Consider the following 57671-nt stretch of genomic DNA (forward strand, 5'->3'; position numbering starts at 1 on the left):
TTCTCTATACTGGCGGTGTGCTTACCCCCCGAGGAAGTACATAATGAATGTCATAAGAAATATTTTGCCCGCCGTTATGCGGGCTTTTTTTTATCTTTTTGCCAGAGACCGCCGGATAAAACAGCAGACGCTCGCAGAAATGACAAACGGCGTATCAACGATACGGTTAACTGATAAGCGGTTAACTGACAAACAACAGACGTAAAAAAACCCGCGCATGCGGGTTTTTGTCATCTGTACTTTTATCGCTGAAACAGCGGTAAAGTAAGATTAGATAGCGGTAACGTTAGCCGCAGACGGACCTTTAGCACCGTTCTCGATAGTGAACTGTACGTTCTGGCCTTCAGCCAGGGTCTTGAAACCTTGATCCTGGATAGCGGAGAAGTGTACGAACACATCTTTGCTGCCGTCAGCAGGAGTGATGAAGCCAAAGCCTTTAGACTCGTTAAACCACTTAACCTGACCTTTCATCATTGACATAAGAATTACCTTTTAAAAATAAATTTCGCCACCATGGGCATGTTATAGCCGGATTTCAGTCGTTACTTATGGAGGCACTAAGAAGGAAATTCGTCAGAGCAGGGTTATCATGGATAACGCTTTAAATTGGAACAACTTTACTCAGGATGTCGTGCATAAATAGGTCTGTACCACAGGCCGGTATGTATTTACTCATGACTGCCCTTTAATAGCAACTCTTTTTAATGCAATGCTGCGGTAAAGCGCGAAATTAGTCTAATTTTGTACCGAACAGTTCAATAGATGTACAGTTATCAGGCTATTTTTCAACAGGTTGTGGTTTATCGGCCGCTAAGACCGCTCCGCAATGTGCGCAAAATTTTGCATCTATTTCATGGCCAGAATGCAGACAAGTCTGACAAGAACGGGCAGCACGCCCTTTTTCCAATTCCTGCGACATATAAGCCGTTAAAATCCCGGTCGGCACGGCAATGATCGAATACCCCAGCAGGATCAGCACCGACGCAAGCATTCTTCCCAGTGCAGTATGCGGTGTAATGTCCCCGTATCCGACCGTCGTCAGCGTCACCACGGCCCAGTAAACAGACGCGCCCAGCGACGTAAATCCGCCGTTGCCACCTTCGGCAGCAAACATCAGCCCGCCGAAAAGACAAAGAATAATGGCGACAAAGCCAAAGAAGATGCAGAGCTTACGTTTCGCACGCATCAGGCTGCGCCATAAAACCCCGGCGTCGCTCATGTAGCGCAATAATTTCAGTACCCGCAGCACACGTAAAATTCTCAGCAGGCGGATGAGGATCTCCAGATTCCCCGCCCCCGCGAAGGAAGGCAGCATCCACAGGATGTACATGGGCAGAATGGTGCAGAGATCGATGATGCCGAAAAAACTCACCGGATAACGGGTTTTGCGCGGCGAACAGACCACCCGTAAGACGTATTCCACCGTAAAAAGCGCGGTAAACCCCATTTCGACCAGGCCGAACAACGGGATGATATTAGGTGTCGCCGGAAACAAGTCATATGCACTGGATTCGATAAACAGCAGCAGAACGCTGAGCAGTGACGCCAGGATCCAGAATATTTCCATCCGGCGGCCGCTGCGGGTGCGGTGTTCAAATAAAAGGGCATAACAGCGGCGTCGGGCTGACGCAAAAAAGCGGTAATCCTGAGACATAACCGGCACCAGCAAAAAGGAATTATGGCAAGAATAGACGCTTTTCATCGCCCTCGCCTGCGGACAAAAAGTCCAAAAAAAACGCCGGTCGCACAAGGTATTGGTTAAATACACTGTGCGACCGGCGTTGACTGACGGCACGGAGAATTAATCCATTAATTCAGACACCGCGTGACGAACATATGCCGTGATTTGCGCGACGTCGTCTGCGTCTGCACTGCCGCCACCAATCGACCGCACGGTATTCTCCAGATGGCCGATATCCTGTTCAACTTTCTTGGCAATCTGCACTTTAACAATAGTGTCGACTGAAGAGATAAAAGCCCGCATGACGGCTTTCAGCGCGAAAATCTCACCGAAAGAATCGTACGCAGGTTTGTCAGAGGCCGCTGGTTGAGCAACCCGTGGTGGCAAGTTTTTCAGCCTGTCCACATGTTCAATCATCAGATCCATGTCTCTGATGAGTTCGTCAAAACTCTTAGCCACTGGTTTTCCTTCGCCCGGCGAAAGGCAGCAGGATACCACCGCGCTTTCAAGCCGAGAAGTCACAGAAACGTGTAAAGAGTAAATTTCGCCACAATGCGCCCGCCCTGCCGGGTTCTTCTACACAGAGAGTCATAAGCCGGACAGGCGCATCAGATCGCTATTTAGCTGCTTATTTAATCAACGCAGCGCAATACGGCCTTTCAGGCGTTTTTCAATGACGCCATATCAACAACAAAGCGGTATTTCACGTCGCTTTTCAGCATGCGTTCGTACGCGCCGTTGATGTCCTGCATGTCAATCATTTCCACATCACAGGAAATGTCATGCTCAGCACAGAAATCCAGCATTTCCTGGGTTTCAGCGATACCACCGATCAGAGAACCGGCAACGGTTTTGCGGCCCATAACCAGTTTGCCGCTGTGCAGCGCAGGTTCGACTGGCTCAATCAAACCGACCAGAATATGGGTACCGTCACGTTTGAGCGTGTCCAGATACGGGTTCAGATCATGTGGATTGGGCACGGTGTCCAGGATGAAATCGAAGTGGCTTTTTACGGCAGCCATTTGTTTTTCATCAGTAGACAGCACCACGTGGTCCGCGCCCAGACGGTAAGCCTCTTGCTCTTTACCTTTGGAACGGGTGAACAGCGTCACGTCTGCGCCCAGTGCTTTGGCAAATTTCAGACCCATGTGACCCAGACCGCCCAGGCCCACCACAGCCACTTTGTGACCTTTCCCGATTTTCCAGTGTTTCAGCGGAGAATACGTGGTGATACCGGCACACAGCAGCGGTGCAGCAGATTTGATGTCCAGTTTTTCAGAAACACGCAGAACGAATTTTTCTGAAACCACGATTTGTTCGGAATAACCGCCGTAGGTCATCATATTGTCATGACGATCATGGCTGTTATAGGTCATGGTAGCGCCTTCTTCACAGTACTGTTCCAGGCTTTCCGCGCAGGATTCACAATGCTGACAAGAATCGACCATACAACCGACACCGACGGTATCGCCCACTTTGAAGCCAGAGACTTTCGCGCCAACCTGTTTCACGCGTCCGATAATTTCATGCCCCGGAACCATCGGATAAATGCTTTGATGCCATTCATTACGCGCCTGGTGGATGTCAGAGTGGCAAACACCGCAGTACAGAATGTCGATCACAACGTCGGTATCACGCGGGTCACGGCGAACAAAATTATGAGGCGCAAGAGGCGCATCCGCTGAAAGTGCAGCGAAACCACGAACGTTAAGCGTCATTTTTATCTCCTGATTGGATTACGGAATACTTCATGCCCGCAGAAAAGGCAGGCACCGCAAAATTATGACGCTTTAAGATGACTCACTGATATAACGATCCTCGCCATTACTTGCCTGAATCTGTTTATTTCAGGATTTTCAGGCGGGATTGTGCAGAGACTAAACAGTGGCACTTTGCCCGCAAAGCGCCATGTTTTAAGAAAGGATTAAATCAGACCCGCTTCTTTCAGTTCGCTTTTCAGATAAGCGTAATAGATAGGTGCAGCGACCACGCCGGGTATGCCAAACGCCGCCTCGAAGATCAGCATCGCCAGTAAAACCTCCCAGGATTTCGCCTTGATGCGGCTGCCAACAATGCGGGCATTCAGGAAGTATTCCACTTTGTGGATGATGATCAGATACGCCAGCACCAGCGCGCCGACCCACAGCGACAGCGACAGGCCGACGATGAAAATCAGCGTATTCGAAATCAGATTACCGATAACCGGCAGCAACCCGCAGACGAAGGTCACGACAACCAGCGTTTTTGCCAGCGGCAGATGAATGCCGAACAGCGGTAAAATGCCAAACAGGAAAATGCCTGACAGCACGGTATTGATCAGGGAAATCTGGAACTGCGCAAAGACCACGTTACGGAAGGCTTCGCCCAGCAAATGCATCCGCTGCAACAGCTCTTTTTTCAGCGGGGCGTGCAGTTCACCTTTGCGCGGCTGCTGAAGCGAGATAATCGCGCCGAGGATCATACCGATGATCATGGTCAGGAAAACGTGGGCAGCATTCTTGCCAACGGCCTGAATCATCACGATATGTTCACGCAGCCATTGCAGGAAACTGCGCTGCAACTCTTCAATATTCGCCGGTAAATAATGCAGTAATACCGGCGATAAACGGCTTTGTGCGTCTGTCAGCAGATGCGAGACCATAGCGTTAAACGCCACCGGATTACGCATATCCTCCATCAGAAAATCCGCAATGCCCGCAATCGCCAGCGTCAGACAACTGATCACCAGGGTCGCGATAATGGCCACCACCACCCAGCGGGCACGTTCGCCACTGATGATTTTTTGAAAGTACGGGGTAAGCGCATTGATGAGTTCAAACACTAAAAAACCGGCAATAAAACATGCCAGTAAATGAAGAGGAAGAATCAGTAACAGCCCGCCCATCACAATCAACACACTGAGCCAGCGAATTTGATTCGATCTCATAATCTGCATTGCCTGTATCCTTAAATCTCTGTTCACCGGGCTTCGCCCTGACGTGGTCACATCATAGCACTGAACGCTGGCGCACAATCCTCCGGTAAGTTAAACAGTTAAGAAAATTTTGACTGGCGGGGAGGTTCTTTTATTATCCCCCTGAAAAAGTCGTAAAGAAAATCTGAGAGTCTGGAGAAAAGTATGTCTGAATTAATCCGCGATAAACTGAGCCTGCCTGCAGGGCACGATAAATTATTACTGCATTCCTGCTGCGCACCCTGCTCGGGCGAAGTGATGGAAGCCATTCAGGCATCGGGGATCGACTATACAATTTTCTTTTACAACCCGAATATTCACCCGCAGAAAGAATATCTTCTGCGCAAAGAAGAAAACATGCGATTTGCCGGACAGCATGGCATTCCTTTTATTGATGCAGATTACGACACCGATAATTGGTTTGCGCGGGCGAAGGGCATGGAAAATGAACCTGAGCGCGGCGTGCGCTGCACCATGTGTTTTGACATGCGTTTTGAACGTACGGCGTTATACGCCTTTGAACATGGTTTCAGCGCCATCACCAGTTGTCTGGGGATTTCTCGCTGGAAAGACATGAAGCAAATTACCGGCAGTGGCGAACGCGCGGCGGCGCCTTATCCGGGCATGGTTTACTGGGATTATAACTGGCGTAAAAAAGGCGGCTCTGCGCGCATGATTGAAATCAGCAAACGCGAACGCTTTTACCAGCAGGAATATTGCGGCTGTGTTTATTCCCTGCGCGACAGCAACTTACACCGTAAATCGCAGGGCCGGGACTTAATCAAACTCGGTGTGAAATATTACGGCGACGAAGACGGCGAATAACCCCGCCCCAGCCCCTCTCTTTTTGTTATACCCGTCCATCAGGCCGGGTTATTTATTCTGTTATTTCGCCCGCGCCCTGTCAGATACGCCAGTCATAATTTCCAGACCAGTTATTTATTTTGTCAGAATGCTAAACATCAGATTCATAGAATAATTTCCTATGACCTCCCCTGCCTTTGCATCTTGCGTTCACCGTTAACGCTTGTTACTTTCCGCCTCACGCTTTTTATATACGCATTAATTCTAAGTAATAACACGCAGTTATTACCCGCGTATAGCGCTGTTCAGATCCATTAAAAATATAAAACAAACACAACATTATTGAGGGACAAAATATGTGGGTTTTAATTGGTATTCCGATCGTCGTGCTGGGTTTTGCACTGCGGTTTAATCCTTTATTAGTGGTGACCGTGGCCGGTATTTCTACCGGTCTGGCGGGCGGCATGCATACTATCGATATCATCAGCGCCTTCGGCAAAGCGTTCACCGATAACCGCTATATGGGATTGATCTGGCTGACACTGCCGGTGATCGCGATCCTCGAGCGCAGCGGCCTGAAAGAACAGGCCCGTCATCTGATTTCCAAAGTGCATGCCGCCACTACCGGCCGTGTGCTGATGCTGTACTTCTTCCTGCGTCAGATGACCGCCGCACTGGGGCTTAACTCGCTGGGCGGTCATGCACAGATGGTTCGCCCGCTGATAGCGCCGATGGCTGAAGCTGCGGCCACCACCAAATACGGCGATTTGCCTAATGATGTGCGACAGAAAATCCGTGCTCACGCGGCAGCCGCCGATAACGTGGCGGTGTTCTTCGGTGAAGACATTTTCATTGCCGTGCAATCTATCCTGCTGATCAAAGGTTTTCTGGAACAGTACGGCATTAACGTTGAACCGCTGCATCTGTCTGTCTGGGCGATCCCTACCGCCATTGCTGCGCTGATTATCCACTTTATACGGTTATGGCTGCTTGACCGCTCGCTGGCTAAACGCTTCGACGTTCATCACGGGAGTGCAGCGAAATGATCACTTTGCAGACTGTTTATATTCTTGCGGGCCTGATGTTCTGCGCCTATGCGTTCTTCAACGTGCGCGATAAAAGCCATTCCCGCCGTTATGTCAACGCGCTGTTCTGGGGCATTTACGGTGTCACTTTCCTGTTTGGCGCTGAATTGCCGCACTTCGTGACCGGCTGTATGGCGATTTTACTGGCGGTCATCGCCGGTAGCGGGAAACTGGGTAAAGGCAAATCAGACAGTGAGCAGCCCGGACAGGTCGAAAAACGCGAAGCGGGCGCCAAACGTTTTGGCAACAGACTGTTTATTCCCGCCCTGCTGATCCCGATTGTGACCCTGATCGGCACCCTGACGCTGAAATACACGCCGCTGGTAGAAGCCAAAAACGTGACGCTGATTTCGCTGGTACTCGGTACGCTGGTGGCCTTTATTGTGGCGCTGATTATGCTGCGTGATTCGCCGGTCAAAGCCGTGAAAGCGGGCGGACAGACGATGGACACCGTCGGCTGGGCGGCTATTCTGCCGCAGATGCTGGCCGCACTCGGCGCGCTGTTTGCGCTGGCGGGGGTCGGTGGCGTGGTATCTGAACTGGTCAAAAACATCATTCCGCTCGGCTCACCGCTGGCGATTGTGATTGCCTATACCTTCGGCATGGCACTTTTCACCATGATCATGGGAAATGGTTTTGCCGCCTTCCCGGTGATGACCGCGGGGATCGGGCTGCCACTCATCGTCAACCAGTTGGGTGGAAATCCGGCGATTATGGGCGCGATCGGCATGTTGTCCGGTTTCTGCGGCACCTTAATGACGCCGATGGCGGCCAATTTCAATATCGTGCCTGCGGCCTTGCTCGAATTGCAGGACAAGAATGGCGTGATTAAAGCGCAGTGGAAAACCGGTGTATTGCTGTTGCTGGTGAATACCGCGTTTATGTATTTCTTTGTGTTCCGTTTCTGATAAGGAAAGACGATGACGACGCAACAAAGTACCGCCCTGACGCCAGAGATGGCGTCCCGTTTTGCCTCACTGGCGCTGAATCATTTAACCCGTGAATTCCCGAACAAACTCATGCATGCCATGAGCAGCGCGGCAGATGCGCAAACGCCACGCCAGTTACATCCGGTCTTTTACGGCAGCTATGACTGGCATTCCTGCGTGCACGGATACTGGTTATTGCTGCGCCTGCTGGATCGTTTTCCGCAATTACCGGAAGCTGAAAAAATCATTGCGGTGATCGGCCAGCATTTCACGTCAGAAAACGTCGCCGGTGAAATGGCCTATCTGCAACAACCGCAACATGCCGGATTTGAAAGACCGTATGGCTGGGCGTGGTTTCTGGCGCTGAGCCAGCAATTGCATGAGATGGCATTGCCGCAGGCTGCTGAATGGGCAAAAACGCTGGCGCCGATGAGCCGGTTCTTCGAAAAGAGTTTTAGTGAGTTTTTGCCCAAAGCCACCTATCCCCTGCGGGTCGGCAGCCATTTCAACACCGCGTTTGCGCTGGCATTAACGCTTGATTATGCGCGCTGCGTTAAGCATCACAAACTGGCAGAACTGATCGAAGAAACGGCGCTGCGCTGGCATCTGGAAGATGTGCATTGTCAGGCGTGGGAACCGGGCGGTGATGAATTCCTGTCACCCTCCCTGATGGAGGCTGAACTGATGCGGCGCGTTCTGCCGGGCGAAGCATTTGTGACCTGGTTTGGCCGTTTCCTGCCGGATCTGGCTCACAGCCAGCCTGCCACGCTTTTCACCCCCGCCACGGTCACTGACCGCAGTGACGGTAAAATTGGCCATCTGGACGGACTGAATCTCAGCCGCGCCTGGTGTCAGCGTTCGCTGGCCTCTGCGCTGCCAGCGGGCGATCCGCGTGCGGCCTTGCTGCGCCAGACGGCAGAAGCCCATCTGCACAGCGCGCTGAACCATCTCGACAGCACCTACATGGGCGAACACTGGCTGGCGACCTTTGCCCTGTTGGCACTCGAAGCCTGACAGTCCTCTTCCTCTGTTCAGCCGCAGGGTTACCGTGAAATCGTTAGCGAATAATCCCGCGCGCTGAATCGAGGAAAAATGCATTGAAGTGGCACAGTAACGGATATTCCGCGCTGAGCTGCTCAATCTCCCCCTTCACCCGTTCCACCGATTCCGGCTGGTGATAAAGCAAATCGTACAGATAGCGGATGACATTTTGCTGCGCTTTGCCGGCCCGGCAAAATTCCGTTGCCTGCTCGTTTATCCCTTTCGGCACCGCGCGATTTCCCCCCGCTATCACAAAAGGCGGCACGTCCTGCACCACACAGGTATTAGCAAGGAGATGGACGCCCATGCCAATAATACAAAACTGATGCACCGCGCTCAGGGCATCAATCCGGGCATCACTGCCCAATGAAACATGCCCCGCCAGAGCACTGTGTTCGCCGATAAACGTGGCATTTCCTATCTGACAGTCATGGCCGACATGCACGCCCCCTTCAAACACATTCAGGTGCCCGATCCGGGTCATACCACCGCCCTGCACGGTGCCGCGATGCAGTGTCACGTGGCGGCCAATGCGGTTTCCATTGCCGATTTCCAGCCCGGTGGGTTCTCCGGCGTATTTCAAATCCTGGCTGATCTCGCCAATGGATGAACCCATGCCAATCTGGTTATCCGTGCCAATTTTGGTATTGCCGTTGATAACGACATGAGAAGAAATGTGTGTTCCTTCGCCGATTTGCACACCGGCGGAAATAAAGCAGAAAGGCCCGATAACCACTCGCGGGCCGATAATGACACCTGGCTCTATGATACTGCTGGCCGCAATTGTGGCCGAAGATGAAATCAACACGAACATCCTTCTGACAGCCGGCAGGCAGTCAGTGGTGAATTAAACCGGACAGGCATAATCAGGGAAAGATCAAAATGAGCGGAGGGAAACGCACTCAGAGAGGTTTAAACAAGGGGGAGTGTTTCTTGAACATCCGCATCGCTACACCGCACAGCATAAGGCTTCAGGATCGAAAAGGCGGTCTCTTATATTTTTTTTATTTTCTGAACCTTTTCGGAAACGCTGCATAACGAAAATTTTATGACAGGTAGATTAAGGCTTTCTTAAGATTTGATGAATATTCTATTGGATATTCGTTTCTATCGTTATGTTTCCCTCACATCAACGCTGCTACCACCATCCTGTTGGGAGTTTTCATTGCGCTCTATATTCCCGAAGATTAGCTACTTTACGCTGACTTTACTGCTGACCCTGTATTTTACCTTTATCGTTAATCTGCCGATTTTGCTGCATTTTTATCGCATCTTACAGGCACTGCCCGCGTACAACCTGGCTTTTGCCCTGAGCATTCCGGTTGCGCTGTTTGCCGCACTGAACTTTGTGTTCACCCCTTTCAGCTTTCGCCCATTGCTTAAGCCATTCTTTATTATCGTGCTGCCGGTCAGTGCCCTCGCCAGTTTTGCGATGATGACCTTCCAGGTCGTATTTGATCGCGGCATGATCGAAAATATTCTCGAGACACAATCGGCTGAAGCGTCGTCTTACCTGAATCTGAAAGTGATACTGTGGTTTGTCTTCACCGGCGTTTTGCCCGCTATTTTGCTTTTCCTGACACCGGTCAGCTATGAAAAAACGCCGTTACGCCGTCTCGGTGTCCGTCTGGTGTCGATGGTGATTTCATTGCTGGTGGTTGCCTCCATTGCCGGGATTTTTTACAAAGATTACGCCTCTGTGGGCCGTAACAACCGCACCCTGAATCTGGAAATTGTGCCGACAAACTATCTCTACAGCGCGTTCCAGTACATCAATCACCGTTACTTCACGCCGAAAATGCCGTTCCAGACTATTGGCAACGATGCAAAACTGGTGCAGCAACCGGGGCAGAAACCAAATCTGGTGTTCCTGGTGATTGGGGAAACCGCGCGGGCGCAAAATCAGTCATCTGAGGGTTACGCCAAACCGACTAATCAGTACACACAGGCTATTCCTGACGTGGTGTTCTTTAATAAAATGACGTCATGCGGCACGGCAACGGCGATTTCTGTGCCGTGCATGTTCTCGAATATGAAGCGCACCCGCTACGACGCCAACCGCGCCCGTAACAGTGAAGGCTTGCTGGATATCCTGCATAAAGCCGGTGTTTCAGTGTTCTGGAAAGACAATGATGAAGGCTGTAAAGGCGTGTGCGACCGCGTGCCGAATATCACCATCGATACAAAAAAAGACGGTAAATACTGTGATGGCGATACCTGCTACGACATGGCGCTGATGCAGAATATCGATGACGACATCAAACCTGACGGCAAAAATACGCTGATTGGCTTGCATCTGATCGGCAGCCACGGCCCGACCTACTACAAACGCTATCCGCAGGAATTCCGTAAGTTTATGCCTGACTGCCCGCGCAGCGATATTGAAAACTGTTCTCAGGAACAACTGGTGAATACCTACGATAATACCCTGCTTTACACGGATTACACGGTGTCGCAGGTGATTGAGAAGGCGAAGCAGTATCAGGATAAGTACAACGTGGCTGTGATTTATCTTTCTGACCATGGCGAATCGCTGGGTGAAAATGGCCTGTATTTGCACGGCACGCCTTACAGCGTGGCACCGGCGCAACAGACACACGTGCCGATGCTGTTCTGGTTATCCAGCGGTTATGTGAAAGCGCAGGGAATTGATCTGCAATGCCTGAAATCGTATGCCGTGAACAAAGACGTTTCGCAGGATAACCTGTTCCACACCGTGCTGAGCGCGATGGACGTGCAAACCTCGGAACGTGATCCGCAACTGGATATTCTGGCGGGCTGTCGTACATCACAAAGGTAATCACGTCCCTGTTGAAGCGGTTTGCTCCCAGAAAGTTATGGCAGCAAACCGCACTCCGTCAGAATGCTTTTTGCCAGCGTGCTGACCGTTTTATCAAACCGCTCCGATTCATTATCCATCACCATATACAAAGCCGTTTGCCGCACCGTTCTGGCTGATAATTCCAGTCGGCGGAGCAAACCGCTCTCCAGCGCTTTTTCCACACTTTCCAGCGGCAGCCAGCCGTACCCCACGCCCACCGCAATGGCTTCCATCGCGGCCCCGACGGTGGTGAATGTCCAGCTGGCAACAGGGCCGGATGACACATTTTCTGCACGCGGCGCGTGCCGGTCGGCCACGCTAATCAGCGGAAAACGCGCCAGATCCTGCGCAGTCAGCGGAACGGTGAGGCTCATCAGCGGATGATCGCTTTTGGCCACCGGCACAAAATCCACGTCAAGCAGGAAGCGCCCCTGTATCGCATTTTCCGGTGCCAGTGTGGTGATGTATAAATCCGCTGATCGTTCATTTAATTGCTTAAGGCTTTCGCCGCGCAGAATTTCTGTCAGATGAACACGGGTATCGGGAAACTGCTGCTGAAAATTTTTGAGTGCGCGAAACAGACGGTATTTGGGAAAGACACTGTCGACAACCAGGCTCAGTTCGGTGCGCGTCCCGTCTTTCAACCCGGCGGCGCGGTGCTCAAGTTGCAAAAAGGCGGAAATCAGCGGCGTGGCCTGCATCAGCAACGCCCGCCCCTGTTCCGTCAGCGTCGCTTTACGGCCATGAATCTCCAGCAACGGCAGACCGAGACGTTGCTGTAATCCACTCAGGGCATAACTGACGGAAGACTGACTGCGGTTCAGTACCTCTGCGGCCTGCGCGTAACTTCCTTGTTCAATCACCGTTTGTAATACCACCCACTGCTCAAGTGTGGTGCGTGGAAGTGCCATATTTTTACTCCCTTTAGGTAAAACACATCGGAATTTTAGATTATTTCCATCTGAAATCAGCGTTTTTTTATCAATTTTTTAGCGCGTAATATTCTCCTCATCGAAACAAAACATTTCACCTGTTACTGCGTTAAGGAGAATTACCATGAGCAACTTTGATAAACATGACCTGAGCAATTTCATCGGCAAACACGTTGTTTACACTTACGACAACGGCTGGAATTATGAAATCTATGTGAAAAATGCCGAAACGCTGGATTACCGCATTCATAGCGGGCTGGTCGGCAACCGCTGGGTGAAAGACCAGAAAGCCTATATCGTGCGTGTGGCTTCTGATGTGTACAAAATTTCCTGGACAGAACCGACCGGTACAGATGTCAGCCTGATTGTGAATCTGGGCGACAACGTGTTCCACGGCACCATTTTCTTCCCACGCTGGATCATGAACAATCCGGAAAAAACCGTGTGCTTCCAGAACGAACATATTCCATTGATGAATGCTTACCGCGATGCCGGCCCCGCTTATCCGACTGAAGTCATCGACGAATTCGCCACCATTACCTTCGTGCGTGATTGTGGTGCGGATAATGACACCGTGATTGACTGCGCTGCCAGCGAGTTACCGGCTAACTTCCCGGACAATCTGCGTTAATCGTTAACCCGCAGACATAAAAAAACCGCAGTTCAGTCATGACTGCGGTTTTTTCATGAATACCGTTTCAGGAGTACAGGAACATCAGCGCGCCAGCGTTTTCAGCAGCGTCGCATTGAATCTTTCCGGTTCTTCCATCTGCGGTGCGTGGCCCAGACCTTTAAACTCAATCAGTTTCGCGTGCGGAATAAGCTTCGCAACCTGTTTACCCAGCACGTTGTAATGACCGATTTTTGCTTTTACCGCAGGCGGCGCAATATCGCTGCCGATGGCTGTGGTGTCAGCCGTGCCGATCATCAGCGTGGTCGGTACACGCAGGTTTTTGAATTCGTAGAACACTGGCTGCGTGAAAATCATGTCGTATATCAGTGCCGAGTTCCAGGCCACCAGTTTATGCCCCGGCCCGTTGTTCAGCCCTGCCAGCATATCGACCCAGCGGTCATATTCCGGTTTCCACTTATTCACGTAATAGGTTTTGAGTTCGTACTGTTTAATGCTTTCCGCCGAGGTTTTCAGCTCACGGTCGTACCACTGATCGACGGTACGATACGGCACGCCCTTAGCTTTCCAGTCTTCCAGACCAATCGGGTTCACCAGCACCAGTTTCGACACTTCCGGCGCATACATCAGGCTGTAGCGCGTCGCCAGCATACCGCCGGTCGAATGCCCGACAATCACCGCTTTGGTAATCTTCAGACTTTTAAGCAAATCATGCGTGTTGGTCGCCAGCTGCTGGAAACTGTACTGGTAATGCGAAGGTTTGGTCGACGAACAGAACCCGACCTGATCGGGCGCGATAACCCGGTAGCCTTTACTCACCAGCGCCGAAATAGTGTCACCCCAGGTCGCGGCACAGAAATTCTTGCCATGCATCAGCACCACGGTCTGACCATTTTTATGCCCGGTGGGCGGCACATCCAGATACCCCATTTGCAGCGGGGCACCCTGGGAATTAAAAGAGAATTGTTTCAGCGGGAACGGATAATCAAATCCCTGCAATTGCGGACCGTAAGAAGGCGCATCGGCAGCCATTGACGCGCCGGAGAAGGAGAACGATAAAACAGCAGCACAAAAGAGCAGTTTAAAACGGGGAAGCATGGGGTTGTCCTGGTGGTGTTCACGGAACCGACGGCGTAAAGCCTTATGCTACAAACTTTACGCCGTCAGGAAAACCACTTATCCAACATTCCGGATAATTGTGATATGGCGTTATTCTCAGACATATTTCACACCTTATGATTGACCCATCACTTAACGTTAATAAAGATCTTTCGTCAGTGTGAAGCAAAGATATTTTTCATTTCTGACTTAAGACACCTGTTGAGATAATTATTCATAAGGACAGGGAATACTCCATCTTTCTTAACATAATAAATATCACATATTCCCCGGCGGGGTATAAACACAAACATAATGATATAAAAAACCCATCATTTAATTAAAAAATTATTTTTATATATTGTCAGGGTAGAAATATCGGTTCAGATAGGTATTTTTGAGCAAAACGTCACCTTTAAATCAGTGCCATAACGAATCTTCTTCGCAAAGCTCCACAACGCAGAGCGGGATTATGAGGTATATTAACGGGACAAAATGCCGATCTCTGACTCTCACTGGGGGATACCCTTGGCCCTAAACTGGTTAACCCGACGCTCTGTCCGAATATGCCTTTCACTACTCGCATTCCTTGTTGTTGCTGCTCTCGGCATACTGGCGATCTCGTGGCAAACTTCTCAGGGATTACGCCGTGATACCAGTGCAAATCTGCAACAGTCGGTGAGGCTGGTGGATATGACGCTGGATAATGCCGCCATTGCCACCAGCGCCGTTGAGAATCTGATTGGCGTCCCCTGCGATGCCAACACCGTGCAGGCGCTGCGCTGGCAGGTAGCCAAAGTGCCCAATGTCCGCACGGTCAACCTCTACCGCCAGAATACGATTTACTGCGCCTCCTTATTCGGCCCGCGTGCTGACAATATCTCGACCGACAAATATATCGACGGACGGTTAATGCTGATGCGTGGCAACAGCATCACGCCCGATCATCCTCTTATTGCCTATCGTCATGACGTCAACGGCAGCGGCGTGCTGGTTGGTGTGGATGGCTATTTTCTGCACAACATCCTGTCGTTGCTCAGCACTCACGCTTATCTGGTATTGCAGGTAGGCGACCAGTGGATGGACAGCAATGGCAGCATTCACACCGGTGAAGGCTGGCCGGATGGTGAACGTATGGAGCTTGCTTCTCAGAACTACCCCTACGCGATTCGCTTAGTGATCCGACCCAGTGACCACTGGGGTTATGTTTTTGATTACGCCACCGTCAGCCTGGTATTGTTCCCGCTGCTCAGCTTATTTATCGCTTTCATGACCTACAGTCTGCTCGGTCGTGTCGGCAGCCCGACGGCGGCGCTGAGAGAAGCGCTGGAGAAAAAACAGTTCATTCCTTATTTACAGCCGGTGGTGGATGGCACCACGCATGAGGTGACCGGCGCTGAAGTGCTGATGCGCTGGCAGCATCCGCAATCAGGGCTGATCCCGCCTTATCAGTTTATCCCGCTGGCAGAAGAGAGCGGCCTGATTGTGCCCATGACGCGCCTCATCATGACGCAGGTACGTGAACAGTTCGGCCCGCTGGCAGCACAGTTGCCTAAAAATTTCCATTTCGGTTTCAATATCTGCGCCAGTCATTTCAAAGACCTCTCGCTGGCTGAAGACTGCAAAGCGTTTATTGATGCCTTCAGGGAGAACCCGATCAACCTGGTGCTTGAGCTGACTGAACGTGAATTAATCGAGCCGGGTGAAATCACCTCCAGCCTGTTTCACACACTTCGCCAGATGGGCGTGCTGATCGCGCTGGACGACTTTGGCACCGGGCATTCCAGCCTGGCGTACCTGCAAAAATTCCACATCGATATTCTGAAGATTGACCAGAGTTTCATAGGCCGGATTGGTACAGACGCGCTGGCCGGGCACATTGTTGATAACGTAATTGACCTGGCTAAACGCCTGCAAATGATCATCGTGGCCGAAGGCATTGAAACCCAGACACAGGTAAATTATCTTGCCCCGTACCGGCTGGAATTCCTGCAAGGTTACTTTTTCGGAAAGCCTGTACCGCCCGCCGATTTTATCCGGAAATGGCTCTGATTTTCATGCTGCCTGTGGCGGGCGCTATCTCTTCATGCTGCGGGCACATTCGTGACTCAGTGACTAGACTAATAACGTGAGCTGCGTCTTATAAGATGTCTGTGCTTTTTGCTAAAAAACTGCCGGTGTGTAACATCCATACAGGATGAGTCCGATAACTAAGCTAACTTGTTGAAGTTACTTGTATTGGAGTACTCTGGCGGAGAACCCTGCTGACAATCAGAATGATCACTTTGCGAGCAAGATGATGATTAAGTGGCCGTGGAAAGCGAATGAACTGAAAATTGAGAAATCAGACGCCTGGAATGACGCGCTGAATATCCCACTTTTATCTTGCCTCAACGAAGATGAGAAACTGCGTCTGATTCAGGTCGCCAGCCAGTTGCTGCAACAAAAAAGGCTGGTTCCTCTGCAAGGCGTTGAGCTGACTGAACTGATGCAGGCGCGTATCGCGCTGCTTTTTGCGCTGCCGGTGATGGAACTGGGCGCTTCCTGGCTCGATGGCTTTCACGAAATCCTGCTCTACCCTTCCCCGTTCGTGGTTGATGCTCCCTGGCAGGATGAAAACGGGCTGGTGCATGCCGGTTCACAAATTCATGCCGGACAAAGCTGGGATCAGGGCCCGATTGTACTCAACTGGCAGGACATCGAGGACTCATTCGACAATTCTGGTTTTAACCTGATCATCCACGAAGCGGCGCATAAACTGGATATGCGCAACGGCGGCGAAGTCACGGGTATTCCGCCTATTCCGCTGCGTGAGGTGGTGTCATGGGAACACGATTTACACGCCGCGATGCAAAATCTGCAGGATGAAATCGACACTGTCGGCGAAGAAGCTGCCAGCATGGACGCCTACGCGGCGACCGATGCGGCCGAATGTTTTGCGGTACTGTCAGAGTATTTCTTTAGTGCACCAGAATTACTTTCAGAACGTTTTCCGCTGGTATACGGCCATTTCAGCCGTTTTTATCAACAGGACCCGCTGGCAAGGCAACTTCGCGGTCAGCGCTGCGATTGTTAAATTCCGTTTTGACCGACGTTTTTCCGCAGTAAAGTGCCCTTTTATGGCGACATTGATTAGTTGCTGAGCAGTCGGACGTTTTTGACGAATTTAGCGTTGACACTCCGCAGCCCTCTGGATATTATGCGCCCCGTTCCAACGATTCCTCTGTAGTTCAGTCGGTAGAACGGCGGACTGTTAATCCGTATGTCACTGGTTCGAGTCCAGTCAGAGGAGCCAAATTAGAAAATCCCGCTTAAGGAAACTTAAGCGGGCTTCTTGCTTTTTATACGCCGCAGCCCCTGCCTGTATGGCGTTGAGGCAATCAGTGAGCATGAAAACCTTCCCGATGCATTTTCAGTTTTCCCTCCGCATCGGGAGCATTTGGTGGTCAGATTTGGGGTCATGTTGGTTCGATGACGGAGTGACCCCCAAATGTCTCTTAACGACACAAAAATCCGCAACTTAAAACCATACGCAAAAATCCTTTAAACACGTTGCCCCGGCATCCGTAATTTCTATAAACCAATGAGTGAAAATACGGTTAATAAGGCGCTGAGGCTGATTGAACTCACAAGTGAACCAGTCCGCCATCCACAGCGTACTGGCTGCCGGTTACGTAAGACGCATCATCTGAGAGCAGAAAAAGTGCGACGGCAGCCGCTTCATCAGCTGTACCGGCTCGTCTGAGAGGCACCTGGCTTACTACAAAATCTTCAAACTGTTGCCGCGACTCCTCGGGCATGAAGTGTCTAAAATTAGTCTCGACAGGCCCTGGCACCAGCGTGTTGGCGCGAATGTTGCGTGTAGCCAGCGAGGCGGCCCAGCTTTTTACCATGGCGACAACGGCACCTTTTGTTGCAGCATATAAGCTCGTCATTGGCGCACCTTCATAGACTGAAGACGATGCAGTGACCAACACTGATGCACCTGGGTTCAAAATGTTGGAAAGTGATGCAAGCTGGAGCATAGGCCCGCGAACATTGGCATTCATCATGCGATTAAAGGCGTCGGCCGTAACGGATTCCGGTGCACCAACCTCTGCGTAACCCGCATTCAGCCACAACCCGTCGAGATGCCCCCAGCCGCTGACTGCCGTTGCGAGCGCATCAATATCTGCCTCACTTGCAGCATCACTTTTCAGGATCAGTGCAGTGTCCGGCAACAGCTTACGGGCCCGTGCCAGACGTTCTTCACTCAGCCCTGTGATGGCAACTTGTCCACCCTCTTTCACAATTCGCAGCGCTCCTGCCAGCCCCATACCGCTGGTGCCCCCCGTTATAAGTACACGTTTACCGTGAAATCTTCCCATAATGACTCCCCTTTAATCGTTATAACCGCCATTTACCTTACGAAAGAACTCCATTACTGCCCATCCCTTCTGAGGGATTCACAACTACCGGCAGTTAAAGCCGGAGAAATACTGTTTCCTTTGCTTAATGATCTGAAAGACTGAATTCCAAATACCCGGGCGATCCGCAAACCAGCAACATAACAGATGCGGACACCCGCAATCTGGTTTCAGCTCCGCTCACTGCACTCGCAGAAATGAGCACGACAGGAATGAGGTCGAGGCCTTTCTCGGTCAGCGTGCAGAAATCTTTGCGCCTGTCGTCGGGGCCGGGCACCCTCGCAAGAATGCCCTGCTGCTCAAGAAAAGCCAGCCGGGACGGGAAAAACCACAGACCCTTGCCCTGTGACAAGGATCTGTGGTGAGACTGCACGACAAAAATACGCTTCAGCCATTCGTCCGGGACTGCTTACGCTAATTCCGTCCGTGCGTTCTGCTGCTGTTCATCAGGCCGTATCCTGAACCAGATGGCATACATTGCTGGCAGGAAGACCAGCGTGATGATGGTGCCGCCAAACGTCCCGCCAATCAGCGTATAAGCCAGCGTTCCCCAGAACACCGAATGGGTCAGCGGGATAAACGCCAGAATAGCCGCCATCGCCGTCAGCAACACCGGTCTGGCCCGCTGCACCGTTGCTTCCACCACCGCATGAAATGGCGGCAGCCCTTCCTGCTCGTTGTGATGGATCTGCCCTATCAGGATCAGGGTGTTACGCATCAGGATGCCCGACAGCGCGATTAAGCCGACCAGCGCATTGATGCCAAACGGCTGGTTAAAGAGCAGCAGCGTGGGCACCACCCCAATCAGCCCCAGCGGTGCAGTGAGGAAGACCATCACCATCGCCGACATTGACCGCACCTGCAGGATAATGATCAACAGCGTCATGGCAATCATGATCGGGAACAGCGGTGCCATCGCCTCGGTGGCTTTTCCGGATTCTTCAATAGAACCCGCCTGCTCGATACGGTATCCGGCCGGGAGCGTATCAATGACCGGCTGTAACGCTTTGATCATTGCCGTGGAGACATCCGGCGGCTGCAGGTTTTCGGCAATGTCTCCCCGCACGGTAATGGTCGGCGTACGATCGCGACGGCGCAGAACAGGATCTTCCATTTGCACCTCAACCTCCCCGATCTGCGACAGCGGAATGCGCTGGCCGGAAGAACCCACTAAGGTAAAACCGGCGATTTTTTCCGGATCAAGCCGGATATCTCCTGCCGCCCGCCCCATCACCTGCACCGAACGGATATCTTCACGCACCGAGGTGATCGGAACCCCTGAAAGCAGGAACTGAAGCTGCTGCGCGACCGCATTCGATGTCAGCCCCACCGCCTGAAGACGGTCCTGATTGAGCGTGAAATGCAGCGCCGGTACACGCGGCCCCCAGTCGGTGTTGACGGTCCTCATCATCGGGCTGGCCTGCATCACCTTTTCGACCTTGTCTGCAATTTCGCGCAGTTTATCAGGATCCGGCCCCATCACCCGGTAGGCCACCGGATAAGGAGAATACGGACCGAACACCAGTTGGGTGACTCGCACGCGCGCCTCAGGTGCCAGGCCGCTGGCTGCTGCCTCACGTAGCCTGAACTTGAGCGCCTCGCGCGCTTCCTGACTGTCCGTCAGCACAACAATTTTCGCAAACGACGGATCAGGCAGCTCGGGCGCCATGGCCAGATAAAAACGCGGTGAACCCTGCCCGATATAAGACGTGACGATTTTTGCCTCTTTCTGCTTTCTCAGCCAGGCTTCAATTTTCGCCGTGGCGGCGCTGGTCTGCTCAATAGAAGTGCCATAAGGCATCTGCACTTCAACCAGTACCTCCGGGCGGTCGGAGGTCGGGAAAAATTGTTTTTTCACCAGCCCCATGCCAAGTATAGCGACCGTAAAGACGGCAATAACGGTACCGGCGACTATCCACTTGCGCGCGATGACGCGGGTCAGCACCCGGCGAAAACGGTTGTAATGACGGGTGTCGTAAATCGCCGCATGCCCGCCCTCCACCGTTTTGATTTTCGGCAGCATTTTCACGCCCAGATAAGGCGTAAACACCACCGCCACAATCCAGGAAGCAATCAGGGCGATACCGACAATCCAGAACATGTTGCTGGTGTATTCACCGGCAGTGGACTGGGCAAAACCGTTGGGCATGAACCCGACGGCGGTGACCAGCGTGCCTGCCAGCATCGGGGCCGCCGTGTGACTCCAGGCATAGGCCGAGGCTTTGATGCGGTCGTAGCCCTCTTCCATTTTCACCACCATCATTTCGATGGCGATGATGGCATCATCGACCAGCAACCCGAGCGCCAGGATCAGCGAGCCCAGGGTAATACGGTCAAAGTTTTTGCCGGAAGCCTCCATCACCACAAAGACAATCGCCAGCGTCAGCGGCACCGCCGCCGCAACCACCACGCCCACGCGCCAGCCCATACTGACGAAGCACACCACCATCACCACCAGCAGCGCGACGAAGAATTTGATCATGAACTCGTCAACGGCGGAGCTGATGTTGACTGACTGATCGGTGACCTTGGTCAGGGTCATGCCCAGCGGCATGCCCTCATTGATTTTGGCCGTTTCCGCATCCAGCGCCTTCCCCAAATCCAGACCGTTCCAGCCGTCGCGCATAACGATGCCCAGCAGCAGCGCCGGTTCACCCTGATTGCGGATCAGGAAGGTCGCAGGATCTTCGTAGCCCCGTTCAACGGTTGCCACGTCAGAAAGCTGCAAGGTTCTGCCCTGTACGACGATGGGCGTTTCGCGGATTTTCTCCAGTTTGTCGAAGGCGCCGTCCAGGCGGATAAAGACCTGCGGCCCTTTGGTATCAATCGAACCGGCGGGCGTCAGGACGTTCTGGCTGTTGAGGGCGGAGAAAATATCCTGAGGCGAAATACCCAGCGTGGCCAGCCGGTCATGCGAGAACGACACAAAGATGCGTTCGGCCTGTTCGCCGATGATATTGACCTTCTTGACCCCCGGCACATGCAGAATTTGCTGGCGCAACGATTCCGCATCGCGCACCAGCAGTCGCTGTGGCTCCCCTTTGGCCTTCAGCGCAAAGAGCGCAAAGGTCACGTCGGAGAATTCATCATTGACCATCGGCCCGATGACGCCTGCCGGCAGGTTTTTGGTCTCATCCCCCAGCTTCTTACGTGCCTGATAAAACTCTTCCTGCACCTGTGAAGGCGGTGTGCTGTCCTTCAGCGAAAGCATGGTAAAAGCCAGACCGGGACGCGTGTACGTTTCGCTGCGGTCATACCACTTCAGCTCCTGCATACGCTTTTCCAGCGGTTCAGCCACCTGATCCTGCATTTCCTGCGCGGTGGCACCCGGCCAGGCAGAAATAATGGTCATCTGCTTGACCGTAAACGGCGGATCTTCAGCCCGTCCCAGTTCAAAAAACGAAAGAATACCGGCCACGGTAATCAGGATAATCAGGAACAGCGTGATTGAGCGCTCACGCACGGCGAGCGCTGAAAGATTGAATCGCCCCCCGCTCATGGCTGGCTCCCGGCGACGCTGGCATCGCTTTGTTCGGCCAGGCGTACGGCCTCACCGTCATGCAGCAGATGCGCCCCGAGAGCGACCACCTGCTCTCCCGGCTTAAGGGAACCGGTCACCCTCGCCGCATCGTCACCCAATCCCTGCACCTGCACGGGCCGCCATGACACTTTGGCGGGCTTACCCGAAATCTCCCAGACCCCCGGCCCTTTGCCCGGATCATAGATGGCCGCTAAAGGCACCTGCATCACCTGGCCCGGTAATTTATCGTCTGCAATATGCAGCGTCACGGTGGATCCCAGCGGGGCATTCGCCAGTGCTCCCTCAAGTACATATCTCGCCTCGAAGGTACGGGTTAGCGGATCTGCCGCATCGGAAAGGAGCCGCAGTTTCGCAGGGACAGCCTGTTTACCCGTACCGTACAACGTTGCTTCGGCCTCGCTTCCGGCAGCCGGGCGTAACGTCTCAGGCAACTGCACGATGGCCTCGCGCTGCCCTGCTCTGGCCAGCCTGACCACCGGCTGCCCGGCACTGACAACCTGACCGGGTTCAGCCAGCGTATCCATGACCACGCCGTCGGCGTCAGCCAGCAGCACGGCGTAGCCCGTGGCGTTTTGCGCCACATTGGCCTGTGCCTGAGCCGCACTGAGTTCCGCTTTGGCCGTATCGGCGGCGGCCTTTATCTGATCGTAGGCCGATGCCGACACTGCGCCTGCCGCGACCAGACCGCGATAGCGCACCTCGTCATCAGTCGCTTGTCTTGCACGGGCCCGTGCCGCCGCGACGGTCTGTTGCTGAGCCTGTGCCTGCAGACTCAGGTCAACCGGATCCAGACGCATCAATGGCTCACCGCGTTTAACGGTCTGGCCGGTATCGACCAGGCGTTCAAGGATTTTGCCCTGCACTCTGAAACCGAGGTCGCTTTGAATCCGGGCGACAACAACGCCGGTAAATGCGCGGGAGGCATCGGCAGCACTCACCACGGTCGCAGACCTGACCAGAGGAGGCTGAGTACGGGGATCGTCGGTGCCGGAAGAGTCGCCGCAGGCCACAAGGGCAAGCGGCAACAGGCAAACAGCAAAGGTGGCAGGATTAAGCCTGAGCATGGGTTCCCTTAATTGAATTAGCAGGACAGTAACCGCATTCTCAGACCAGTGACCAATAATGTCAATAGTCACAACTCAGGGTGACAGACTTCTCAGTATCAGTGAGGACAGGAGTGCCGCAGCCGCCGGTGCCGTTTCCAGATTGTATTGCAACTGTACCGGACTGATGTAAGGCCGCATGACCAGATATATCGCGTGCGCCGCCTCATCCAGCGGCGTTTTTCGTTCAAACTCGCCCGCCTGCCGCCCTTCTACAATGATTTGCTCAATCAGTGTTCTCAGACGCTCTTCATGAGCCTCTGCCGACGGCCACTTATCCCGCGCCGCCACGGCAGCAATGTCATAAAGCTTGCGATCGTGAAAAAACAAATCACTGCCGGCTTCAGTCAGTGCCCTGAATAAACGCCGCAATTTTTCGGAGGCCGACGGGGCATCTGCAATCGCTGAATTGACAATCGCCATGATCATCGCCAGCCGGTTAGTGCAGATCACCTCGCCGATCGCCTGCTTGGAATCGAAAAATTTATAGATGTAGGATTTTGAAAACCCTATTGATTTAGCCAGTTCTGACACCGTGGTTTTCTCGTAACCAAAATGCCCGAAATGCTCTGTGGCAGCGTCAACGACCTGATCACGCACACTGTGATCCGATGGCCCCCTTGGGGGATGTACATTTATGTGTTTAGTCATTTTTCCAGCTTAGCTCAATGAGCCCTGATTGACAACGAGTGACCATTTGGTAATGTAGTCACACTTCAAAACTGACTCAAGGAATATCAATGTTCCCCCTCCGTACTCTTGCACTGGTGGTGAGCAGCGCCTTACTGGCGGGTTGCGCCGTCGGGCCGGATTACCATCGCCCGGATGCCCACCTTCCTGAACGCTATCAGGCACAGTCTGCCGTCCAGCAGAGAAGCGCCTCCAGACCCGCCAGTTTTGCCGTCTGGTGGGACGGCTTCGGCGATCCCCTGTTAAGTCAGTATGTTACCGACGCCCTCGCGCAGAATCTCGATCTCGCGCAGGCCACCGCCCGCATGGCCCAGTCCCGCGCCGGACTGGGCGCGGCCACAGCAGCGCTGTTACCTTCAGGGAACGTCAGCGGGCAAGCGGCACGCGCGTATCAGTCGGCCGAAACCCCGCTGGGTCAGGTTCTCAGCGCAACGCCGGATTATAATCGCTACGGCAATAGCTATGAAACCGATCTCAACTCAAGCTGGGAGATTGACGTATTTGGGGGGCTGCGACGAGGGCGTCAGGCTGCACTGGCTGACTATCAGGCTTCCGAAGCGGGCGTCGCCGCAACCCGTCTTGCCGTCGCGGCTCAGACTGCCGATACCTATATCACCCTGCGCGGATTACAGACCCGGCTGTCCATCGCGGAGAAACAGGTCAGTACGCAGCAGGAGCTGCTGGAAAAGGTACAACTCCTGAATACTAAAGGACTGGCTCCGGCGTATCAGGTTCGCCAGACCGAAGGGGAACTGGCGCAGGTTCAGGCAACCGTACCGGTTCTCCGTACCGGGCTTGATGCGGCCATGAATGCATTAGATGTCATGCTCGGCACGCCTCCCGGCACCCATCGCAGTCAGTTAGCGTTGCCGGGTGCCATACCGCAGGCTCCGCAGATAACCTCAACGGGCACACCTGCCGACCTGTTGCGCCGCAGACCCGATATTATCGTGGCGGAGCGCCATCTCGCGGCGTCGAGTGCACGTATCGGCGTGGCGGTCAGTGAGTATTATCCCAAGTTTTCACTCAGTGCCCTGCTCGGCAGCGCAACGACTGTGTCGGGCGACAACCTGTTCTCCGGCGGTGCCAGCCAGTCGGCAGCCGTGCTGGGACTGCGCTGGCGGCTCTTCGATTTTGGTCGCATCAACGCCCAGATAGATCAGGCGAAAGGCCAGGAAGCCGAAGCGCTCGCGGCCTATCGCCTGTCGGTATTACGCGCCACCGAAGACGTCGAAAATGCTTTCTCTGCTCTGGTCAATCGTGAAACACAGGCCGCCACGCTGACCCGCGGTGAAACCGCCCTGGCCAGCGCCCGCCAGTCATCTTTTATCGCTTACCGGCAGGGAACGGCCAGCCTGATGGACGTCCTGCACAACGATGAAACCCTGTTACAGGCTTCCGACGCCAGGGCGCAGGCGCAGACAGAATCTGCGCGCGCGGCTGTTGCTACGTTCAGGGCGCTCGGCGGAGGCTGGCAGCCACCGGAAACGGCCACACCATAAGATGCCGCAGATCTTCCCTTACTTGTGTCACAGACGTGACGACCTTTTTACCGTTGATAACACGACAGAGCCGTACTGATAACCGGGGGACTGGGGCAAGATATGTCATCTGCGGCACCCTGTAGTCACAGGGGATTGGAGTTCTTGCGCGACTGGGGGCGATTCACCTGAACGATTATCTCCTGTCGCAGATGTCACCCCCTGTTGTTATCACGCGTGAATATTCCGGTTGGGATCATGTTATCAATCGGGTTCAGACCCACAGCGTAAACGTTAACCAGCATTTCATCAGCAGCGGGGGCTGGATAATCGATGTTATCGAATCCCGGCTCAGGAGATTTACCGTAGCGTTTAAACGTAAATGCTTTCATCGTCTTATTCTTCATTTATTTTTTCGCATCAAGCTGAAGACTTTTGCGCACCACCTTATCCAGGAATGACGCAGGGGCGAATCTGAGAATAAAATTCAACTGAGCTGCCAGCTTTCCCGCCGTATAGCGAATCTTTGGACGTGAAGTCTGAGCCGCTTTAACCACCACGTCAGCCACCACCTCGGGACTTTCCGCTTCAGCCATTGCCTTGCTCACCACTTTCGTCAGCTTAGCCCGGATCTGGTCATACTCCTGAAGCCTGGCATCCGGCTCGATATTATTGGCTTCAAACTGTGTTTTCATGTAAGCAGGTTCGATGACAGAAACTCTGATGCCCTGCGTGCGCAGTTCATGATCCAGTGCACCCGAATACCCTTCCACCGCATGCTTACTGGCCGCATAAAGTGCCACATACGGCAACGGAACGATGCCGAGTATCGAACCGATATTGATGATGCGCCCGCTGCCCTGACGGCGCATATAAGGGATCACTGCCCGGCTCAACCTGACGATGCCCAGAAAGTTGGTGTCGAAAATGTGTTTGGCCTGATCGACAGAACTTTCTTCCGCCGCCGCCGGAGCGACCCCAAAGCCCGCATTGTTCACCAGAACATCGATCCGCCCCTCCAGACCCAGCAACTCCTCAATGGCGGCCCCGACAGAAGCGTCGTCGGTCACATCCAGCGTCAGTAACGGAAACGGATGTTTTCCCGCCTGTGAACCACGCCGGCTCGTGCCATATACAGTAAATCCAGCAGCTAAAAGTTTACGGGCAGACGCTTCGCCAATACCTGAGGACGCACCGGTAACCAGTGCTACACGTTTTTTTGTCATGCTGAATAAGGCCTTCATGATGTGTTTAGGGTTTCTCATCGCTGATGAGACGACAGGCTGTAAGGGATTTATGTTGGATTTACCGCTGTGCAGAACAGCCGGAAGACCGTTCTGCACAGTGCACCTCATTGATTACCGTGTTTTATATCGTTCAGCGGCTTCATCTTGTTTGATGTCTGAGAGCAGAGCCTGACGCGAAGCATCGAGGGCGTCCCAGCGGGCAGCATTATGTAAAGGCGGGATGGTGACCAGTTCACGGCGGTCAAAGCCCACCAGTGCGGCATCCACTAACTCGCCCACTTCCATGAATTTTGCCGAGTTAGTGATGTCGATACCCGCCCGGTCCCAGATTTCCGTGTAAGTGCCCGCAGGGAGCACCGCCTGGATATAAATGCCTTTAGATGACAGCTCGACATTCATTCCCTGAGACAGGAAAAGCACAAAGGCTTTGGTTGCACCGTAAACCGTCATGGCAAATTCCGGGGCGAGTCCGACGATGGAACTGATGTTGACGATCGATCCTTCCCCCGCTTGCACAAAGCGTGGTGCCACGGCGCTGGCCAGTCTGGTCAGGGCGGTGACGTTAAGCGCGATAAGGCTTTCTATCGAATCAGGCGTCTGCTCGGTAAAACTGCCGGACTGCGCGATACCCGCGTTATTGATAAGGATGCCAATCCGTGTGTCTTCACGCAGACGGGATTCGACCGCGGCTAAATCACGCGTTTGCGTGAGGTCGGCAGGCAGAACGTCGACAGAAATGCCATTTTCCTGTCGCAGACGCGCGGCCAGTGTTTCTAACTTCGCTTTGTCGCGGGCGACCAGAACCAGGTCGTGGCCCCGGCGGGCAAACCGTTCCGCGTAAACAGCACCAATACCCGTGGATGCGCCTGTGATGAGAACTGAAGCTTTAGTCATAAGTTGATCTTCTTTATTAATGTGTAAACAAAATCCGCAATGTGCGATGTATGTAGGGCTTTAGTTGCTGGTCTCCGTCAGCGACGGGTAATCGGTATATCCCGCTGCGCCACCGCCATAAAGAGTTTCAGGATTGAGTGAGGCCAGAGGCGCGCCCGTCTTCAGCCTTTCGACCAGATCCGGGTTGGAGATGAACGGACGACCGAACGCGAACAGATCGGCTTTGCCTTGCGCAAGCTGAGCGGACGCCAGTTCCAGGTCATAGCCATTGTTACCGATGTAGGTGTTTTTAAAACGCCGGCGCAGGGAGGCGTAATCGAACGGTGATACATCACGCGGGCCGCCCGTCGCGCCTTCAACCACATGGAGGTACACGATGCCCAATGCATCGAGTTGTTCAGCGAGGTAATCATATTGTGGCTGCGGATCACTGCATGAGATCGCATTAGCAGGCGACACCGGTGAAATGCGTACGCCAGTACGTTCTGCGCCGATCTCATCTTTTACGGCCGCCGCGACTTCAAGCAGCAGGCGCGCACGATTCCCGACAGAGCCGCCGTACTCATCGGTACGCTGGTTTGCGCCGTCTTTCAGGAACTGTTCCAGCAGATATCCATTCGCGCCGTGGATCTCCACGCCGTCAAATCCGGCGGCAATGGCATTGGCTGCTGCCTTTCTGAAATCGTCGATAATCCCCGGTATTTCCTGCAACGCCAGCGCACGTGGCTCAGAGACGTCAGCAAAACCGTTGTTCACAAAGGTCTTGGTCTCAGCACGGATGGCGGACGGCGCAACCGGCGCAGCGCCACCGGGCTGTAAATCGACATGCGAAATTCGTCCTACGTGCCATAGCTGTACAAATATGCGCCCGCCTTTGGCATGCACGGCGTCAGTCACTTTGCGCCAGCCATCGATCTGAGCTTGTGTATAGATCCCCGGTGTATCCTGATAACCCTGCGCCTGTGCGGAGATCTGCGTCGCTTCGGTAATCAGCAATCCTGCGGTGGCACGCTGGGCGTAGTAGGTCGCCGCCAGTTCGCTCGGCACCAGCCCCGCTCCGGCCCGGTTACGTGTCAGCGGTGCCATCACGATGTGGTTGGCCAGTGTTATTGAGCCAAGATCATAAGGTTGAAATAGTGGTCGGTTGGTCATGTTTATTCGCCTGCTAAGTGGTGGGTCAAAGGTCAATATAATGATGATGATCATAATCTATAAAGTCAACCGGTTTGATTATGGTCATCATCAATGTATACTTAAACCCTATTTTTGAGAGGGGCAGGAAAGCATGAAAGTGTCAAAAGAGCAGGTTCGGGAAAACCGGATACGCATTGTAGAAACGGCCTCAGAACTTTTTCGTGAGCGCGGTTACGATGGCGTGGGCGTGGCGGAACTGATGTCTGCGGCAGGCTTAACCCACGGCGGATTCTACAAACACTTTGGTTCCAAGGCTGATCTGATGTCGGAGGCGATGAGCTGCGGTTTCAGGCGATCCGCAGAAAGCACGGCAGGTGTGGACCGGGAAAAATTTATTGAATACTACCTCTCCCGACAACATCGGGCTGATATGGGAAAGGGGTGCGTGATGTCGGCACTGGGCGCCGATACAGCCCGTCAGTCTGCGTCAATCAAGGCGGCATTTGCCGCCGGAATTGAACGTCAGCTGGCAGTTTTAGGAAACGAAAAAGAGGTGGAAGGCAGCACGCGTGCCGACCTTATTGACACGATTGCCCATCTTGTCGGTGCGCTGGTGTTATCCCGCGCCTGCCCTGATGATTCGTCTCTTGCGGATGAGATTCTGGAGGTTTGCCGCAGCCGGATTTTGAGCACCGGGATGTCTGGTGATTCATGAGCCTGAACTGAAACCTATTTACCGTGGCTTATGCGAAATGTCACCCGCTGGGGATGGTTTACTGACACTAAATATTCAACCGGTTGATTCAAGCGGTCAGTAATCCCCCCCCGATGAGAGTACCTGGCCTGGGCGATAACGGGCAAGCGGAACTACCACATCAAATCATCCGGTACTTTGAAATCAGCATACGGATCTTCTTCATCCTGCTCTTCCTGACTCAGCGCGCTGTTTAATACAATACTGTTGGCATCGCGCTGGGCAATTTTATCCGCAACGCTTGCGGGAATAATGGCATATTGCGTCTCGCCGCTGTGATCAGCAACCAGACGCGCGATGGCAAGACGACCACTAATCAACTGAGACTGGGTGGTCTTATCCACCACCATTTTTTTAATCAGATTATTATCGGTGAAGTTAAAATCAATATTGCCTTTTGAAATGACGATTTTGTTCATTTCAATCAGTTGCTTCACCTGCGCTTTATACTCTTTAGATAAGGCAGCTTGTTTTTGTTGTTCGCTCAGTTGCTTATCACGCTCCATCTGCGCTTTTTTATTTTCTTCCACCGCCTCTCTGGCCTCGCGCGCCTGAACGCGTGATTTTTTCGCCGTTCTCTGCACTTTGTCCATTTTTTTGCTGGTGACTAATCCTGCTTTCAGCAGTTGCTCTTGTAAGGAGAGTTTTGTCATTTTCGTTTCTAAATCCGTTGAATAATTTGTGCGATTATAACCGTAATTCCTGAGGCGATACAGGCTACAGAGCCTTTTCCACTTGCGTGCGGAATCGGAGCGTCTTTAAGCGGCTGCTCCGTCAGCAGTATTTATCGCTACAGTTATTACGGAAACTGCCGATAACCTTTCAGTTTCACGCCCGCATCAGTTCCTTTTATGTTGTACCGAACAGGAGAACAAAATGGATGTTTCGCAAATTGCATCGCTGGCGACCGGCCTTAATAGTCTGGATACCAGCACTCAGGTCAACAATATCCTGCTGAAAAAGTCGCTGGATAGTCAGCAGACGGCAGTGACCAGCATGATTGACTCGATCCCCGCGTTACCTGCTAATCCGGCAATCGGTCGCAATATCAATACCACCGCCTGACAGAGACAAAAAAGCCCGCGTGAGTAAACTCAGCGGGCTTTTTGTTTTTTATGACCGCTTACCCTTTAGCGAAATTCGCCTGAATACGCTGTTGCAGATAGTCTTCGGCACTGATGGCCGGATACTTCGCCTGCGGCCCCAGAATTTCGACGTCTTTATTAGCCTGACAGAAAAACGCCAGGCTGTAGCGCGCGCCCTGATATTCGCCGGGCAGCGGACTTCTCACCCGATGGAAATTGGAGGGCAACTGATCGTCGCTCCAGCGCATCAGCATGTCGCCGATATTACAGGTGATCACGTCTTCGCGCGGTTCGATACTGGTCCACTGCTGGCTTTCGCGATCTTTGCCCGGACAAACCTGCAAGCCGCCCTGACCGGGACGCTGGAACAGCAGCGTCAGACAGTCAAAATCCGTGTGCGCACCGGCACGCCACATCCCTTGTTCTGATTGTTCAGTGGCATAGTAGTGCAACATGCGCAGCGTACTCTGATAGGTTTGCTGATCAGGATTGTGCGCCTGCTCGAAAAAGTGTTCGGGGAAACCCAGTCTGAGCGCAAAACAGGAAAGCAATTTCATGCCCAGTTGCCAGCATTGCGATTCAAAACTCAGCATGGTGTCTTTAAAGGCTGGCAGTTCCTGTTCGCCCGGCCACAGCGACTCCATCAGCGGACGGGTGATCTGGTAGGACTCTTTCTGATCCGGCGTTCGGGTCGACGGACGTACCTGAGACTTATTTTCCCAACCGGCGTTACGCGCCAGCGGATACTGCGCTTTGACTTCCTCGGGCAGCGAGAAGAAATCTTCTGTCATGCTGAATGCCTGACGGATGTCGTCCAGCGCAATGCCGTGATTGCTCACCTGAAAGAAGCCGATTTCCACCGCTGCACGCCAGAGTTCGTCGGCGATCTCACTTTTACGGTTTTCGAAATCTGAAAGATCGATGCAACGCACTTCGCGGGTAAATGTCTCTTCGCCCATCGCGCCCATTCCCGCTTCTTTTTCCAGTTCCTGCAATGCATAGCCTTGTGTTTGAGCTGATGATGTGTGAGTGGATTGTGTCATTTTTTTATCCTTCAGATTCAATTAGGTTGACCCGCAGCGCGCTGTTGCAGGGTACGAACGGCAGACATTGCCTCATGGCGCATGGCGTCCAGATCGAGACCGGGAATGACGTCGTTTTCGACGATAACGCGGCCATTGACCATCAGCGCCTTCAGTGAGGCGCGACCGCCGCAGGCCACCGGACCGATTGCCATGTCATGCAGGCCGAAGTAACGCGGGTCGTCCAGCCGGTAAATGGCGATATCCGCCAGCATGCCCACCTGCACGGTGCCACTCTGTTGCAGGCCGAGGATCTGCGCCCCGCCCGCGCTGCCCCAGCGCACTACGTCTTCGATGGATGCCGCATCGCCGCCGCCTTCAAAGGTGCCGCCGTCATAGCGCGGCTTCGCCAGCATGCCTTTTCGGGCGCGCTGCAACAGCCAGGCGGCATGCGCTTCACTTTGCATGTCGGCGGCTTCGTTGGATGCCGCGCCGTCAACACCCAGCGAAACCGGTACGCCTGCCTGTTCCAGCGCCAGCAAATCAGCGATGCCGCTGCCCAGACGCCCGTTACTTTGCGGGCAGTGCGCGATACCGGTGCGGGTTTGCCCCAGCATCGCAATCTCCTGCGGCAGTAACTTAACCAGATGTGCAAACCACACGTCGTCCCCCAGCCAGTCGTGTTCCGCACAAAACTGCACCGGCGTCATGTCGAATTTAGCGCGCGCCGCATCGAGATAATCCACCGTTTCTGACAAATGGCTGTGCAGCCGGATACCTAAACTGCGCGCCAGTTTCGCCATTTCGCGCAACTGCGCACCGGGCGCAGAATGCAGCAGCGTCGTCGGTGCCATCACCACCCGGCGCAGAGACGTCGGTTTCGGATCGTGATAGCGGCCAACCAGCCGTTCCATGTCCGCCATATAGTGGTCGAAATTTTCCGGTCGCAGCGCCTGCGGTAAATCCTGCTCAATCGCCCGCCCCTGCGTTGCGCCGCCCCGGCACAACACAATGCGCATGCCCAGCGCCTCCCCTTCACTGAACAGGATTTCCGAGGTATCGAACGGCATATCCGGCCAGTAAAGATAATTGTGATCCGCCACGGTGGCGCAGCCGGAACGCAGCAGTTCGGTCAGGCCGATACGTACCGCGAGGCGAAAGGTGGATTCATCAAACGTGGCGCGAAAGCGGTAAGGCGTCGCACTTAGCCATGCAGTGAGACTTTTGTTTAGCCCCTGCGGTTCGCCTTTGAGCAATGACTGAAACAGATGATGATGCGTATTGACCCAGGCCGGATAGACCACGCAGTCGCGGGCATCCATCAGGCGCTCGCCGGGCAACGCCGTCAGGGAACCGATCGCCTCGATGACGCCATCACGCACACGGATATCCGGCCCGGCGTGACGCGCGGCTTCTCCCGGCAGACCGGTGAGGATGGCGTGCGCATTTTTAATCAGTAAAGAGTCAGATGACATCGCAACACTCCTCAGGGTTTAACCTGCATGTGCTCAACAAATTCGGTGGTATACGCCTGCTTCCAGTCGGTATCCGCGTTTAGCAGTTTGGCGTTTACCATGAAATCACGGGTTTTCTGCCAGCGGGCTTCGGTCATGGTGCCCCAGCCCTGCGTCGCTGCGTCGCCGCCATCAATCAGGTGGTGCGCTTTGATTTGCTCAACACCCCAGGCCAGCAGGTCATCGGTCATCTTCGGGTTATCCTTTTTGATCAGCGCATTACCCGCCGCCGGGTTTTGCAGATAACTCACCCAGCCTTCCATCGACGCCTTTACGAACTTCGCCATCGCGTCTTTACGGCTGCTGATAAGTTCCGGGCGGGTGATCAAAATGCCACCGTAAGGCGGATAGCCGTGCTCCGAGAACAGGAAGAAATTGGATTTCACGCCAGCCTTCTGCGCCTGAAACACTTCAGAGCTGACATACGCCTGTTGCGCCACGTTCCCGTCGGCGACGAAAGGCTGAATGTTGAAGGTATACGGACGAACCTGAGAATCACTGAGCTGATAACGCGCCTTAAGCCACGGCCACCAGGTCGATTGCCCGGAGCTGGACACCAGAATGGTTTTGTCTTTCAGGCCGTCGAGCGACGTCACGGACGCATGCGTCAGTAAACCCTGCGGGTCGAACTGGAAAGGGGCGGCGATAGCTTTGGCCTGAAAACCACGCTGCACGGATTCGAGCAACTGGAGGTCATAACCGATGATCACATCCGCGCGTTTTGACAACAGTAACTGCATGCCGTTGATCTGCGGGCCGCCGGACTGAATACTGACATCCAGCCCGTAACGTTTGTAAATGCCTGTCGCCAGCGCCTGATAATAGCCGCCCTGTTCAGCCTGCGCGTACCAGGAAGTCAGCAGCGCGATTTTCTCATCGGCCTGCGCCGACAGTGAGAAAGCACCAGCAATCAGCGTGCTCAGCACGCAGCAAGACAGGGGAATGCGGGAAATTGACTTCATTGCTCCTCTCCTAATCATCGCCGGAGGGAGGATAAGCAAACGCGGCTCAGCCCCCCTGACCGGCTCAAAATGAACCGCGAAATGGTTGCTGAGCAATGTCCCGCGCAGTTGCCTGCACTGACCGCTTCTACTCACTTTTAACTATACAAAAACGATGCCAACTTCGCAGATGCGCTTTCCCTGCGCGTTGTCGGGATAAACAGACATCACACCCTGCAACCTTTGATTCATCACAGAGCGTCAGGCACCAAATCAGTGCAAATCAGCGCCGGTCGCGCCCCGGCGTCTGGATCTGGCTGAATAACATCTCCAGTTGTTTGAGCATCATCGAAGCGGCCAGAGAAAGTTGTCGTGAAGGGGCGACGCACAGGGAGAGCGTGAAGGTTTTTAACTGCGGATCGGTCAGCGGAATAAACTGCAGTTCGTCGCTTTCCACCTCATCCATGATATCGAGCCAGCACAGAATGCCGATGCCCATTTTCTCCTTAATCAGCGAGCGGATCATGTGGATGTTATTCGATACCGCGACCTCATGAATCATGTCACCGTTGATATTCATCAGCGCCTGCACCGGCTCGGCCAGCATCAGCGGCGCGGCGGGCAGGATAAACGGATATTCCATGCACTGATTAAAACGCACGCCGCTTCTGCCCCCGAGCGGATGCCCTTTGGGCACAACAACACCCAAATCGATTTCGGCAAAAGCCCGCACCTGCAACTCGCGGGAGCTTTGCGGATTCAGCATCAGTCCGAAATCAGCATCGCCCGACATCAGCGCCTGCTGGATGTCCACGTTGTTCATGGTGGTCAGTGTGAATGAAATGTTCGGATACTCGAGATGCACCTTTTTGAGCATCGACGAGAAAAACTGCCGGTTGATGGCATCGATGGTGGCAATGCGCACGTGTCCGCGCCGTAACCCGCGCAGATCGTCGAGCTGTTCGCAGACACGCGAGAAATCCTTTTTCCAGTTATTGGCAGCATGCAGTAACAGCTCGCCCGCCGCCGTCAGCCGCAGCCCGGTGGGATGTCGCTCAAACAGCGGCATGGCTAATTCTTTTTCAACCCGCAATATCTGCCGGTCAATTGACGATGCGGCAACGTGCAGGGTTTCCGACGCCTTACGGAACGATCCCTGGCGGGCAACCTCAGTGAAGTACAGCAGAAACCGGGAGAATGCGAACATAATGAGTGCTCTCTTTTATGCAACGGGACGTGCGAATCAAAGCGCTGGACGCAACAGTTTTATAACAATAACGTAGCTTTCATTGCAACGGGAACAATCGTTTCACCGCTCATCAGGCCGGCTCCGCGCAGTAATGCGCGTTAGGACAGCGGGTTATGCGGCAAACGGACCGACTCCCCTTTTTATGAATGTTTCACCCGAGTCAATACGGTAAATGACGATGAAAGATGCCGGATTAATCCCTGTCAAAATTAAAACCGCCAATATCAACGGTGTCGGGAATATTTCCCTGCAGCTTGTTGCGCAGCAAGGAAGTTTATTACCGGCTTATTTACCGGGAGCACACATTGACGTTTTTATTCCCGAACTCGGCCCGCGCCAGTATTCTTTGTGCAGTGAAAACAGCAGCGGCGAATATTATGAAATTTGCGTCAAACTGGCGGAAAACTCCACCGGCGGATCGCACTTCATTCATCATCATTTCCGTCCCGGCGATAACCTGATGATCTCGGCACCGCGCAATCATTTTCCGCTGCCACAGGCCGGGCGATATTTACTGTTTGCCGGGGGGATCGGCATCACGCCGTTGCTGGCGATGGCGGAACACCTGGCTGAGCAACAGATTGAATTTGAACTGCATTACTCTGTTTCAGACAGGGAGCACATTGCGTATCTGCCGCGTTTAACCGCGCCTGCCTTAGCGAAACACGTCTTTTTTCATGACAGCAGCGCAAACGATTCCCTGCGCCATACCACGCCACTGAGTTTGTTGCAGCCGGATGAGAATACGCGGGTGATGGCCTGCGGCCCGGACGGATTTATTCAGCGGCTTAAAGACATTATGCAGACCCATCACTGGCAGGAAAATCAATTATCTTTCGAACGGTTCAGTAATGCGAATCTGAATAATGAAGCCGACAGCCAGGCATTTCACATTCAGCTTAACTCCACCGGACAACGTTATTTAGTCGGCCCGCACCAGACGATTGCTGAAATCCTATTAAGTGCCAGAGTCGATATTATGCTGTCGTGCGAACAGGGTATTTGCGGCTCCTGTATTACTGACGTGATCGACGGTATTCCCGATCACCGCGACTGCGTGCTGACTGAAGAAGAGAAAGCGGAGAACACGCAGATAACGCTGTGCTGTTCGCGATCCAAAAGTCCCGTTCTGGTCCTCGACCTGTAATGTCCACGCGGAGCCTGACGATGAACATTCCCACCCCCGCAGCAACACTTAATGGCATCGCTAACGTTCGCCTCCCCGCGTGGTTGCTGCCCGCGAGCTGGCCTTTGCAGGCAGGCGAACCGGTGACGGCAGATGTGCGTTTTGATGCAGGCAAAATTGCGTCCGTGACGCCTTATCAGCCAGAACAAGATGATTTGTGGAACGCGCACGGCGCACTGGCGTTGCCGGGGCTGGTGGAACCCCATGCGCATCTCGATAAAACCTTCACCCTTGCCCGCAGCCGCCCGTCAAAACCCGGTCTGCTGGCGGCCATTGAAACCCTGCATCAGGACCGTCAGCACTGGACGGCGGCTGACATTCGCCAGCGTGCCCGTAAGGCACTGACCTGGGCGGCCACGAATGGCGTGACCCGTTTGCGCACTCACATTGACTGGTTTGACGTGGAGCCACCGCAGGCCTGGCCTGAGCTGGGCGGGATGGCGCAACCGGGCGTCACACTGGAGCGGGTGGCGCTGGCACCGCTGAGTTTTTTCGCCGATGCCGAAGCGGCTGACCGCATCGCCCGCGCGGTGGCACAAAGCGGAAAAGACTGTCTGCTGGGCGGATTTATCCACTCCTCAAACTGGGATCCGGCGGCGATGACTAACCTGATGCACAGCGCCGCACGCTGGCAACTGAATCTGGATTTGCATATCGACGAGGAGCTTTCGCCGGTGGCACACGGCCTGAGCTGGCTGGCGGATTACCTGTCGGAGAGCACATTCAGCGGCCATATCTGTTGCAGCCACGGCTGCGCACTGGCTTCGGGCAGTGAACAACAGGCGCAGGAGATTTTGAGAGTGCTGGCGGCGCAGCGCGTCACGCTGATTGCGCTGCCGATGACCAACCTGCTGTTGCAGGACGCCGTCACAAGTCGCACGCCGCGCCAGCGCGGTATCACCCTGCTGAAAGAAGCACAGGCAGCGGGCATTCCGATGCTGCTTGGCTGCGATAACGTACAGGACGCCTTTTGTCCGGCGGGCAGTTATGACCCGCTGGATACGCTGAGCTGCGCCCTGTTCGCGCTTCAGCTTGAAAACGTTTTTGATCAGCAGTCACGGCTTATTTGCGATGTCGGCGCGCTGACCGGTGAGGCTCAGAACGCCCTGCCACTTGCGCCCGGCAGCGACGCCACGCTGGTTCTCTTTCCGGGCAGCGACAGCCTGACCTGGCCTTTACACAGCGCGGCCCGTCTGGTTATTCACCACGGCAGGCTGACGCACCAACGTACCTGGAATCAGGAGTTATCCCATGAGTCTTGAAGCGGGAGCGGGAAAACCGCTCGCCAAATATGCCGCGTGGCGTCGTGCCGGTGATTTCGTGTTTCTCTCCGGCATTATTCCCGTTAACCCGCAGACGGCGACCATCGTGCGCGGTTTTCAGGATATCCCCGCCGAAGCACGCCTGCTGCTGGGCGAAACCGGCGAATTCTCCACTGACGCCAAACAGGGGCCGGTTCTGGCGCAAAGCTGGTATGTGCTCGAAAGCATCCGCCACACCATTGAAGACGCAGGCGGGCAAATGAGCGATGTGATCAAGCTGGTGCAGTATTTTCGCAATCTCGATCACTTCCCGTATTACAGCCGGGTCAGAAAACTCTTTTATCCCGGGCAGCCGCCGGTTTCCACCGTGGTGCAGGTCAGCGAAATGCTGCCAGATGCAGGGGTGCTGATTGAGGTGGAAGCCACCGCCTGGTTACCCCAGTCCCGCTAACCCTAAAATGTCCGACCACGAGGCACAGCATGATTAACGGTTATATTCCCGCAGCGCGTTTTCTCCCTTTTCTGAGCTGGACGGCCATTGCTGCCCTGCCCGACAAAGCCAACACCGTGATCGTCTTACCGACCGGTGCAATTGAGCAGCACGGGCCGCATCTGCCGTGTTCGGTTGACAGCGTAATCTCCTCCGGCGTGGCGGGTCATGCCCTGGCGCGGCTGGCGGAAGCTATTCCGGCTTACGCTATTCCGCCCATCACCTACGGCAAATCTGACGAACATTTAAATTTCCCCGGTACGCTGACCTTAACCGGCGACACGCTGTTGCAGACGGTTTTAGAAATTGCCGAATCCCTGTATCGCGCCGGATTCCGCAAGCTGCTGATGATTAACGGTCACGGCGGACAACCGCAGGTGCTGCAAATGGCTTCGCGGGAAATGCGCCTGCGTCACGGCGACATGATCATGATCCCTCACGACGTGTTCCGCGTGCCCAACGTGGAAAATCAGTTCCTGAGCGCGCAGGAGCAGAAAATGGCGATGCATGCCGGTCACAGCGAAACCGCTGTAATGCTGGCGCTGGCACCGGAATGTGTTCACATCGAACATGCCGTCGCCAATTATCCGCCGGAATTCCCGTGCCCGACGCTGTCATCGGGACGCCCTGCCGCTGCCTGGGCTTCCTATGATTTTGGCCCGAGCGGCGTCATTGGCGACCCGACCGGCGCAACCGCTGAACAGGGTCACGCGATCCTCGATTCGCTGGCGGCAAGCTGGGCGCAGGCGATCACCGAAATCCATCACATGCAATGGAAAGCCCGCAGCGAGCCAACCTGGGGAAAACACCACTGGAACGGCTTTGTGCAAACCAGCTTCACTCCTCCTTCGTCTTCTCTGGCCTCTGAATAAAGGAATTCTCAAGATGAAAACACAGCGTCCCTTCACTTACAGCCTGCTGGCCGTGCTGCTGGCCGGGGTTTCCACCACCAGCATGGCGGAGGAGAAATTCACCTTCCTGACCAACTGGTACGCGCAGGCGGAGCACGGCGGTTTTTACCAGGCGCAGGCCAAAGGGTTGTACAAAACCGCCGGTCTGGATGTCAGCATCAAAATGGGCGGCCCGCAGGTCAACGTGATGCAACTGATGGCCGCCGGACAGGCTGACTGTACGCTTGGCGATAACGGCCAGGCGCTGGAAACCTGGCAGGCAGGCGTGCATGCGGTGACAGTCGCGACGGTATTCCAGCATTCGCCGACGGTGTTTATCAGCCACGACAAAGTGGAGAAAGGTCAGGAACTGAAAGACAAAACCTTCCTGCTGGCCACCGAGGCATATACCTCTTTCTGGCCGTGGGCGAAGAGTGAACTGGGGCTGGGGAGTGCCAAAATCCGCCCGTACACCTTCAGCGTGCAGCCGTTCCTGGCGGACAATAATCTGGTGCAGCAGGGTTATGTCACCTCGGAGCCTTTCTCGATCGAAAAAGGCGGCAAACCGTTCTACGTCTACATGCTCAGCGACTGGGGTTACCCGCCGTACGGCAACTCGATTATCTGCATGGCGGATACCGTTAAAAAACGCCCGGCAGCGGTGGCCGCTTTCGTGAAGGCCTCGATGCAGGGCTGGAAGGAATACTTGCAGGATCCGGCCGCAGGCAACCAGCTTATCACTCAGGCCAACCCGCGTATGGGGGCAGACCAGATTGCCTTCGGCATCGCACAGATGAAGAAGTATGAGCTGGTGACCGGCGGCGATGCACAAACCGGCGGTATCGGCATCATCACTGAACCGCGTCTGAAAAAGACCTGGGACATGCTGGTGAAAAACAAGCTGATCGACGCGGATAAAGTGCCGTTTGAGCAGACTTATACCCTCGACATGATCAAAGACGCGAAGGTTATGCCATGAATTCAGCCCCTAAACTGACCGTGATGAGCGATGTCCGCTCAGCCAATCCGCCGCCCGTGCCTGCTATCGAAGTGCTGTCGGCGGAGAAAATTTACAGCAACGGCACCCGCGCCCTTTTGCCGGTCAATCTGACCATCAATCAGGGTGAATTCGTCACCCTGCTCGGCCCGTCGGGCTGTGGCAAAAGTACGCTGTTAAAAATGGTCGCCGGGCTGACGGAACCCAGCGACGGCAAACTGGTGCTGTGGCGGCGCGACAGCCGTGAAAAAGCGCAGGTGCCGCTGTCATTCGTGTTTCAGGAAGCCACGCTGATGCCGTGGAGCAACGTACAGAACAACGTGCGTTTGCCGCTGGATCTGGCGGGCGTGCCGCGAGCCGAAGCTAATACCCGCGTCAGTGAAGCACTGGAACTGGTGGGGCTGGGGAAATTTGCCAAAGTCCTGCCGCGCGAACTGTCAGGCGGCATGCAGATGCGCGTCTCCATTGCCCGCGGGCTGGTGACGCGTCCGAAACTGCTGCTGATGGATGAACCTTTTGGTGCGCTGGATGAAATCACCCGCAACAAGCTCGACAGCGATCTGCTGCGCCTGTGGCGGGAACAGGGGCTGACGGTGGTGTTCGTCACGCATTCGATTCACGAAGCGGTATTTCTGTCGCAGCGGGTGATCATGATGGCCGCCCGTCCGGGGCGGGTAGTGGAAGATATCGCCATTAACGAACCCTTCCCGCGCAACGACGATTTCCGCGTCAGTCCGGCATTTTCACGCTATGCGAAGCAGTTGCAGGACAGCCTGCTGCAAGCCAGCCAATCGGGTATGGAGTAACGCTATGCAAACTCAAAAATCCTCTCCGTGGATCAATAACCAGACCTTTCGCAAGGTGCTGTATCCGGCTGTGGTCGCGATTGTGGTGGTCTTACTGTGGCAGGGCTGGGTGAGTTATTTCAAAATTCCCCAGTTTCTGGTGCCTTCGCCGGTAGTGATGCTGGAAAGCCTGTGGACCAACTTCGGTACGCTGACCATGTCACTGCTGTTTACGCTGAAAATCACTTTGATCTCGTTTTTGTTGTCGATAGTCATCGGTTCGGTCGTGGCTTTCGTGCTGGTGCAGAACCGCTTTGTTGAAACCGCGTTGTTCCCGTACATCGTGTTTTTACAAGTGACGCCGATTGTCGCTATCGCGCCGCTGATCATCATCTGGGTCAAAGACACCACGTTGTCGCTGGTGGTGTGTTCGACGCTGATGGCGGTGTTCCCGATCATTTCTAACACCACGCAGGGGTTGCGCAGTGTCTCGCCCGGCCTGCTGAGTTATTTCCAGCTCAGCCGCGCCAGCCGTCTGCAAATCCTGATCCGCTTACGCATCCCTTCTGCGCTGCCGTATTTTTTCGGCGCACTGCGCATTTCCAGTGGCCTGTCGCTGATTGGTGCCGTGGTGGCTGAATTCGTGGCGGGCACCGGTGGCAATAACACCGGTCTGGCCTACCAGATATTGCAGGCGGGCTATCAGCTCGACATCCCGCTGATGTTTGCCGCCCTGCTGTTAATTTCACTCACCGGTATCGCGCTGTTTGGTGTGATGTCGTGGATTTCGAGGCGCGCCCTGAGCGCCTGGCATGAAAGCGAAGCCGTGCAATCTCATTAACCTCATTCATTTTGGCAGGAAGAATATGGACAGCGAACAACGTCAACAGGCGCTCGCCCTGATTCAGCAGGCGCTGCCTGATCTCGACTGGACTTTACAGGCGCCGAAGGTTAAACGCCTTTCCCGTGATTTTCACTGGTTCAGCCCGCTGCTCAAGCGGCAACTGGAAGACAAACAGGCCGATGCTGTGGTCAGGCCGCGCAGCGAAGAAGAGCTGATTTTGCTGGTGAAAGCCTGCGTTCAGCACCAGTTACCGCTGATTTTGCGCGGCGGCGCGACCGGCAACTACGGCCAACTGGTGCCGCTGGAAGGCGGAATTCTGGTGGACATGACCGGGTTTAATCAGGTTTGCGAACTGGCTAACGGCGTGGTGCGGGCACAGGCGGGGATCCGGCTGGCGGAGATTGAAACCCTGACCCGTCCGGCAGGCTGGGAACTGCGCTGCATGCCCTCCACTTACCGGCTCGCCAGCCTGGGTGGCCTTTACGGCGGCGGCTTTGGCGGTATCGGCTCCATTAACTACGGCCCGCTCGGCGCGCCGGGCAATGTGCTCAGCGTAAAAGTCATGACCATGGAAGCCGAACCGCGCATTCTGCATGTGCCCGCTCCACAGGCGCTGCTGCTGCATCACGCGTATGGCAGCAATGGCATTGTGCTTGAGGTTGAACTGGCGCTGGCACCGGTTCATCAGTGGATTGAACGGCTGGACGTGTTCGACGACTTCACCGACGCACTGGATTATGCCAACGCCTTTGCCCGTTCACCGGGGCTGGTCAAACGCCAGCTCGCGCTGTTTGCCGCGCCGATCCCGTCTTATTTCAGTCATCTGAACGGGCATTATCAGGCCAGCCAGCATGCGGTGATCAGCGTGATTGCGCAGGAAAGCGAAGGTTTTTGTGCCGGTCTGCTGGAAAAGTACCACGGGCACAGCGCAGTGCGTCAGTCTGCCGACGCGGCGCGTGAGGCTAATGCGTCGCTGATGGAATATTGCTGGAACCACACCACGCTGCACGCGCTGAAAATTGACAGCACCCTGACCTATTTACAGACGGCGTTTAATTATACGAATTATCGCCAGCAGATTATCGATATGGCGGCTTTGTTCGGCGACGAGGTGATTTCGCATATTGAGTTCCTGCGTGACAATGACGGCAATATCACCGCCAGCGGTTTACAACTTGTGCGTTATTCCACCGAAGAAAGACTGAACGAAATAATGAAAATCTTCCGTGATAATGACGTGAAAATAAATAACCCGCATGTTTATCGCATTGAAGAGGGTAAACAGGGAGAAATTAAACCTGACGTCGTTTCGGTTAAAAAGTGTCTTGATCCCGACGGGTTACTTAACCCCGGCAAGCTCAGGGGCTGGGAGGTACGCGACACCCTGGAATTAGATAACGATCCCCTGTTATTGCGTGACTGAAAAAAAGCCCGATTAATAAAATTTAAGCGGGCTTTTGGCTTTCAAACGGTCAGTTCAGATCAAAGCTCGAATCTGTCCAGATTCATCACTTTGGTCCAGGCGGCGACAAAGTCTTTCACGAACTTCTCTTTGGCGTCACTGCTGGCGTAAACCTCCGCGTTGGCACGTAATATGGCATTCGAGCCGAACACCAGATCGGCACGCGTGGCGGCGAATCTGACTTCTCCGCTGACGCGATCACGACCTTCGAAACGCTCACCGGAGCCATCAACAGGTTTCCATTCGGTACGCATATCCAGCAGGTTGACGAAGAAATCCGTGTTCAGCTCACCGGTTTTTTCCGAGAACACGCCCAGATTGCTGCCGTCGTAGTTAGCCCCCAGCGCACGTAATCCGCCGACCAGCACCGTTAATTCCGGCACGGTCAGGGTCAGTTGCTGAGCCTTGTCGATCAGAAGATTTTCAGTCGATGTATTGGCCGTTTCGCCACGGTAGTTACGGAAACCATCCGCTTTAGGCTTAAGCAGTTCGAACGACTCAATATCCGTCTGATCCTGACGCGCATCCACCCGACCCGGCGTGAAAGGCACGTCGATGTCGATATGAGCCGCTTTCGCCGCCTTTTCAACACCGACCGAACCGGCTAAAACGATCACATCCGCCAGAGACACCTTCTGGAATGACTGCTGGATAGCTTCCAGAGCAGGCAGTGCGCGGGCAGCAATGGCATTCACTTCCCAGTCTCTTTGCGGACGCAGAGCCAGACGCGCACCGTTCGCACCGCCGCGTTTGTCACCGCCACGGAAGGTCGACGCTGACGCCCACGCCACCGAGACCAGTTCACTGACGCTCAGGCCGGAAGCGGCAATTTTTTCTTTAAGCTGCGCGATATCGCCAGCCGTCGGGTGATAGACCGGCACCGGCAACGGATCCTGCCAGATTAAGTCTTCCTTTGGCACTTCCGGCCCGATGTAACGCGCTTTCGGCCCCATATCGCGGTGGGTCAGTTTGTACCATGCACGGGCAAAAGCTTCGTTAAAGGCCTGCGGATCGCCGTGGAAACGACGGGAAATTTTCTCGAATTCCGGATCAAAACGCAGCGTCAGATCGGTCACCAGCATGGTCGGTTTGCGTTTTTTTGAGGTATCGAACGGATCAGGAATAATGTCCGGCGCATCAGCGGCTTCGAACTGAATCGCCCCTGCCGGGCTGCGGGTCTGCACCCATTCATATTTGAACAGGTTTTCGAAGAAGTAATTGCTCCACTGCGTCGGGGTTTGCGACCAGATCACTTCCAGGCCGGAGGTGATGGCATCTGCGCCGACACCGGTTCCGTGACTGCTTTTCCAGCCCAGGCCCTGCGATTCAATCGGTGCGGTTTCCGGGTCAACACCCACATTATCGGCCGGACCTGCGCCGTGCGTTTTACCCAGCGTATGCCCCCCGGCGATGAGCGCGACGATCTCTTCATCATTCATGCCCATATTACCGAACGTGGCACGAATGGCCGGCGCAGCCGACGCCGGATCACCACTGTGATTCGGCCCTTCCGGGTTGACGTAAATCAGCCCCATTTCCGTTGCGCCCAGCGGCGATTTGGCCAGATCTTCAGGATGGCGGTGTTCCAGCCAGGTGGTTTCATCACCCCAGTTAATGTCCAGATCCGGTTCCCAGACGTCTTCACGCCCGGCACCAAAACCAAAGGTGCGGAAACCGGAGTTTTCCAGCGCGACATTCCCCGCCAGAATATACAGATCGGCCCAGGAAATTTTCTGACCGTATTTTTGTTTCACCGGCCACAACAGACGGCGCGCTTTATCCAGACTGACGTTGTCCGGCCAGGAGTTTAACGGGGCGAAGCGCTGCTGGCCGCGACCGGAACCGCCGCGTCCGTCGACGGAGCGATACGTCCCGGCGCTGTGCCATGCCAGACGGATGAACAGACCGATGTAGCTGCCCCAGTCCGCCGGCCACCAGGGCTGCGACGCAGTGAGCACCCCTTTGAGGTCGGCTTTCAGTGCGGAGTAATCTAATTTGGCAAATTCTTTACGATAATCAAAGGATTCGCCCAACGGGTTTGAGCGATTTGAGTGCTGATTCAGCAGGTCAACCCTGAGCTGGTTAGGCCACCAGTCACGGTTAGTTGTCCCGCCGCCAGAGGCTTTATTTGAGTTTCCTTCATGGAAAGGACATTTACCGGCACCGGCTTCTCTGTCTGCTTCAACAATTGGCTTTGCGTCGTTTGCTTCTTCATCAATAGAACTGCTCATGCTCACACTCCTGTTATGTAGTCTCATTGCTACTCTATACGCGGATTGAAACCAGTCACATCTGAATCACCCTATGTATTTGATAGATTTTGCCTTAGGACTTATACGCGCTTTTTGCGGGTTTTATCACCAAAATGCCACCCGCTCTGATTATAGAATAGCCCCTGACTGACAGAGGTTTCTCTGTCAGCGTCTCAAAATGCAAAAAGCCCGCCTGAGTTTCCTCATGCGGGCTTTGGGTTTCTGAAACTTTCTTCAGCGATTATTCACGCCAGCCCATTTCAGGGGCGACATATTTGAGGATTGACTCAATCACATGCACGTTGTAATCGACGCCGAGCTGATTCGGAACGGTCAGCAATAAGGTGTCGGCTTCGGCGATCGCTTCATCCTGCTTCAGCAATTTGATCAATCTGTCCGGTGTCGCCGCATAGCTGCGGCCGAAAATCGCCCGGGTTTTCTCATCGAGGAAGCCGACTTTGTCGCCATCATCGCCGCTGCCGCCAAAATACGCGCGGTCGCGGTCATCCATCAGGGCGAAAATACTGCGGCTGACGGACACACGCGGTGTACGCTCATGCCCCGCCTCAGCCCAGGCCTGACGGTAAGCGCGAATTTGCTGCGCCTGCTGAATATGGAACGCCTCACCGGTTTCATCATCTTTCAGCGTGGAGCTTTGCAGGTTCATGCCCAGTTTCGCCGCCCAGACGGCGGTAGCATTCGAGCCCGCGCCCCACCAGATACGTTCACGCAGCCCGGCAGAATAGGGTTCAGGGCGTAACAAACCCGGCGGATTCGCAAACATCGGTTGCGGATTAGGTTTCGCAAAACCTTCGCCGCGCAGGACATCAAGCAGTTTCTCTGTATGACGGCGCGCCATATCGGCTTCCGTTTCGCCTTCTTCCGGCTGATAACCAAAATAGCGCCAGCCGTCGATGACCTGCTCAGGCGAACCACGGCTGATACCGAGCTGTAAACGCCCCCCGGAAATCAGATCCGCAGCGCTGGCGCTTTCCGCCATATACAACGGATTTTCATAGCGCATATCGATAACGCCGGTACCGATCTCAATCTTGCGGGTTTTCGCGCCGATGGCTGCCAGCAACGGGAAAGGCGACGCAAGCTGGCGCGCAAAATGATGCACCCGAAAATAAGCGCCATCGGCCCCCAGTTCTTCGGCTGCGACAGCCAGATCGATAGATTGCAATAAGGCATCAGCCGCCGAGCGCGTGCCCGACTGGGGGGATGGCGTCCAGTGCCCGAATGATAAAAATCCAATCTTTTTCATAGCGTCTTCATCCTCATAATCTGTAAACCGGTGCCCTGTCTCTGTCATGCGGAACAGGGCTTAGTGATGGGTTTACTTTACGCGACTCAGGATGAGAATAAATATCATTTGTTTAACATACTGATTCAGTTTATTTGATTAACAACAGGGGATTTTTGCGGGTTCTGGCAGCAGATGCCTCGCCACGACGCATTGAAGGTCATCGTCCGCGGGCCAGACCGCCCACAAGGTAGTGGGTTATTTTGAGGAAACGAAAATGCAGCGTATTCATGTCGGTAGCACGGCAAAAATCGTGCTGATGGGATATGCACCTGCGCTGACAGGCCACGTGGAAAGCATTGGTCGCGGGATAGATGATAGCAATGACGCACCCGGTAGCCAGGGCCTGCCGGATGTAGAGTCCACGTTTAGCTGGGTGCGACTCGCTCTGCGTATTCCGGTACGCATCCATATTGATCATCTGCCCAACGGGTTACCGGTGCAGGCGCAGCATACTTGAGACAGAAGATAGCGCAGAGATAAAACAGGCCAGCCCGAAGACATAGACGGCGAACTGTGCCCCCGCCTGCCCCGTCAGTCCGTTCAACAGTGCAATAACCATCGCGACCAGCGCCGCACCAATGGATTGCCCTGCTGTCCTGGCGGTCGACAATACCCCCGAGGCCGTGACCGTTCGGTTCGGTGCCACATTCGAGAACATCTCTTTATTATTCGGCGGCAGGAACAGTCCATAGCCAATCCCGCAAACCGCCACGCGCCAGAGAAAATCATTCACCGTCGCCACTTGCGGCAACAGAGCCAGAGATCCTAAACCCAGAGAGAAAATCACCACGCCGGCTGTCGATATCTGGGTAGGATTTAAACGATTGGACAGTCTGCCCGCCACCGGGGCGCAGATTGCAACGGCAACCGGCCACGGTGTAAAGATGAACGCCGATTCCAGCACCGAATAGTGATAGGCATGCTGCAGTACAAAGGGCAACCCCACCAGCGCCATCCCCTGTGCCACAAACATTGAGACAGAAGAGATCACCGCAAAGGTATACCGCCTTGAACGGAATATATCGAGCGGCAACAACGGGCTTTTTGAGCGCGTCTGCACGCTGACAAAGATGGCCAGCAGCAGCACCGAGGCGGCGCCGCAAAGCATGAGTATGCGGCTATCCCAGCGCCCGATCTGATCCACAGCAATGACCATCAGCCCTAAAGCGACGGCTGAGGTCACCGCACCTCCCCAGTCGAAGCCTTTTTCCTTCTCAGTATCGACGCCCAGGGAGATCAGGGAGAAGACAATGGCAAGTGCACCCAGCGGGAGATTGATATAGAACAACCATGGCCAGTCCAGATAAGAGATGATCAGGCCGCCTAACGCAGGGCCGATGGCCGTCCCCACCGCAAAAGCCAGCGCGTTCAGCCCTAAAATGGTGCCCAACGTATGCGGCGGAAAGATAACCCTGTACAGACCCAGCCCGACGCTGATCATGACCGCATAGCTCACCCCCTGAAGTATACGCATGGCAACCAGCATGCCGAAGGTCGGGGAGAGGCTACAGCCCAGCGATGCCAGCGTAAACAGCACCATGCCCGCGGTGTAGAAGCGCCGCTCCCCTATCCTCGAACCCAGCGATGCACAGATCAACATCGTTGCAGCGCTGGCAACCTGATAGGCGTTGGTCACCCAGATGACAGAGGCTGAATCTACCCGTAAAGCCTCCGCAATAGAGGGCAAGGAAATATTGACGATGGAACTGTCCAGCGCCGCCATAACCACGCCAATCAAAATGGCGGCAGCCGCCAGATAGCGCCTTGGCGCCTCAAATCCTTGCTCTAAGGGACTACTGCTTACCAGCGACATATCCTTATCATCCTATATTGAATTGAAATTACGCACAGAGGCTTTCAGCCTCAGCAACCGGTCCTTCGAGGTAGGCCAGCAGGCCCAGCATCAGCACTTCTTCCGGGCTGGCAACAACGGGAGAGCGCGGCGCTTTCCAGGGCTGTTTACTGCCGTTGATGCGGATACTCCTCAGGAAACAGTAGGTGGTGAGGACATAGAACCGGTTGCGCATACTTTCCCCCATCAGCGGCAGCAGGCCGGAAATACCGCCTAACTCAGGGATCTCGCTAAGAATGCTGCCGTAGTCCGGTTTCGCCAGCACGAACATCAGTGCATCCGCCATCGGGACCATTTTGACTGCATCCTTTACCTCTGCCGCAAGCTCATGCCAGAACGAAAAAGCAAACCGCGAGAAGCCGAAAAGCGGATCCAGCCCGCGTACGGAAAAGTCAGGGTCAATGAAACGTGTCTGAGCATGCTCCTCGTTATAGAGCACATTGCCGAAGTGAAAATTGAAATGGGCTTTTTCTACCGATCTGAACTCTTCAGTCCGGGCCAGCTCCAGCGCTCTTTCATAGACTTCCCGGGCCGTGGTACTGAAACGCACCCCGTTAAGCAGAATAGGTTTATCAAACAGCTCATGAGCGAAGCGCGTGCCTTCCCACTCTTCCTGTAATCTGGCGGGCATCTCGTGGGTTATTGCCGACGAGGTTTCTGATTCCAGGCTGATCGCTTTCTGTACATTTTCCAGTGCGTTTCTGACGATCATCCTGCGCTCAGCCAGCGACCGTTGTTCGTCAAAGACGATCCTGGACAGCGGAAGGGAATCCATCTTCTCGAGAATATAAAATTGCCGCCCGGCTGCCAGTCCGTCGTGCAAGACCGGCACCATCAGTTCCGGATAAATATCGTGCAATGCCCGGATCTGATCGACTTCGGCTTTCAGTTTGCCATTGAACATTTCGGACATGGCCGTCTTCACAACGAAGCCTGAACTCAAAAAATCTACAGTATGTGAGCTTGTCATTTTTCAATCCCCTGGAAAGTTGCCACTGGCAGGCCAAGCGCGAGGCTGCGCGCTACAGCACGTACCACAGCGCTGTAGCCGACGGTGTTGTTAACAAACGACTGGATGATGACCTCACTCAAATTCTGACTGGCCAGATAGGCTGGCCGGAGAATGAGCAAGTGATTCTGATCGGAAAGAATGGTTGAACACCGGCGCTCAAAGGCATATGCACGGCTTCCTAACGGCGACCGCGATGCTTTCACAACATGAGGATGCGTCCCGCTCACCCGCTCAATCGCCGCCTCAATGAGACCGGGGGTTAACGCACCGCCATCCTTAACGATGAAACGGTTAATCTGATAGCCGGGGGCATGCACAGGCGCGCGTAATGAAACGGTATTCACTAACGGTGCCCAGGGCATCACCTTGTCCTGACTCATGGCAATTTGTGAGAAGCTCGGACGGAGATTGTCGCGCGCATCCTGCAGGCGTCCTTCAAACGATCGGGTGCCGAGTACACCGTTAGGCGTATCCGGATGCACGATATCGGTTTCAATCGACACAATATGCGAGGCGTTGCATTGGATAGATCTGAGCGCCTCGGTGAGTACGCGCAATGAGGCATGCATACCATTGGTCTGACAGGAGCCGAGGCAATACATGCCCGAACCGACCACCTGGCGTTGTATCGTGTCGATATCATCGCGGGTCAGATCTTCCAGACAGCCATAGATACTCGGCAGTTCGTTGGCCTCTGCAACGCCCAGCACCACGTCCGCGAGTTCTTGCATGTTGCGGGCGACGGGGCTGTTTTTGTCCATATCCAGCTTGCTGGTTGCGATAAAGCCAATGTCGAAGCGACCTGTCTGCGGAGGAAGATCTTTGGCAAGATCGCCAAAGAAAAAGTGAACCTCACGACCGTCGATTCGCAGGGTGTCATTATCGATAATGTCGATGTGAGACTGGATGCCGGGATGCGCCATCGCCAGACGGGCCACGATGCCATCTATCGGACGCAGTTCAGGATAATGTTTATCTAAAGAAGGAGGATTCGTGACGACGGTTTGAATAACAAAACCATCCTTCGCCGGATCATTCTGAATCAGCAAATTCGCGCCGATCTCCGCTCCGCAACCCACTAATATGGCTTTTTTCACTTCATCACCTCGCGCTAAATGAATATAGGTAAGTGTGTTAAATGCGGCCTAGTCCCAGGAGAACATTTTCAGCAAATCAGTGACGGACATGGCATCAAGCTTCGATTCCGAAATCAGGGTTTCGGCCAGAATATGGGCGCGGTCACGCAGCGGGCTGTCTGAAAGATTCAGATGGAATTTCGTCAGCAGCGCCCCGAAACACTCTTCACGGCGACGAACATGGCCGAGCGGATATTCAATGGTTTCGGAGATCTCTTCAGTCATGCCATGACACTTCAGATAGAGCGCATTGGGAATGGCGCGCTTATCAGGGTCGTAGTAGCTCTCTGTAAAGGAAGGGCGTTCAGTGCAGGTGATTTTCAATCGCAGTGCATCCAGTTGAGGATCGCTGGCGAGCGGTTCGTGGAAATCTTTAATCGTCAGATTTCCGGTCTGCAGCCCCACGGCAACCATGTACTGGAGACAGTGATCGCGATCGGCGGAGTTATTCAGCGGCCCTGATTTATCAATAATCTGAATCGCCGGTCGGGTTGTTTCTACCCGCACATACTCGATGCTCTCAGGCGTAAACCCGGCTGCCAGTATCCGTTCCCGGAGGTTAATGGCCGCTTCTACAGCAGTCTGGGCGTGGTACTCAGCGGGATTGGGAACCTTGAACAAGATGTTCTTAATGACAAAATCTGACAGGTTGCGCGACAGATTGAAGGGTTTGCCCCGCAAAACAGCATCATTGAATCCCCACCGGCTGACCGTCAGCGCGGTGGGATAACCCATTTCGCCGGTTTGCGCGAACAGCGCCAGTTGCAGGCCACGCGCCGTGGCGTCCCCGGCGGCCCATGACTTACGGGTACCGGCATTTGGCGCATGCCGGTAGGTTCGGAGAGAGTGACCGTCGATAATAGCGTTGGACAGTGCACTCAGTGCCTGGTCTTTTGACAAGCCGAGGAGTTGAGCTGAGGCGATGGCAGAAGCCACTTTCACCAACACCACATGGTCAATCCCCAGCGCATTAAAACAGTTCGACAGACACAGCACGCCGTGGATCTCATAAGCACGAATCATCGTATTCAGGACGGCTGTCATATCAGCGGGCGGCTGATTACCGTCAGTCAGGCTATGCCAGGTTGCGGCAGCCAGGATGGCCCCCAGATTATCGGACGGGTGCCCCCACTCCTGCGCAAGCCAGGTGTCATTGAACTCCAGCCAGCGGATCATCGAACCGATATGAAAGGCCGCCTCGATCGGTCCCAGTCTGAGTCCGGTAGCGACAACCGGGACACCCGCCTGGCTCTTGCTGAACTGAGCGCTGCCCATCAGTCTCAGACAGTCGTGATCGGCAGAGGCGGCAATTGCGCAACCTATCGAATCCAGCAGACAATAACGCGCCAGGCGTAAAGTCTCATTATCAAAGGTTGTCTGCTCATAGGCGTAGTCAACCAGCTCAACCATTACCTCATCAAACTTTGCATGCGCCATATTTCACCCCATAAACAAAAATGAATTGTTGAAATACACGTAATTGAGATCCGGTAATATATATATCCAGATAATAGAAATAGACAACGCGTTGATTTATATGAGAATACTCTCCATCACTCATAAAATCCTAATGGGCATGGCAATAAAAGACCAGCGAATAAAATCGAGGCATTCATCGAAAGTATTGATGCCCTGACAAAATGCCTGCTGAGGAGGACGGGAAGTTCAGGGAAATGAGCATGAGTTACAGAGCATGAAAATAAGCACAGTCTGTTGTTGAAATTCGTAATTCAGAATTAATGTCTGCCGGAAAGGTAATAATAATGACACGCACCCAGATGTGGCCACGCAGTGCCCGCAGTTGTAGCCCGGAGCGGAGATTTTAAAACATAGTGACAAACTCACTAATACAGAATATAAATAATTGTTGTGACGGTGAACTAATTTTTAGCATGAGGTCTCAAATGAAGCTAAGTGAACTTCTTGCGTTCGTGACAGTCGTGGAGACAGGGAACATAACCCAGGCAGCCGAGCGTCTGAATCGCGTGCAATCGAGTATTTCCCACCGAATCAGGAGCCTGGAGGATAATCTGGATGTCACCCTGTTAGATCGAAAAACCGATGGGTGCTCACTGACTGCGCAAGGCCAGATACTTTATGACTACGCACTTAAAATATTGAATCTTGCGGATGATTGTAAAAACAACATTTCCCACTCCAAAAATAGCCAGCTGAATATGCGTATTGGCATAATCGAATGTCTACCCCCCTATATTGTCAGTTCACTGATCGATTTAGGTCATGATTTGGGCTGGAATATCGATATTTCGATTGGGAACACTATAAGCTTGCTTAATGCCTTCGACCAAAACGAATTTGATGCGGTAATAATCGGTGCAGGTTTTTCAAACACGCAACATGCGCGCTCCATATTACTCTCCAGCGAACTGGTTATTATTACAGAGAAAAATTACCCCACCATTAAAGACATCTCCAGTCTGGATGGCGAAGTTTTTTTACTCAGCAGCAAAAAATGTGCAACCACTACCCGCAATTATAATGTTCTGTTTAATGAAGGGCATATCACGCCTAAGCGGGTGGTAGAATGTGGTTCCTATCCCGTACTGTTCTCCAGCATCGCTGCCGGCAAAGGCGTATCGTTAGTTTTACGTTGTTCGATCAGCGGCGAGGTACAAAATAAGATAAAAATTCATGAACTCAGTGGCCAGTTCAATGACTTCAAAATAGAGCTTGTTTATCGTACAGATTCACCTTATCTGGATAGCACTAAATTCAGAGGCATAATGACCTCACTTTTTCAGGATCCCCGGCTGCACAATATCGGTTATTAGGGCATTCGTAGCCCACACGTACACTCCCCATGTTAGTGAAATTCCCTCATCTCAAATACAAATGGGAGAGCATACATCTGCCGTATGCCCTCCCCTCCCATAAGCCCGCTCTCCCCCGATCATCGTATTCTGACGACAAGATGATCAATACTCCGTTATCCGTTATGAAGGTTTACGCAGAGCCACTAAGGCTTTCGCTCTGCACTTCTCCAGTATTAATTTCATCACGGGCACTTCAAAGTACTTATATAAAAAAGAGGCAAATGAGACGGATAAAACCAACGCGACGGCGATAAGCGCAATTCCCTCCGGTAAGCTAAACTTTCTTCCTGCCGTAAGATTCAAAAAATAAAAGAGCACTAAGAAATGAACCATATAGAAGGAATAGGATATTTCTCCTAGCCACACCGATGTTTTACTGTTTAACAGAGTGTTTCGGTATTTTAAATCATCACCCGCAATCGAAACGATTAATAAACACACCGGGATGATGAAAACCACGCTCATACTGAACTGGTAAGGGATATACATGGAACCGATGTAAGTTGCTGCAAGCAGGGTAAACGACGCCGTTTTCGTCAGCACGAGCATTCGTCCGTTCATCAGCAGCCGGGCTGCAAACATACCGGCAAGGAATTCAAATATGCGTGATGGGGGAAAAATATACGAAACCCAAAAGTGTTGCTGCGAGATCGGAAACGCCCCCATCATCTTGTCCGGCTCAACCCAGAGGTAAATATATGTTTGAACCAATAAGGATGCCGCCGTTACTATTATTAATCCGGCTAAATCGAATTTTTCAGGTATTGTCTTTATTACTCTGAAAAGAAAGGGGAAAGAAAGATAAAACATCGCTTCTATACAAAGAGACCAGCTGGGTCTGTTACCGACGAAAAAATAGTGAACATCATCAACCCAGGTATTCAATAACAGAAGGTTTGATGACCAAATTTTATATTGATAGATACTCATGGCACCAATAATGAATGCTATAGCCCAGGTCAGACAATGTGTAGGGTAAATCTTTGCAAAACGTCGCAGGTAAAAATCTCCCACGGTGTCATTATCTCTCGCAGACCACACCATAATGAATCCACTGAGTATGAAGAAATATGAAACGCCGAGCCAGCCCGCTTTACCCACAATAACGGTGAAAATGTGCTGTATGGTTGGATCTGAAAAGGGAGCGAGATCGCTGGGTAGCGATGAATGAAATAAAAAAACTAATAAAGCCGCCCAGAATCTGCTTCCGGTAAGCGACGGAAGTTTGATCTGCGGGGGTAATTTCCCGGTTGTTATTGGCTGACTCCCCGCCATTTCAATGGCGTCAGCATGAATAGCATCAATACTTATTTCTCTGTTTATTGCAGGATTCATGGTGTTCCCCCTGAGGATAGTATTTTATACCGGAAGATTTATTCAGTAGCATAGCGACAATGTTACACAGCAAAAATAAATAGCGGCAAAGCAACTTAAGCAGAGCCTGACCGGTTACCAATAATTAACCGTTGCGTTGCCGGTCAGGAAATAAAGTATTTTCAGAGCAGAACGTTCTGATGAAAGTTTTAACTAGTGGATATCGACGGTCACGTATCCGGATTTACGTTTTTCAATATAACCAAATCCTTGTTCGCCAAAATGCATACCGCCGACAAGAACGCTGTCCGAGCTCACGCTTTCAAGTATGCGGGAACGTGTCTCTGCCGCCATTTGAGGATCATAGTCAAAGGCAATGGCAACATCCGGTTTTAGCAGTTGAATATGAGGAAAATGAACAATATCACCCCAAATCAACAGGCTATCTCTGTTACCCTCAATCCGGTAACCTGTATGACCCGGCGTGTGACCTTTCAGCGGGATCGCAAAAACACCAGGAAATACCTCGCCTTTATCGATGAGACGAAGATTTTTCTGATACTTTTTGAATATACTTCGCGCCAGCAGGAAATTGCCTTTTACGCGGTCACTGACGGCAGCGAAATTTTCATCATCTTGCAGATAATTAAATTCATCGCTGTTTATGATCAATTCGGCATTAGCAAATACAGCCTCACCCTCTGCGTTTAACAATCCGCCAATATGATCAGGATGGGCATGTGTGAGTAATACCGCGTCAATATTGCCAGGTTGTATCCCCAGCAGATCCAGATTAGCAACCAGTTTGCCGCCCCAGCCCTTAACGCCTCCTGCCCCGCTATCGATAAGAATATTTTTACCCTTCTGGCGGACTAAAAAAGTATTAATATGCACCGCATTGAGTTCACTGACTTGTGCACTGCGCTGAATTTCCTTGCACTCGTCCTCATCCACATTTGAAAGCATCCCGAAGTCAACATGCAGATATCCATCACTTACCGCAGTAACCGATATATCGCCGAGATCTCTTGTTGGAAAATTAACATTCATAATCCGTTCCTTAGTTCTTTGCATAAATATTACCCGCTTCAAAAGAGAAACAGCGAATTCTCGCTATGACTCCTGTCTTCTCCTTAATTAATAAATCAACCTGATGCATGAATTCATCCAACACCGACAGGGTTCGGAAAACTTCCTGTCGTAGTCTTGCTTCGAAATAGACCGGTGTGCCAAAACCTATCTCTGCGGTGAGGTAGCTGATGTGAATATTATTTTCTTTCGCTTTCAGGATCTCTATGGCGAGACGGGCTAAAGCCGTTGAAAATTCCGCAAAAGCCTCTGCATCTAACCGGTGGCTTGCAGCGGTATAGAGAGTAATACTGGGCATCTTCGACTCCTTCGAATGGATATTTACGCCGTCAGGTTGTTTTATACGGCTCTGACAGACACTAATCGCATGCTTTTTATGACATCGGGATTGACCACCGTGCCAATGTCCGAAGCCCCCCGGCGGAGTTGGTCAATTAACTCGATGCCACTCGTGACTTTCCCAAAAGCAGTGTAATTCTGGTCTAAAAAACCTGCCCTCGCGGAGGTGATGAAAAACTGATGACGGGCGCTGTGCGGATGCCGTGATCTGGCCATGCCGACGGTACCGCGTTCAAAAGGCAATCGGTTAAACTCTGCGGCCAGCACCGGTAATTTCGTGTAATCCAGCCCTGTATCTTTTATCGGGTCACCCGTTTGTGCCATAAAGCCTTCTATGACCCGGTTAAACGGCATGCCATCATAAAATTTAGCCTGTACCAGCGATTTTATGCGTTCAACATGCCCGGGGGCCAAATCGGGAAATAAGCGGATGCTCACGGTTCCACTCTCCAGTTGCATCTCGATAATATCTCTCTGAGCCATTACCCCTTTGAAGGCAGCCGGAAGCATTGCAACACCCGCGCACAAGCCCAGGCTTCCACCAATAAATAACCGACGATTCATAGAATTTACTCCGTTCGCGCATCAGACTTTTCATCGTCTGCCATGCCAGATTTGCTCATTAACAGCGCCCGTACGTCCTTCAGGTGCTGACTTCCTGCGCTGATTGTTAATGCGTATTCTTGTTATCAATGAACGAGATGATTTCATCAGTGAGCGCTTCGGGTTGCTCATAATTCGGTAAATGGGCGGCGCCGGGTAGGGTATGCAATTGGGCATTGCGCTTGTCGGCCAGACGTTGCGCGTAGTCCGGAGGCGTAAGTTGATCCTCACTTCCTCTGACCACCACAGCCCTTACCCCCGGAATATTCATATCGGTCAGATCGGTGTCGGCGATGGCATAAGAGCAACCCGCGAAGGCTTCAACCGAAGTGCGGCGCAGCATCTGTTTCATACCCTCCGCGTAGGGCGAGTCGATAAATTTCGGTGTGACCCATTTGCTCAGAATCCCCATTTCGAGATGTTCAACACCGTGGTGAAATACATCCTCAGCCCGGGCGCGCCAGAGCGAAGGCGGAGCGGCATTCACCAGTGCAGTATCCACAATGATCATTCCCTGAACTCGTTTGGGGATCTTGAACCCAATCCATTGCGCTATTGTTCCGCCGATTGAGACCCCGGCAACATAAAACTCATTGATGTGAAGATGATCCAGCGCCGCCACGACATCGTCGGCCAAATCTGACATTGAAAACTGCAGAGAATCGACTGCGCTTAATCCATGCCCACGGATGTCCAGGCGAATAACACGATAACGTTCACTCAGACGCGGCATTTGCAAATCCCAAAGGTGCAAATCCGTCCCCAAAGAATGAAGAAGTACCAATGTCGTTGCATTGTCAGAACCCTGCACATCGACGTGCTGAGTTAATTTAAGTGGCCGGATAAACATTTAATACTCCATATTCTTTTTGCTTCTGTTTCGTCGGCTCTCCGTCACGCATTACCTGATCCGACGTCTCGTCCTGCTTATAGAACCATGAATTCTGCTACGCCATAGTCGCAACGTATCCATAACGAC

General features: G+C 53.4%; 51 protein-coding genes, 1 tRNA gene and 2 pseudogenes. 22 read left to right on the forward strand and 32 right to left on the reverse strand.

Translation table 11 applies throughout. The features are described from left to right. Positions 1-270: 270 nt before the first annotated feature. The 5 genes from cspE to EX31_RS10955 all read right to left on the reverse strand — a co-directional run bounded on the left by cspE (position 271) and on the right by EX31_RS10955 (position 4616). Positions 271-480: a transcription antiterminator/RNA stability regulator CspE gene (gene cspE, locus EX31_RS10935; protein WP_013575246.1), complete on the reverse strand. Its 210-nt coding sequence runs from the start codon at positions 478-480 to the stop codon at positions 271-273. A 298-nt stretch (positions 481-778) separates the two neighbouring features. Further along, entirely contained in the window at positions 779-1702 is a 924-nt protein-coding gene (locus tag EX31_RS10940; protein WP_013575245.1) for a potassium channel family protein, read from the reverse strand. A 99-nt stretch (positions 1703-1801) separates the two neighbouring features. Next, on the reverse strand, positions 1802-2140 hold the full coding sequence (locus EX31_RS10945; RefSeq protein ID WP_013575244.1) for a hypothetical protein: 339 nt from the start codon (positions 2138-2140) through the stop codon (positions 1802-1804). Between the two features lie 200 nt (positions 2141-2340). Beyond that, positions 2341-3399, reverse strand: a complete 1059-nt coding sequence (locus tag EX31_RS10950; RefSeq protein WP_015689853.1) for an NAD(P)-dependent alcohol dehydrogenase — start codon at positions 3397-3399, stop codon at positions 2341-2343. 206 nt (positions 3400-3605) lie between these two features. Further along, positions 3606-4616 carry an AI-2E family transporter gene (locus tag EX31_RS10955; RefSeq protein ID WP_037034761.1) on the reverse strand — a complete coding sequence of 337 codons (1011 nt, stop codon included), beginning with the start codon at positions 4614-4616 and terminating at the stop codon, positions 3606-3608. Positions 4617-4799: 183 nt separating this feature from the next. Here EX31_RS10955 and EX31_RS10960 point away from each other — a divergent pair, with 183 nt between their 5' ends. The 4 genes from EX31_RS10960 (at position 4800) to EX31_RS10975 (ending at position 8466) form a co-directional block, all read left to right on the forward strand. Further along, on the forward strand, positions 4800-5459 hold the full coding sequence (locus EX31_RS10960) for an epoxyqueuosine reductase QueH (RefSeq protein WP_013575241.1): 660 nt from the start codon (positions 4800-4802) through the stop codon (positions 5457-5459). Positions 5460-5794: 335 nt separating this feature from the next. Then, positions 5795-6484 carry a DUF969 domain-containing protein gene (locus tag EX31_RS10965; RefSeq protein ID WP_013575240.1) on the forward strand — a complete coding sequence of 230 codons (690 nt, stop codon included), beginning with the start codon at positions 5795-5797 and terminating at the stop codon, positions 6482-6484. After that, the gene (locus tag EX31_RS10970) at positions 6481-7431 is read left to right on the forward strand and encodes a DUF979 domain-containing protein (RefSeq protein WP_037034764.1); all 951 of its coding nucleotides are present in this window, start codon (positions 6481-6483) and stop codon (positions 7429-7431) included. Before EX31_RS10965 ends, EX31_RS10970 begins: the two co-directional genes overlap by 4 nt. 12 nt (positions 7432-7443) lie before the next feature. Beyond that, a complete protein-coding gene (locus EX31_RS10975; RefSeq protein ID WP_037034766.1) occupies positions 7444-8466 on the forward strand; it encodes a DUF2891 domain-containing protein in 1023 nt (340 codons plus the stop codon). Positions 8467-8509: 43 nt separating this feature from the next. Here EX31_RS10975 and lpxA read toward each other — a convergent pair whose 3' ends face one another. Continuing rightward, the gene (lpxA, locus tag EX31_RS10980) at positions 8510-9298 is read right to left on the reverse strand and encodes an acyl-ACP--UDP-N-acetylglucosamine O-acyltransferase (RefSeq protein ID WP_037034919.1); all 789 of its coding nucleotides are present in this window, start codon (positions 9296-9298) and stop codon (positions 8510-8512) included. A 360-nt stretch (positions 9299-9658) separates the two neighbouring features. On the opposite strand from lpxA, the gene EX31_RS10985 reads away from it, so the two are divergent. Next, on the forward strand, positions 9659-11293 hold the full coding sequence (locus EX31_RS10985) for a phosphoethanolamine transferase (protein WP_037034767.1): 1635 nt from the start codon (positions 9659-9661) through the stop codon (positions 11291-11293). Between the two features lie 35 nt (positions 11294-11328). Here EX31_RS10985 and EX31_RS10990 read toward each other — a convergent pair whose 3' ends face one another. Beyond that, positions 11329-12225 (reverse strand): LysR family transcriptional regulator, encoded by an 897-nt coding sequence (locus EX31_RS10990; RefSeq protein WP_037034768.1) that lies wholly within the window; start codon positions 12223-12225, stop codon positions 11329-11331. A gap of 145 nt (positions 12226-12370) precedes the next feature. Between EX31_RS10990 and EX31_RS10995 the strand changes: the two genes are divergently transcribed. After that, positions 12371-12877, forward strand: coding sequence for a phenolic acid decarboxylase (locus EX31_RS10995; protein ID WP_013575234.1), 507 nt, complete (start codon positions 12371-12373; stop codon positions 12875-12877). 84 nt (positions 12878-12961) lie between these two features. Here the strand turns inward: EX31_RS10995 and EX31_RS11000 are convergent, their stop codons facing one another. Continuing rightward, positions 12962-13975 (reverse strand): alpha/beta fold hydrolase, encoded by a 1014-nt coding sequence (locus tag EX31_RS11000; RefSeq protein ID WP_013575233.1) that lies wholly within the window; start codon positions 13973-13975, stop codon positions 12962-12964. A 528-nt stretch (positions 13976-14503) separates the two neighbouring features. Between EX31_RS11000 and EX31_RS11005 the strand changes: the two genes are divergently transcribed. The 3 genes from EX31_RS11005 to EX31_RS11015 all read left to right on the forward strand — a co-directional run bounded on the left by EX31_RS11005 (position 14504) and on the right by EX31_RS11015 (position 17270). Further along, a complete protein-coding gene (locus EX31_RS11005) occupies positions 14504-16027 on the forward strand; it encodes an EAL domain-containing protein (RefSeq protein WP_037034769.1) in 1524 nt (507 codons plus the stop codon). Between the two features lie 247 nt (positions 16028-16274). Next, complete coding sequence (mtfA, locus tag EX31_RS11010; protein ID WP_013575231.1) at positions 16275-17051, forward strand: DgsA anti-repressor MtfA; 777 nt, start codon at positions 16275-16277, stop codon at positions 17049-17051. Positions 17052-17194: 143 nt separating this feature from the next. Then, positions 17195-17270, forward strand: a tRNA-Asn gene (locus tag EX31_RS11015). A 331-nt stretch (positions 17271-17601) separates the two neighbouring features. Here EX31_RS11015 and EX31_RS11020 read toward each other — a convergent pair. The 4 genes from EX31_RS11020 to EX31_RS11035 all read right to left on the reverse strand — a co-directional run bounded on the left by EX31_RS11020 (position 17602) and on the right by EX31_RS11035 (position 23676). After that, positions 17602-18342, reverse strand: coding sequence for an SDR family oxidoreductase (locus EX31_RS11020; RefSeq protein WP_037034770.1), 741 nt, complete (start codon positions 18340-18342; stop codon positions 17602-17604). A 448-nt stretch (positions 18343-18790) separates the two neighbouring features. Beyond that, the gene (locus EX31_RS11025) at positions 18791-21880 is read right to left on the reverse strand and encodes an efflux RND transporter permease subunit (protein ID WP_037034772.1); all 3090 of its coding nucleotides are present in this window, start codon (positions 21878-21880) and stop codon (positions 18791-18793) included. Further along, positions 21877-22986 (reverse strand): efflux RND transporter periplasmic adaptor subunit, encoded by a 1110-nt coding sequence (locus EX31_RS11030; protein WP_037034773.1) that lies wholly within the window; start codon positions 22984-22986, stop codon positions 21877-21879. Before EX31_RS11030 ends, EX31_RS11025 begins: the two co-directional genes overlap by 4 nt. A gap of 75 nt (positions 22987-23061) precedes the next feature. Further along, a complete protein-coding gene (locus tag EX31_RS11035) occupies positions 23062-23676 on the reverse strand; it encodes a TetR/AcrR family transcriptional regulator (protein ID WP_013575227.1) in 615 nt (204 codons plus the stop codon). An 89-nt stretch (positions 23677-23765) separates the two neighbouring features. Here EX31_RS11035 and EX31_RS11040 point away from each other — a divergent pair, with 89 nt between their 5' ends. Further along, positions 23766-25217: an efflux transporter outer membrane subunit gene (locus tag EX31_RS11040; protein WP_037034774.1), complete on the forward strand. Its 1452-nt coding sequence runs from the start codon at positions 23766-23768 to the stop codon at positions 25215-25217. Between the two features lie 218 nt (positions 25218-25435). Here the strand turns inward: EX31_RS11040 and EX31_RS11045 are convergent. The 4 genes and pseudogenes from EX31_RS11045 to EX31_RS11060 form a co-directional block, all read right to left on the reverse strand. Next, positions 25436-25603: pseudogene (locus tag EX31_RS11045) on the reverse strand (NADP-dependent oxidoreductase); the annotation flags it as partial. Next, complete coding sequence (locus EX31_RS11050; RefSeq protein WP_037034921.1) at positions 25604-26422, reverse strand: oxidoreductase; 819 nt, start codon at positions 26420-26422, stop codon at positions 25604-25606. A 132-nt stretch (positions 26423-26554) separates the two neighbouring features. Next, positions 26555-27337: an SDR family NAD(P)-dependent oxidoreductase gene (locus tag EX31_RS11055; protein ID WP_037034776.1), complete on the reverse strand. Its 783-nt coding sequence runs from the start codon at positions 27335-27337 to the stop codon at positions 26555-26557. A 60-nt stretch (positions 27338-27397) separates the two neighbouring features. Beyond that, positions 27398-28489 (reverse strand): alkene reductase, encoded by a 1092-nt coding sequence (locus EX31_RS11060; RefSeq protein ID WP_037034777.1) that lies wholly within the window; start codon positions 28487-28489, stop codon positions 27398-27400. 133 nt (positions 28490-28622) lie between these two features. On the opposite strand from EX31_RS11060, the gene EX31_RS11065 reads away from it, so the two are divergent. Beyond that, positions 28623-29186, forward strand: a complete 564-nt coding sequence (locus EX31_RS11065) for a TetR/AcrR family transcriptional regulator (RefSeq protein ID WP_037034779.1) — start codon at positions 28623-28625, stop codon at positions 29184-29186. Positions 29187-29338: 152 nt separating this feature from the next. Here the strand turns inward: EX31_RS11065 and EX31_RS11070 are convergent, their stop codons facing one another. Beyond that, positions 29339-29878 (reverse strand): DUF2058 domain-containing protein, encoded by a 540-nt coding sequence (locus tag EX31_RS11070; RefSeq protein ID WP_037034780.1) that lies wholly within the window; start codon positions 29876-29878, stop codon positions 29339-29341. Between the two features lie 223 nt (positions 29879-30101). Here EX31_RS11070 and EX31_RS11075 point away from each other — a divergent pair, with 223 nt between their 5' ends. Further along, entirely contained in the window at positions 30102-30290 is a 189-nt protein-coding gene (locus tag EX31_RS11075; protein ID WP_037034781.1) for a YjfB family protein, read from the forward strand. Positions 30291-30348: 58 nt separating this feature from the next. On the opposite strand, the gene EX31_RS11080 is transcribed toward EX31_RS11075, so the two are convergent. From EX31_RS11080 to EX31_RS11095, 4 genes are all read right to left on the reverse strand, one after another. Further along, the gene (locus EX31_RS11080; protein WP_037034782.1) at positions 30349-31353 is read right to left on the reverse strand and encodes an isopenicillin N synthase family dioxygenase; all 1005 of its coding nucleotides are present in this window, start codon (positions 31351-31353) and stop codon (positions 30349-30351) included. A gap of 17 nt (positions 31354-31370) precedes the next feature. Further along, entirely contained in the window at positions 31371-32807 is a 1437-nt protein-coding gene (locus EX31_RS11085) for an amidohydrolase family protein (protein WP_037034783.1), read from the reverse strand. Positions 32808-32818: 11 nt separating this feature from the next. Continuing rightward, entirely contained in the window at positions 32819-33808 is a 990-nt protein-coding gene (locus EX31_RS11090) for an ABC transporter substrate-binding protein (protein ID WP_037034784.1), read from the reverse strand. Between the two features lie 262 nt (positions 33809-34070). Continuing rightward, a complete protein-coding gene (locus EX31_RS11095) occupies positions 34071-34994 on the reverse strand; it encodes a LysR family transcriptional regulator (RefSeq protein WP_037034785.1) in 924 nt (307 codons plus the stop codon). A 214-nt stretch (positions 34995-35208) separates the two neighbouring features. Between EX31_RS11095 and EX31_RS11100 the strand changes: the two genes are divergently transcribed. The 8 genes from EX31_RS11100 (at position 35209) to EX31_RS11135 (ending at position 42913) form a co-directional block, all read left to right on the forward strand. Then, entirely contained in the window at positions 35209-36183 is a 975-nt protein-coding gene (locus tag EX31_RS11100; RefSeq protein WP_037034786.1) for a PDR/VanB family oxidoreductase, read from the forward strand. 20 nt (positions 36184-36203) lie between these two features. Continuing rightward, positions 36204-37484, forward strand: coding sequence for an amidohydrolase family protein (locus tag EX31_RS11105; protein ID WP_037034787.1), 1281 nt, complete (start codon positions 36204-36206; stop codon positions 37482-37484). Beyond that, a complete protein-coding gene (locus EX31_RS11110) occupies positions 37474-37935 on the forward strand; it encodes a RidA family protein (protein WP_013575208.1) in 462 nt (153 codons plus the stop codon). Before EX31_RS11105 ends, EX31_RS11110 begins: the two co-directional genes overlap by 11 nt. Positions 37936-37964: 29 nt before the next feature. After that, positions 37965-38846: a creatininase family protein gene (locus EX31_RS11115; RefSeq protein WP_037034788.1), complete on the forward strand. Its 882-nt coding sequence runs from the start codon at positions 37965-37967 to the stop codon at positions 38844-38846. An 82-nt stretch (positions 38847-38928) separates the two neighbouring features. Beyond that, positions 38929-39843 carry an ABC transporter substrate-binding protein gene (locus tag EX31_RS11120; protein WP_223509501.1) on the forward strand — a complete coding sequence of 305 codons (915 nt, stop codon included), beginning with the start codon at positions 38929-38931 and terminating at the stop codon, positions 39841-39843. Next, positions 39840-40667 carry an ABC transporter ATP-binding protein gene (locus EX31_RS11125; RefSeq protein ID WP_013575205.1) on the forward strand — a complete coding sequence of 276 codons (828 nt, stop codon included), beginning with the start codon at positions 39840-39842 and terminating at the stop codon, positions 40665-40667. The genes EX31_RS11120 and EX31_RS11125 overlap by 4 nt, the downstream gene beginning before the upstream one ends. Before the next feature lie 4 nt (positions 40668-40671). Then, positions 40672-41487: an ABC transporter permease gene (locus EX31_RS11130; protein ID WP_013575204.1), complete on the forward strand. Its 816-nt coding sequence runs from the start codon at positions 40672-40674 to the stop codon at positions 41485-41487. Between the two features lie 25 nt (positions 41488-41512). Then, positions 41513-42913: an FAD-binding oxidoreductase gene (locus EX31_RS11135; RefSeq protein WP_037034792.1), complete on the forward strand. Its 1401-nt coding sequence runs from the start codon at positions 41513-41515 to the stop codon at positions 42911-42913. A gap of 59 nt (positions 42914-42972) precedes the next feature. On the opposite strand, the gene katG is transcribed toward EX31_RS11135, so the two are convergent. Both katG and EX31_RS11145 read right to left on the reverse strand, forming a co-directional pair. Further along, the gene (katG, locus tag EX31_RS11140; RefSeq protein ID WP_037034794.1) at positions 42973-45183 is read right to left on the reverse strand and encodes a catalase/peroxidase HPI; all 2211 of its coding nucleotides are present in this window, start codon (positions 45181-45183) and stop codon (positions 42973-42975) included. 262 nt (positions 45184-45445) lie between these two features. Then, positions 45446-46471 (reverse strand): LLM class flavin-dependent oxidoreductase, encoded by a 1026-nt coding sequence (locus tag EX31_RS11145; protein ID WP_013575201.1) that lies wholly within the window; start codon positions 46469-46471, stop codon positions 45446-45448. Positions 46472-46700: 229 nt separating this feature from the next. Between EX31_RS11145 and EX31_RS11150 the strand changes: the two are divergent. Continuing rightward, positions 46701-46970 (forward strand): annotated as a pseudogene (locus EX31_RS11150) (efflux transporter periplasmic adaptor subunit); the annotation flags it as partial. Here EX31_RS11150 and EX31_RS11155 read toward each other — a convergent pair. From EX31_RS11155 to EX31_RS11170, 4 genes are read right to left on the reverse strand one after another with little or no spacing between them, the layout of a single operon-like run. Further along, on the reverse strand, positions 46944-48326 hold the full coding sequence (locus EX31_RS11155) for an MFS transporter (protein WP_037034796.1): 1383 nt from the start codon (positions 48324-48326) through the stop codon (positions 46944-46946). The pseudogene EX31_RS11150 and the gene EX31_RS11155 overlap by 27 nt on opposite strands. A gap of 28 nt (positions 48327-48354) precedes the next feature. Continuing rightward, a complete protein-coding gene (locus tag EX31_RS11160) occupies positions 48355-49278 on the reverse strand; it encodes an aminoglycoside phosphotransferase family protein (RefSeq protein WP_223509396.1) in 924 nt (307 codons plus the stop codon). A gap of 53 nt (positions 49279-49331) precedes the next feature. Next, entirely contained in the window at positions 49332-50474 is a 1143-nt protein-coding gene (locus tag EX31_RS11165; protein ID WP_037034798.1) for a hypothetical protein, read from the reverse strand. Between the two features lie 48 nt (positions 50475-50522). Beyond that, positions 50523-51950 carry a bifunctional 2-methylcitrate dehydratase/aconitate hydratase gene (locus EX31_RS11170; protein WP_037034800.1) on the reverse strand — a complete coding sequence of 476 codons (1428 nt, stop codon included), beginning with the start codon at positions 51948-51950 and terminating at the stop codon, positions 50523-50525. Positions 51951-52417: 467 nt separating this feature from the next. Between EX31_RS11170 and EX31_RS11175 the strand changes: the two genes are divergently transcribed. Next, positions 52418-53305, forward strand: a complete 888-nt coding sequence (locus EX31_RS11175) for a LysR family transcriptional regulator (RefSeq protein WP_037034802.1) — start codon at positions 52418-52420, stop codon at positions 53303-53305. Positions 53306-53467: 162 nt separating this feature from the next. Here EX31_RS11175 and EX31_RS11180 read toward each other — a convergent pair whose 3' ends face one another. From EX31_RS11180 to EX31_RS11200, 5 genes are all read right to left on the reverse strand, one after another. Further along, positions 53468-54682 carry an acyltransferase family protein gene (locus tag EX31_RS11180; protein ID WP_037034804.1) on the reverse strand — a complete coding sequence of 405 codons (1215 nt, stop codon included), beginning with the start codon at positions 54680-54682 and terminating at the stop codon, positions 53468-53470. 192 nt (positions 54683-54874) lie between these two features. Further along, a complete protein-coding gene (locus EX31_RS11185; protein ID WP_037034806.1) occupies positions 54875-55711 on the reverse strand; it encodes an MBL fold metallo-hydrolase in 837 nt (278 codons plus the stop codon). Positions 55712-55721: 10 nt separating this feature from the next. After that, entirely contained in the window at positions 55722-56048 is a 327-nt protein-coding gene (locus tag EX31_RS11190; RefSeq protein ID WP_013575189.1) for a hypothetical protein, read from the reverse strand. 41 nt (positions 56049-56089) lie between these two features. Then, the gene (locus tag EX31_RS11195) at positions 56090-56653 is read right to left on the reverse strand and encodes a peptidylprolyl isomerase (RefSeq protein ID WP_037034812.1); all 564 of its coding nucleotides are present in this window, start codon (positions 56651-56653) and stop codon (positions 56090-56092) included. Between the two features lie 106 nt (positions 56654-56759). Further along, positions 56760-57542, reverse strand: coding sequence for an alpha/beta fold hydrolase (locus EX31_RS11200; protein ID WP_037034814.1), 783 nt, complete (start codon positions 57540-57542; stop codon positions 56760-56762). Positions 57543-57671: the final 129 nt, after the last annotated feature.

The organism is Rahnella sp. WP5, from assembly GCF_000745615.1.
Classification (GTDB): Bacteria; Pseudomonadota; Gammaproteobacteria; order Enterobacterales; family Enterobacteriaceae; genus Rahnella; species Rahnella aceris.

What these genes read in the sequence shown, in the direction of transcription:
- cspE (WP_013575246.1), bottom strand. Translation starts at nt 480, where the DNA reads ATGTCAATGATGAAAGGTCAGGTTAAGTGGTTTAACGAGTCTAAAGGC.
- EX31_RS10940 (WP_013575245.1), bottom strand. Translation starts at nt 1,702, where the DNA reads ATGAAAAGCGTCTATTCTTGCCATAATTCCTTTTTGCTGGTGCCGGTT.
- EX31_RS10950 (WP_015689853.1), bottom strand. Translation starts at nt 3,399, where the DNA reads ATGACGCTTAACGTTCGTGGTTTCGCTGCACTTTCAGCGGATGCGCCT.
- EX31_RS10955 (WP_037034761.1), bottom strand. Translation starts at nt 4,616, where the DNA reads ATGCAGATTATGAGATCGAATCAAATTCGCTGGCTCAGTGTGTTGATT.
- EX31_RS10960 (WP_013575241.1), top strand. Translation starts at nt 4,800, where the DNA reads ATGTCTGAATTAATCCGCGATAAACTGAGCCTGCCTGCAGGGCACGAT.
- EX31_RS10965 (WP_013575240.1), top strand. Translation starts at nt 5,795, where the DNA reads ATGTGGGTTTTAATTGGTATTCCGATCGTCGTGCTGGGTTTTGCACTG.
- EX31_RS10970 (WP_037034764.1), top strand. Translation starts at nt 6,481, where the DNA reads ATGATCACTTTGCAGACTGTTTATATTCTTGCGGGCCTGATGTTCTGC.
- EX31_RS10975 (WP_037034766.1), top strand. Translation starts at nt 7,444, where the DNA reads ATGACGACGCAACAAAGTACCGCCCTGACGCCAGAGATGGCGTCCCGT.
- EX31_RS10990 (WP_037034768.1), bottom strand. Translation starts at nt 12,225, where the DNA reads ATGGCACTTCCACGCACCACACTTGAGCAGTGGGTGGTATTACAAACG.
- EX31_RS10995 (WP_013575234.1), top strand. Translation starts at nt 12,371, where the DNA reads ATGAGCAACTTTGATAAACATGACCTGAGCAATTTCATCGGCAAACAC.
- EX31_RS11000 (WP_013575233.1), bottom strand. Translation starts at nt 13,975, where the DNA reads ATGCTTCCCCGTTTTAAACTGCTCTTTTGTGCTGCTGTTTTATCGTTC.
- mtfA (WP_013575231.1), top strand. Translation starts at nt 16,275, where the DNA reads ATGATTAAGTGGCCGTGGAAAGCGAATGAACTGAAAATTGAGAAATCA.
- EX31_RS11020 (WP_037034770.1), bottom strand. Translation starts at nt 18,342, where the DNA reads ATGGGAAGATTTCACGGTAAACGTGTACTTATAACGGGGGGCACCAGC.
- EX31_RS11025 (WP_037034772.1), bottom strand. Translation starts at nt 21,880, where the DNA reads ATGAGCGGGGGGCGATTCAATCTTTCAGCGCTCGCCGTGCGTGAGCGC.
- EX31_RS11030 (WP_037034773.1), bottom strand. Translation starts at nt 22,986, where the DNA reads ATGCTCAGGCTTAATCCTGCCACCTTTGCTGTTTGCCTGTTGCCGCTT.
- EX31_RS11035 (WP_013575227.1), bottom strand. Translation starts at nt 23,676, where the DNA reads ATGACTAAACACATAAATGTACATCCCCCAAGGGGGCCATCGGATCAC.
- EX31_RS11040 (WP_037034774.1), top strand. Translation starts at nt 23,766, where the DNA reads ATGTTCCCCCTCCGTACTCTTGCACTGGTGGTGAGCAGCGCCTTACTG.
- EX31_RS11050 (WP_037034921.1), bottom strand. Translation starts at nt 26,422, where the DNA reads ATGACAAAAAAACGTGTAGCACTGGTTACCGGTGCGTCCTCAGGTATT.
- EX31_RS11055 (WP_037034776.1), bottom strand. Translation starts at nt 27,337, where the DNA reads ATGACTAAAGCTTCAGTTCTCATCACAGGCGCATCCACGGGTATTGGT.
- EX31_RS11060 (WP_037034777.1), bottom strand. Translation starts at nt 28,489, where the DNA reads ATGACCAACCGACCACTATTTCAACCTTATGATCTTGGCTCAATAACA.
- EX31_RS11065 (WP_037034779.1), top strand. Translation starts at nt 28,623, where the DNA reads ATGAAAGTGTCAAAAGAGCAGGTTCGGGAAAACCGGATACGCATTGTA.
- EX31_RS11070 (WP_037034780.1), bottom strand. Translation starts at nt 29,878, where the DNA reads ATGACAAAACTCTCCTTACAAGAGCAACTGCTGAAAGCAGGATTAGTC.
- EX31_RS11075 (WP_037034781.1), top strand. Translation starts at nt 30,102, where the DNA reads ATGGATGTTTCGCAAATTGCATCGCTGGCGACCGGCCTTAATAGTCTG.
- EX31_RS11080 (WP_037034782.1), bottom strand. Translation starts at nt 31,353, where the DNA reads ATGACACAATCCACTCACACATCATCAGCTCAAACACAAGGCTATGCA.
- EX31_RS11085 (WP_037034783.1), bottom strand. Translation starts at nt 32,807, where the DNA reads ATGTCATCTGACTCTTTACTGATTAAAAATGCGCACGCCATCCTCACC.
- EX31_RS11090 (WP_037034784.1), bottom strand. Translation starts at nt 33,808, where the DNA reads ATGAAGTCAATTTCCCGCATTCCCCTGTCTTGCTGCGTGCTGAGCACG.
- EX31_RS11095 (WP_037034785.1), bottom strand. Translation starts at nt 34,994, where the DNA reads ATGTTCGCATTCTCCCGGTTTCTGCTGTACTTCACTGAGGTTGCCCGC.
- EX31_RS11100 (WP_037034786.1), top strand. Translation starts at nt 35,209, where the DNA reads ATGACGATGAAAGATGCCGGATTAATCCCTGTCAAAATTAAAACCGCC.
- EX31_RS11105 (WP_037034787.1), top strand. Translation starts at nt 36,204, where the DNA reads ATGAACATTCCCACCCCCGCAGCAACACTTAATGGCATCGCTAACGTT.
- EX31_RS11110 (WP_013575208.1), top strand. Translation starts at nt 37,474, where the DNA reads ATGAGTCTTGAAGCGGGAGCGGGAAAACCGCTCGCCAAATATGCCGCG.
- EX31_RS11115 (WP_037034788.1), top strand. Translation starts at nt 37,965, where the DNA reads ATGATTAACGGTTATATTCCCGCAGCGCGTTTTCTCCCTTTTCTGAGC.
- EX31_RS11120 (WP_223509501.1), top strand. Translation starts at nt 38,929, where the DNA reads ATGGCGGAGGAGAAATTCACCTTCCTGACCAACTGGTACGCGCAGGCG.
- EX31_RS11125 (WP_013575205.1), top strand. Translation starts at nt 39,840, where the DNA reads ATGAATTCAGCCCCTAAACTGACCGTGATGAGCGATGTCCGCTCAGCC.
- EX31_RS11130 (WP_013575204.1), top strand. Translation starts at nt 40,672, where the DNA reads ATGCAAACTCAAAAATCCTCTCCGTGGATCAATAACCAGACCTTTCGC.
- EX31_RS11135 (WP_037034792.1), top strand. Translation starts at nt 41,513, where the DNA reads ATGGACAGCGAACAACGTCAACAGGCGCTCGCCCTGATTCAGCAGGCG.
- katG (WP_037034794.1), bottom strand. Translation starts at nt 45,183, where the DNA reads ATGAGCAGTTCTATTGATGAAGAAGCAAACGACGCAAAGCCAATTGTT.
- EX31_RS11145 (WP_013575201.1), bottom strand. Translation starts at nt 46,471, where the DNA reads ATGAAAAAGATTGGATTTTTATCATTCGGGCACTGGACGCCATCCCCC.
- EX31_RS11155 (WP_037034796.1), bottom strand. Translation starts at nt 48,326, where the DNA reads ATGTCGCTGGTAAGCAGTAGTCCCTTAGAGCAAGGATTTGAGGCGCCA.
- EX31_RS11160 (WP_223509396.1), bottom strand. Translation starts at nt 49,278, where the DNA reads ATGTCCGAAATGTTCAATGGCAAACTGAAAGCCGAAGTCGATCAGATC.
- EX31_RS11170 (WP_037034800.1), bottom strand. Translation starts at nt 51,950, where the DNA reads ATGGCGCATGCAAAGTTTGATGAGGTAATGGTTGAGCTGGTTGACTAC.
- EX31_RS11175 (WP_037034802.1), top strand. Translation starts at nt 52,418, where the DNA reads ATGAAGCTAAGTGAACTTCTTGCGTTCGTGACAGTCGTGGAGACAGGG.
- EX31_RS11180 (WP_037034804.1), bottom strand. Translation starts at nt 54,682, where the DNA reads ATGAATCCTGCAATAAACAGAGAAATAAGTATTGATGCTATTCATGCT.
- EX31_RS11185 (WP_037034806.1), bottom strand. Translation starts at nt 55,711, where the DNA reads ATGAATGTTAATTTTCCAACAAGAGATCTCGGCGATATATCGGTTACT.
- EX31_RS11190 (WP_013575189.1), bottom strand. Translation starts at nt 56,048, where the DNA reads ATGCCCAGTATTACTCTCTATACCGCTGCAAGCCACCGGTTAGATGCA.
- EX31_RS11195 (WP_037034812.1), bottom strand. Translation starts at nt 56,653, where the DNA reads ATGAATCGTCGGTTATTTATTGGTGGAAGCCTGGGCTTGTGCGCGGGT.
- EX31_RS11200 (WP_037034814.1), bottom strand. Translation starts at nt 57,542, where the DNA reads ATGTTTATCCGGCCACTTAAATTAACTCAGCACGTCGATGTGCAGGGT.